The sequence below is a fragment of the Nonomuraea sp. NPDC050786 genome (assembly GCF_040654115.1).
Lineage (GTDB): Bacteria > Actinomycetota > Actinomycetes > Streptosporangiales > Streptosporangiaceae > Nonomuraea.
This window is the reverse complement of sequence record NZ_JBFAHJ010000023.1, coordinates 124,072-180,054: the sequence shown is the minus strand read 5'-3', so window position 1 is coordinate 180,054 and position 55,983 is coordinate 124,072. Positions and strand designations below refer to the sequence as shown.

The following is a 55,983-nucleotide window of genomic DNA, read 5'->3' as shown; positions in this document are numbered from 1 at the left end:
CCGCCGACCTGGGCGGCCCGGAGGCGCTGACGCTCAGGCAGGTCAACGAGCTCATCGCGGCCTCGCTGGGCCTGCCGATCAAGGGCGAGAGCAGGATGCCGGTCGGGATGCTCCGGATGATGAGCCCGCTGACCAGGCCGTTCGACGAGGTCCTCGCGCGGCGGATGCAGATGGGGGCGCTGCTGGACACCCAGTCGCAGATCGTCGACTCCAGCGCGGTCTGGGCCCGGTTCGGCGAGCCGCTGCCCCTGTCGGCCTGGCTGGAGATCAACCGCACGAGCAGCCGAGGATCTTAACAGAATAGAACCGATCGGTACTATTTCTGCGCGCCCACGGAGAGGTCCCCGTCAGGAGCCGGTCGCCCCGCCCCGCACGCTTACTCCGGGACGGGGAGCCGAGGCGCCGGGAACAGATCGCCGACCAGCAGGGTCGCCGCTTGCGTGGCGATGGCAAGGATGTCGTCGTCCGTGGCCTCGGTGCCCTGGGCGGCCAGCACGGCGTTGTGCACGCTGAGCAGGGCCATCCGGACGCGCAGGTGGTCGGACAGCTCCGCGTCAGGGCCGAGGAGGAGCTGTGCGGCCCTGCCTATCCGTTCCAGCGGGCCGCCGTCCCGCAGGGGCATCACCTTGCGCAGCGTGGCATGGTTGGCGGCGGCGAACCGCATGATCCGCAGTCCCTGCGCGGCGCTCAGGGCGATCCAGCGGCCCAGGAACTCGGAGCACAGCTCCGGAGTGAGTGGCCGGCCCGCGGCCTGGTCGAGCAGGTCGTCGAGGGCGCGCATGTTGTCGTGGAAGAGGCTGAGGATGATCGCCTCTTTGCTGTCGAAATGGTAGTAGAGCGCCGCCTTGGTGATGCCGAGCTGCTCGGCGATCTCGCGCATCGAGGTGGCGTCGTAGCCGCGCTCGGTGAACAGCGACAGCGCGGCCTGTTGGATGTCGGCCCGCGTCTGGCTGCCCTTGCGCCGCGGGGCCGTCACCTGCTCCGTCTTGGTCATCGCTCTTCCTTGCTCCCCAGCTCAGCTCTCCCGTGAGTTTACAACCCCCTTGCTTACCGGCCGGTCAGCAAGTACCTTGCTAACCGGCCGGTAAGCAAGAGGCGATCGCCGTGACCGAGAGAGGAAGGGCCGGTATGGGTTTGCGAGTTGTGGGGGCGGGGTTTCCGCGTACGGGGACGACGTCGCTGAAGGCGGCGTTGGAGCGACTGCTCGGGGAGCCCTGCTACCACATGCGGGAGTTGTTCGAGCGGCCCGACGACGCCGCGGTCTGGCGCGACGCCCACGCGGGGACGATGCCGGACTGGCATCGATTCCTCGCAGGATACGCAGCCGGGGTGGACTGGCCGTTGTCGCAGTTCTGGCGCGAACTGTCCGCCGCGTTCCCGGACGCGCTGGTGCTGCTGTCTCGGCGCGAAAGTGCCGAGCGCTGGTACCAGAGCATGGACCGTACGGTGCTGGAAGGGGCGCGCCGTCTGATGCGCGGCGACTTCGCCGGCGCGCGGCCGCCGCTGCTCGCCGGCACCCCCGAGCAGGCCCGCGCCATGGAGGAGATGATCCGGGCCATGTTCGGCGGCGCGTTCGACGACCCCCACGACCGCGACAAGGTCATCGCGGCCTACGAGCGGCACCTTGCCGAGGTCCGCGCCACCATACCGGCGCACCGGCTGCTGGAATGGCAGCCGGCCGACGGGTGGGGACCGTTGTGCGCCGCACTCGACCTCCCGGTCCCCGACGAGCCGTTCCCCCACGAGAACACCACAGCCGACATGCGGGCCCGGATGCGCGAGCTCGACGGCCGATGACTCCGGCGCCGCGTCAGATGCCGGCGAGAAGAGACAGCCGGCCCGCCTCAACCCTGTCGGCGTCCGAGGACACCAGGGCCGGCACTTCATAGACAATCCGGCGATTGCTTACCTGCCGGTCGGCAAGTAAACTTGCCGACCGGCAGGTAAGTTTGATTCGTAAGGCAGGAGCACGCGTGATGGCAGAACACGGCGCGAAAGACACAGCAAGTCCCCTGGCGGCGGGGCAGCAGGCCGGACTGGGGTTCAGCCATCGCCAGATCCTCGTGACGATGAGCGGCCTGGTCATCGCCATGCTGCTGGCGATGCTGGACAACATGATCGTCGCCCCGGCGCTGCCGACCATCGTCGGCGAGCTGGGCGGCCTCAACCACCTGGCGTGGGTGACCACCGGCTACGTCCTGGCCTCCACCGTGGCCACGCCCATCTGGGGCAAGCTCGGCGACCTGTACGGCCGGCGCATCACCTTCGTCGCCGCCGTGGCGCTCTTCCTGCTCGGCTCCGTCCTGTGCGGGATGTCACAGGACATGACGCAGCTGATCGGCTTCCGCGCCCTGCAAGGTCTGGGAGCGGGCGGCCTCATGGTCGGCGTGCTGTCGATCATCGGCGAGATGATCCCCCCGCGCGATCGCAGCAAGTATCAGGGCGTGATGATGGCCGCCATGCCGGTGGCGATGATCGGCGGCCCGCTCATCGGCGGCTTCATCACCGACAACCTCAGCTGGCGCTGGGCCTTCTACGTCAACCTGCCGCTCGGCGTCGTCACGCTGGTCCTGTGCTGGATCACCCTGGCCAGGCTGCCCAAGGGCACCGGCAGGGCCGTGATCGACTGGTGGGGCACCGCGCTGCTGACCGTGTGGATCACCGCGCTGGTGCTCATCACCAGCTGGGGCGGCACCCAGTACGACTGGGGCTCGCCGCAGATCCTCGGCCTGGCGGCGCTGGCGGTGGCGGGATTCGCCGCCTTCGTGATCGTCCAGCGGCGGGCAGCCGAGCCGATCATGCCGCTGCGGGTCTTCAAGAGCCGCAACTTCTCCCTGTCCGGCGCCGTCGCCTTCATCTCGGGTTTCGCCATGTTCGGCGCCACGGGCTTCCTCCCGCAGTTCCAGCAGTTCGTCCAGGGCTCCTCGGCCACCAACAGCGGCCTGCTGCTCATGCCGATGATGATCGCCGCGATGATCGTCAGCCTGGCCGGCGGCTCACTGATCAGCAAGACCGGGCACTACAAGTCGCTGCCCATCATCGGCTCCATCCTCGTCACCGCCGGCCTCGCCCTGTTCGCCACCGTGGACCTCGGCACCACCACCACGATGACGGCCCTCTACATGGTGGTCCTGGGCGCCGGCATGGGCGCGCTGATGCAGACCAGCACCCTCATCGCCCAGAACAGCCTCGACCTGCGCGACATGGGCGCGGGCACCGGAGTGTCGACCTTCCTGCGCAACATGGGCAGCTCACTCGGCGTCTCCCTGCTCGGCGCCGTCTACACCAGCCAGCTGGCCGACTCCCTGACAGCGGCCGGGCCGGCCGCGCAGGGCGTGGCCGCCTCCGCCACCTCGATGACCCCGCAAGCGCTGCGAGCCCTCCCCGAAGCAGCCCAGCACCTGTTCCAGCAGGCCGTCACCGACGGCATCACCACCCTGTTCACCTGGGGCGCGGCCGTGACCGCCGTCGGCATCGTCGTGGCCCTCTTCATCCGCCAGGTCCCGCTGCGCAGCGCCGCCACGCCGGCCACCAGCCCCGACGCCGAGCCGGTCGCCGCCAGTTCCACGGCGACGGCTACGCCAACGATGTGATCCGTGAAGCGCCGCAAGGCAGATCCGCGCCGTACGGTCCGGCGCCCGCAGGAAGCGGGACCGTCATGCCGCTCCCAGGACGCGGGCCAGGGCGTGCAGGGTCTCCAGGGGCGTCCCGGGTGGCGGGGAGACGCGGAGCACGGGTTCGCGCAGGTCCAGCGGCGCCCGGGCGGTCGGCACGGCGCTGACCAGCAGGGACGCCTCGGCGGCCCGGGCGGCGGCCGCCTCCGCCGTGTCACCGGGCGGAGGCGTCAGCGTGACCAGGGCGGACGGCTCGTCGAGCGGCTCGGCCACGCGCCACCCACCGGCCCCGTCGAGCACACCGCGTGCCGTGCGACCGAGGCCGGCCAGGTGCGCGTGGACGGCGGGCGGGCCGAGCGCGTGATGCTCGAGCACGGCCACGCCGAGCCCCGCCCATGCCGCGACCGCCGCCTCCGCACTCTCGTACCGCACCGCGCCGGGCACCGGCACCGGATCCCCGGCCGGTGAAGTCAACGGATTCCAGGAGTGGCCGCGCAAGGTCGGGGTCGCGGCGTCCATGGCCGGGGTGAGGCCGGGCACGATCAGGAAGCCGACGCCGCGCGGGCCGGCGAGCCACTTGCGGGAGGTGCCGACGTACGCGGTCGCACCCACTCCCCGTACCTCCACGTGCCCGAGCGACTGGCAGACGTCGAGCACGAGCGGGACCCCGGCCGCGCGGCACCGCGCCCCGATCTCCCCCGCCGGCTGCACGACGCCTCGATGGGAGGCGATGTGCGAGACGACCACCAGGTCGAGCCCCGCGCCCACCTCCGACGGGTCCAGGCGGCCGTCGCCGTCCACCGGCAGCTCGACCGGCTTCCAGCCGTGCTGGGCGGCCAGGCGGTGCAGCAGCATCAGTGTGCTGCCGTACTCGGTGCGCGGGTAGCCGACGCGGCTGCCCGGCTCGAGCCGCCACCCTCCCAGGAGAGCGGCCATCGCCGCCGTGCCGCTCTCCAGGAAGGCCACGTCCTCCGCGGCGGCTCCCACCAGCGCGGCCAGGGCCGCCTTCGCCGGGGTGAGGTCGGGTACGGCCGCGTAGCCGCCACGCTCGCGTTCCAGCCGCAGGTGCGCCACGACGGCGTCGAGCACCCGGTCGCTGGGCACGTTGCACCCGGCCGCGTCGAGATGCCCCGGCGGCATCACGCTGCGCGCGGCCCGCCAGGCTCCGGCGATCACGCCTGCGCCAGGATCAGGGTGAAGTCGCCTGCCGGGTCGGTGTAGCCACGGCGGACCTGGAACCCCGCCGCCACCAGCTCCTGCCGCAGCCCCTCCGGCCGGAACTTGGCGCTGATCTCGGTACGCATCTCCTCCCCTTCGGCGAAGTCCACCACCATGCCGAGGTCCTCGATCCGCACCCGCATGTCCCGGCCGGCCCGCAGCCGCATCTCGATCCAGTCGTGCCGCTCGTCGTACAGGGCCACGTGCTCGAACGCCTCCGGCTCGAAGTCCGCCCGCAGCTCCCTGTTGATCACCCGCAGCACGTTGCGGTTGAAGGCGGCCGTCACCCCCGCCGCGTCGTCGTAGGCGGCCACCAGCCGCCCGGTGTCCTTCACCAGATCGGCCCCGAGCAGGAACGTGTCCCCGCGCCGGAGCGTGGCCCGCACCTCCTTCAGGAACACCCTGCGGGCGGCGGGTTCGAGGTTCCCTATCGTGCCGCCGAGGAAGGCCACCATCCGCCGCCCGGTACGCGGCAGCAACGCCAGATGCCGCTCGAAGTCGGCGCAGACCGCCCGCACCTCCAGCCCGGCGAAGCGCCCGGCCAGCCGCCGCGCCGCCGCCTCCAGGGTGACGGCGTCCACGTCCACCGGCGTGTACGTGCGCAAGGTGCCCGCCGCGGCGAGCGCCTCCAGCAGCAGCTCGGTCTTCTCGCTGGTGCCTGACCCCAGCTCCACCAGCGTGTCCGCGCCGGAGGCCGCCGCCAGGTCAGCGGCCCGCGCCCGCAGGATCGCGAGCTCGCGCCGGGTCGGGTAGTACTCGGGCAGGCGCGTGATGCGGGAGAACAGGTCGCTGCCCGCGGCGTCGTAGAACCATTTGGGCGGCAGCCACTTGGGCGACGCCGTCAGGCCGGACCTGACGTCGCGTTCGAGTGCCTGCCGCAGGTAGTCGCGGTCAAGATGGCTGATCACATGCACGATGGACTGGCTGACGGCCATGAGGCCTCCTCGGATCACAACGGCTGCAGGCTCACGCGGTCGCGGGTGACGGTCAACAGGCTGCGTTCGGGCACGGCCTGCCAGCCCGGCAGGTCGTCGAGCGGCTCGCTGGCCACGAGCACGCCGTCGTCGTCCTGCCGGTAGAAGAGCGTGTCGCCCCAGACGGTCGCGGCGACCGACGCGCCGTCGCAGGCGAGCAGGTTGAGGCGGGCAGCGGGGTCCTTCTCCCCGGCGTGGACGACGACCTCGGCCAGCGCCGCGCCCAGGCCCAGCCCGGTGCGGCGGCGCAGGAACACGGCGGCCGCGACCCAGGCGGCGTCGCACGCGCTCTCCGCGCGGTCGGCCAGGTCGTCGGCGAGGTCACGGAGCGCGTCCCTGCTGACGCGCCCGTTGTGGCTGAGCAGCCACCCGCCGTCGGTGAACGGCGCGGTGGCGCTCTCCTCGATCGGCATGCCCGTGGTGGCCGAGCGCACGGCCGCGAGCAGGCAGGTCGAGCGGGCGACCTGCGCGAGCGCGGGCAGGTTGGCGTCGGCCCAGATGGGCACGGTACGGCGGTACCGCACGGGCGCGGCACGCACGGCGTCGTACCAGCCCATGCCGTAGCCGTCGGCGTTGATCAGGCCGTGGCGCTGGCGCCGTGGCGCGTACGACTGCTTGAGCAGGCCGTGCTCGGGCTCGTGGATGAGCCAGGTGAGCGGGCGGGCGGCGCCCAGCCAGGCCGCGTGCCTGCACACCTCAGACCAGCTCCGAGCGCGCGCACCGGAACCCGGTGAAGATCTGCCGGCGGATCGGATAGTCCCAGTTCCTGAACGTCGTCCGCACCGCCGCCGGGTCGGCCGCCCAGGAGCCGCCGCGCAGCACCCGGTATTCCTGGCCGAAGAAGACCTCGCTGTACTCCTTGTACGGGAAGCTGCGGAAGCCCGGATAGGGCTGGAACCAGGAGCCGGTCCACTCCCAGACGTCTCCCACCATCTGCTCGGCCCCGTACGCGCTGGCCCCCGCCGGATAGGCGCCGAGCGGCGCGGGGCGGGCGGCGCGGTGGCCGAGGTTCGCCCGGTCGGGGCCCGGGTCGTCCTCGCCCCACGGGTACCGGCGTGCCCGGCGCGCCTCCGGGTCCCAGCCGCAGGCCTTCTCCCACTCGGCCTCGGTCGGCAGCCGCTTGCCGGCCCAGCGGGCGTAGGCGTCGGCCTCGTACCAGCTCACATGCTGGACCGGCTCGTCCATCGGGACGGGCTCGGTGCGGCCGAAGCGGGTGCGCCACCAGGTGTCGCCGTCCCTGGCCCAGAACAGTGGGGCGGTGACGCCGCTGCGCTGCCGCCACTGCCAGCCCTCCGCGCTCCACCAGCGCGGCTCGTCGTAGCCGCCGTCCTCGACGAACGCCAGGTAGGCGCGGTTGCCGACGGGGAGCCGGTCGATCCAGTAGGCGGGGAGCTCGACCTGGTGGGCGGGGCGCTCGTTGTCGTAGGCCCAGGGCAGCGTGTCGGTACCCATGAGGAAGGGGCCCGCGGGCACGTACACCTCCTCGGGGCCGCCGCTCCGGCCGGGCGGCAGCTCCCCGTCGCGCACCAGGCCGGGCTGCCCGGACAGCTGCAGGGTGGCCAGCATGGTCTCGTCGTGCTGGTGCTCGTGCTGGATCACCAGGCCGAACACGAAACCGTCGCGGTGCAGCGGCGTGGGGCCGTCGAGGTCGATCGCGTCCAGGACGTCGAGGACGCGCCCGCGTACGCCCTCGATGTAGCGGCGGGCCTCTGCCGGGCCCAGGAGCGGCAGGGTGGGACGGTCCTTGCGCGGGTGCTTGAACGCGTCATAGATGTCGTCGATCTCGGGGCGGAGCGGGTCGATGCCGCCGGCCTCGCGCAGCACCCAGAGCTCCTCGTAGTTGCCCACGTGCGCGAGGTCCCACACCAGCGGCGACATCAGCGGCGAGTGCTGGCGTACCAGCAGGTCGTCGTCCGCCGCCGTGTAGGCCAGCGACCGGTCGCGCACGGCCAGGAGCTCGGCCGCGATGCGTTCCTTGAAGTCGTTCATTGCCGTCCTTCCCCGTTGAGCCAGGCCGGGACGCGCCGTCCCGGCACCGCATCGATCAGGTCGGCCGCCGGCGAGCGGCCCGTGGTCACGTGCCGGTCGGCGAACGCCGCCACCTCGCCGACCAGGCCGGGGCCCGCGCCCAGGCGGGGCAGCGCCTCCAGCGCGGCGCGGAAGCACGCCTCGGCGGCCCGGCTCAGGCGCGGGTCGGCCAGCCCGCACCGCGCCGCCCGCTCCCACCACGTCCGGTACGGCTCCACGGCGGCGAGCGCGGCGTCTGCGGCCCGGTCGTCGGTGACGAGGGCGTGGGTCACGGCCACGCACACCGGCCACGCCGCCGGATGCTGGGCGTCGAGGTAGCGGATCTCCAGCCAGCCGCGGGCGCGCACCGGAGGGAAGACCGTCGTGGCGTGGTAGGCCAGGTCGTCGGCGGTGGGCCGGCGCTCGCCGCCGCCGTTCAGCCAGTCGCGGAACGTCGAGCCGTCGCGGACCGGGCGGCAGCGCTCCTCGCCCTCGCGTACCAGCATGAGCCGGGCGTCCAGCAGGTACTCGGCCCAGTCGGCGACGGGGTCGCCGGAAGCGGGCACGGGTGCGGTGCGGGTGCGGTCGAGGTGCTCCCACACGGCCTGGCGGCCCGACATCCAGCCGCAGGGGCGGCCGCCGCTCAGCGGCGAGTTGGCGAAGGCCGCCATCAGCACGGGGCCGAGCGCGTGCGCCCGCTCCCAGCGCGCCGCCGGCCGCTCTCCGAGGTCCAGGTTGACCTGGACGGAGGCGGTCGAGCACATCATCAGCGGCCCGTACGGCTCGCCGAGGAACTCGGCCATGGCCTCATAGCGGGGCAGGCGGAGCTGGCGGCGGGGCGATCGCACCGGGTCGAGGCCCACCCCGGCCAGAACCAGCCCCTCCGCGCCCAGGGCGGCGCGTACGGCCGCCACGTCGGCGGCCACGCAGGCGACCGCGTCCGCCAGCGGGGCCGCCGGGCCGGAGAGCTCGAGCTGCCCGCCCGGCTCGAAGGTCACCCGGCTGCCGCCGGGCAGGGCGGGGACCGCCCGCTCCACCCTGGCCAGCGGCACGTACGCGGCCTCGGTCGCACGGTCGAAGACCAGGAACTCCAGCTCGACGCCCACCCGGTCCGCCGTGTCCAGGCCCGGCTGGAAGCAGCGGCGCGCGAACTCCGCCACCTCGGAGGCATCCCGCAGCGGCGTGCCCTCGGACGTCAGGCCGATCATCGTCTACCCTTCGCGTGGCGCACGGGTATACAGACCCGCGAGGCGCGCCAGCGTTACAGGTAATTTCTCGGCAAAAGCGACAGGCCGGGCTCACCGGCCGCCGGTCATAACCTCCGCCGCTCGCGGAAGGCCGACATGAGCCGCGCGCGCACGTCGGCGGGCAGCTTCTCCGGAGGCGGGTCGCCGAGGGCGCCGATGGTCGCGCGGAACTGCTCGAAGTAGCCCTCGCACCACTCGCAGCAGGCCAGGTGTGCCCGCACGCCGTCGCGTGCCGGCCGGTCGAGGGCGTCTTCAAGGTAGGCGGTGAGGTTCTCCGCCACTTCGTCGCAGGTGAACCGCTTCACGACGTCGACCGCCCTTTTCTCTGGATATGAACCGCTTCACTAATTGTGCCGCCGCCGCAGCCGGAAGGAGCCTGCGAGCTTATTCCGGCTGCTTAACCGACTCGAAGTAGCCGGCGAGCCAGCCCCGCACGGCCGTGCGCGCGCGATGCAGCAGGACCCGCTGGTTGGCCGCCGAGATCTCCAGGATCTCGCACACCTCCTCCGACGTGCACCCCTCCACGTCACGCAGGGTGATCACGATCCGCTGCCGGGGAGGCAGCCTGGCCAGCCCCTCGGCGATCAGCCCACGCACCTCCGAGGCGAGCGCCTCGCTCTCGGGCGTCGGCCATCCCTCGGCGAGCTCCTTCCAGCCCGCCGGCACCCCGTCGGGACCCGCGCCCGCCGCCCCGTCCTGCTCGAAGGAGCTCCACGGCAGCGTGCGGCTCTCGCGGGCGCCCCGCTTCTTCGCGGTGTTGACCAGGATGCGATAGATCCACGTCTTGACCGACGAACGGCTCTCGAAGGCGTCGATCCCGCCGATCACCGCCAGCCACGTGTCCTGGACGACCTCCTCCGCGGAGTGGTCGGTGGACACGTAGGACCTGGCCACCCGGAGCATGCCCCCGGACCACGTGTCGAGCAGCGCCGCGAACATCGTCTCGTCCCCGGCGCGCAGGGCCGTGACGACGACGTCGTCCGGGGGCAGCCCACCGCCCGCGAAAGACCCCACGATCGCCCCCTCCGGTCGAACGCTGAGACACCACGGCCTCGGAGCCGAGCTCGGCCCCGAGCCTGGGACTAACCAGCCCCACGCTAATCATTCCCACTGACGTTCTTCCGTCCCGGCGGTGTCCTCGCGCTGAAGAAACCGCCGGGAGAATCAGGGAGCGCTCAGCACTTCGATGAGCTGCTCGGCGAACTCCTCGGGAGCGTCGGTGAACCCGCTGTGCCCGCCCGGGAACTCGACCAGCTCGGTCCCGAGCCGCTCGGCCAGCACTGCGGCAGGCCGGTACGGCAGATGCCCCTTGGTCTCCCGCCCGGCCGCGAGCACGAGCCGGTCGGCGACCCGGCCGAGAGCGGCCAGGTCAGGCACGTAGGAGGTGAACTGCCGCAACTCGTGCTCCATCATGATCGGGGCGTTCTCCATCAGCCGCGCCATCATCTCGGCGGCGCGAGGCGGCAACGAGGCAGGGTCCGGCATGGCCTTCATGGTGCCACCGATCCCCTCCAGGAACCGGGCGGAGGCGGCCCCGAGCCCCTGCGTGCGGAAGAGCCGGTACACCTCCTCGACGAAGGCCAGCTGCGCGGCGGCGTCAGGCAGCAGGGCGAAGCACGGCGGCTCATGGGCGACCAGGCGGCGCACCCGGGAAGGATGCCGGGCGAGCAGGTCCAGACCGACGATGGCGCCGCTGCTGCCCCCGAAGACGTAGGCGGGCCGGTCGGGGCTCACCACGTCGAGCAACCGGCGGGCGTCGTCGCTCTGCACGTCGACCCGCTGGTCCACGGGGACCGGGCGGTCCAGGCGGCTGCGCGAGTACCCGCGCGGGTCGAGGGTGACGACGGTGAAGCGCTCGGCGAGCGGGCCGGCCACCACGTCGAAGACGGCCGCGTCACCGCCGCCGCCCGGCAGCATGAGGAGCACCGGCCCGCCGCCGCTGACCTCGTAATAGAGCCGGGCACCGGGCACGGAGAGCATGGTCATGATCATCCTTTCGGAGAGGCAGAAACCCTAGAGACTCTAGCTTATTTCCTAGGAGTCCTAGGAACGGTGAGTGAGCTAGTCTCGCGATCGTGGAATGGCTCGGGAGCACCTGTGGCCGCCGCAGCTGAAGATCTCCCGCCCAGGGTGGCGCGCTGGATGATGTGGGCGGCGCTCGCCCTCCTCGTCCTCATCCGGCTCGTGTCCGGGATCTCCGAGGGTGTCCCGTGGACGCACCTGCTGATCACGGCAGCCCCGTACCCGGCGATCGTCGTGATCCTGGCGCGGCCCCACCACGGCGTGCGGGCCCGCCTCGGGCTGCTGACCGCCGTGGCCGTGCTCTACGCGCTGCCGTTCCTCCTCATCGGGACGGAGTGGTCCTGGCTGCCGTGGCCGCTCGCCGTGGCGGTGCTCTGCCTGCTGCCCGGCCGGGCCGCCTGGCCGCTGCTCGGCCTGATCGTGCTCGCCGCGGGCGCGGCGGCCGGGCTCTCCGGCGACGGGCCGCTACGGGCTCTGCAGCCGGCGACGGCCACCGACGGGCTGATCCTGTTGGCCCCGTTCGCGGCTACGGCGTCCAGCGCATGGCCAGGAGGAGGGTGTCGTCGCTGTGCAGCACCCTGCGGTGCATCACGCGGACGAGCGTGTCGGTCAGCTCGTCCACCGGCAGGTCCCGGTGCCGCCCCGCCAGGTCGGCCAGCTCGTCCAGCCCCGCGTTGAGGTCGCGCCGGGCCTCCACCAGCCCGTCGGTGTAGAACAGCACCAGCGTGCCGGGCGCCAGCCGGCACTCGGCCACGTGGTCGCTGCCCGGCTCCGGATAGCCGAGGCCGCGCCCCCACGCCTCCAGGTACGCGGCCGGCTCGCCCGGCGCGGCGATCAGCGGTGGCGGGTGGCCGCCCGTGGCGACCCGCAACATCCCGGTACGGGGATCGAAGCGGGCCACCAGCACGGTCCCGGTCAGCTCGGGGAAGACCGGCTGCAGGATGGCCGCGGCCCGCCCCACCACGCTCTCCAGCGGCAGCCCGGCCAGGGAGAGCACGCGTACGGCGTGGATGATGTTGAGCGCGGCACGGGTGCTGGCCACGCCGTGGCCGGCCGCGTCCACCACGACGATGTGCAGCTCGCCGCCCGGCAGGACGACCACGTCGTAGAGGTCGCCTCCGGTCGGCGCGTCGTCCTCGGCCGAGGAGTAGTACACCGCCAGCCGCGCCTGCTCCACCTCCGGGATCGGCGGGCGCAGGGCGTCCTCCAGCTCGCGGAAGATCGTCCGGTGGGCCCGCCTGAGCTGCTCGTCCCGCTCCTCCAGCTCCACGACGAGGGCCAGCACGCCCTGGTTGGTGCTGGCCAGCTCGTCACGGAGCTTGGCCAGCTCCTCCTCCAGCGTACGGATCCGCCGGCCGAGCGCCTCCTCGGAGGAGGTCATCACGTTCCCCTCTCCCTGAGCGCCACGACCGTCGCGTCGTCGCGGAGGCGCCGATGGTCGCGGGCCAGCAGGCCCACCAGCAGCGGAGGCGGCTGGGTGAACATCCAGTCGCCCGCCGTACGCAGCCAGCTCTGGGCGATGCCGTCGCTGTGCACGACCACGGTGGCCCCGGCAGGCAGCGGCATGGTCTGGAGGCGTAGCGGCGGGATGCGCAGGCCGAGCGTTCCCGGCTGCGGGGTCAGCATGGTCGGCGGGCTGTCGCCGTACAGGATCGCCGCGCCCACGCTGCCCACTCCGCAGAACTCCGCCTGGGCCGCGCCGCGGGGCAGGCGCACCAGGGCCGCGACGGCTCCTCTGGAATGCCGGAGCGCGTCGTGGATCGCCGCCATGGCCAGCGGCAGGGGGCGTTCGGGGTCGCTCAGGAACGAGGCGGCGGCCGAGCGGCTGGCGGGGGCGGCGTCCGCGCCGCGGCCGAGGCCGTCCACCACGAGCGCCACCGTGGCGCCCGCGGTCTCGGTCAGGACGAACGCGTCGCCGCTGGTCTCCTGTCCCAGCGCGGGCAGTCGCAGCGTGCCCACCCTGGCCGGGACGGGATCGTCGTGGAAGCGCGCGAAGATGGCGGTCCCGTGCCGCGGGTGGGAGAAGATCCCGAAGGTGGTGGCGAGACGGCGTACCGCGCCCAGCCCGCTGCCCAGCGTGCCGGCGCTGCTGTAGCCGTCGGTCAGGCAGCGGGCGACGTCCTCCATGCCGGGGCCCTGGTCGACCGCCAGCAGCTCGAGACCGCCCGCGGGCCCCGGCTGCACCAGGAGCGCGCCCCCGTGCGTGTGCTTGGCGATGTTGCTGGCGAGCTCGGAGGCCGCAACTGCCGCCCGTTCGGCCAGCAGGGGCGCCAGCCCGAGCTCGCGGGCGGCCTGGCGCGTCACGGAGACCGCCTGGACGACGGCGGCCTCCTGATCGACGCGTACCTCCGTGGTGATCAACGGCCCACCCAGCGTGTGATCACCACCGTCGTGCCCCTGCCCGGCCCGGTGTCCAGATGGAACTCGTCGACCAGCCGCTTGGCGCCGCCCAGCCCGTGGCCCAGCCCGTGGCCGGTGGAGTAGCCGTCGACCAGCGCCGCGTCCGGATCGACGATGCCCGGCCCGTCGTCGGAGATGGTGAGCCGGAGGCCGGCCCGCGGCGGCGGGACGAGACGCTCGATCACCAGCTCCCCGCCGCCCCCGTGCACGTAGCAGTTGCGGACCAGCTCGCTCGCCGCCGTGATCAGCTTGGTCTGGGCGACGAGGCCGAAGCCGGCCTCCAGCGCGGCGGCCCGTACCGCGTGCCGGGCGGCGAGCAGGTCCTCCTCGGCGCGGATCTGGAGCGAACTCACCTGCCCGGGCGCCATGACTTCCCTATCCGTCACGAGATCCTCCCGGCTGGGAGAGCATGTTCACGGCGTGCTCCACCGACAGTGCCGTCTCCACACCGGGCAGGTCCAGCCCCAGCTCCACCAGAGTGATGGCGACCGGGTAGCGCATGCCGGCCACCACCACGCGCGCGCCCAGCAGCCGGGCCATCGTGGCGATCTCCACCAGGATCCGCGCCGCGAACGAGTCGACGATCTCCAGCTTGGTGATGTCGAGCACCACCGCCTCCGCCCCGACGGTGCTCACCTGCCGGCTCAGCTCGTCGGCGAAGAGCACGGCCGTCTTGTCGTCCAGCTCCTTGAGGAGGCCGGCCAGCAGGATCTTGCCGAGTCGCAGGATCGGAATCTCTGATGAGGTCATGGAACGTTCGAGAATGTGCTCTCGCTGGGCTTCTCCTCCACCGGCCAGACGTCGCCGACCATGCGCATCGCCGTGGTCAGCGCGTCAGCCAGGGACGAGCGGGTGATGATCTCGGACAGATCGATGCCCAGCCGGGCGATCATCTGCGCGATCTGGGGACGGATGCCGCTGAGTATGCAGTCGGCGCCCATGAGCCTGGTGGCCGCCACGGTCTGCATCAGGTGCTGGGCGACCGCGGTGTCCACGGTGGGGACGCCGGTGATGTCGATGATCGCGACGGCGGCCTCGTTGTCCTGGATGGCCTGCAGGATGCTCTCCATGACGATCTGTGCCCGGCCGCTGTCGAGGGTGCCGATGAGCGGCACCGCGAGCACCTTGCGCCAGATTCGGACGACGGGGGTCGAGATCTCCAGCAGCTGCCGGTTCTGCCGCTGGATGATCTCCTCGCGGCTGTCGACGTACGTCTGGAACGTCAGCAGCCCGGCTCCGTCGAGCAGCCGGTTCGTCAGCTCGATGGCGTCGAGCCTGAGCCCCAGGTCGGAGATCTCGTCGGCGAGCACCTGGACGCAGGCGTCCTTGAGCGCGAAGATCGCACCGGCGATCGCCGTGGCCGAGACGCCCAGCCTGGCCCAGCGGTGCGACAGGTCCGTCACCGCGTTCCTGAGCGGCGGGAAGCGGGTGGCGACCTGGTCGAGAGGTGTGGCCCCGGCCAGTCCCTCGTAGAGGCATGAGATGATCGTCTCCGCCTCCTCGCGCAGCTCGTCGCCGTCCACGGCGCCGCCCGCTGCTAGCGTGATTTCCTGTGTCCGGACCCAGGTGGCCACGATCCGGTCCCGCTGCTCGCCCACCACACGAGCGATCTCCTCTCTCGTGCGTTCCGCGTCACCCAGCATGGACAACCCTCTTCGTACCGTTCCGTTATTTGCCGTATGACAAATATATAGGATCTTGAGACCCTTCACCCGCACAGTTATTTGCTACTGTGCAAATTCATTGGCGTCCACGTTACGACGCCCGGAGAAGAGGTCATCCGTTGGGCACCATCCCCGAAGGCGTTTACGCGGTGCAGCAGGCCATGCACGCGGCGCCGCCCTATGCGGTCGCCGAGGCGATGCGCGACGCGGTGACCTTGCATTTCGGCGTGGAGCACGTGGAGGTGCTGCTGGCCGACTACGCGCTGGTCTCGCTCCGTCCCGTGCTCGAGGAGCTGGTGCCGGGCGTGCCGGGCACCCTCATCGACGGCACCGCGGCGGGCCGCGCCTTCGCCTCCCAGGAGCCCCAGCGCGAAGGGCGGCTGCTCCACCTGCCCGTCACCGCCTGTGGCGAGCGCGTCGGCGTGCTCAGCCTCCGCCTCGCCGATCCGCTCCTCGGCGCGCCCACCGTGGAGGACCTCCAGGAGATCGCCTCCGCCCTGGGCCACGACCTGCGCGGCGCCGACCGGATCACCGACCGCTACCAGCGGGTACGCCGCATGGCCCGGCTCACGCTCGCCGCCGAGATGCAGTGGGAGCTGCTGCCCGGCTCCTGCCACCAGGGCGACGGCTACCGGCTGGCCGGGCAGTTGGAGCCCGCGTACGCGGTCTACGGCGACAACTTCGACTGGACGTGCGGGCCGCGCTGGCTGTCGCTGTCCGTCACCGACGGCATGGGCGCGGGCATGGAGGCCGCCCTGCTCACCACGCTGGCCATCACGGCCCTGCGCAACGCCCGCCGCTCCGGCGCCGGGCTGGAGGAGCAGGCGGGGCTGGCCGACGAGGCGATCTACGGCCAGTACGGCGGCCGCCTGCACGTCTCCACCCTGCTGCTGCACTTCGACGCCACCACCGGCGAGGTGTCCATGGTCGACGCGGGATCGCCCCGGCTCCTGCTGATGCGTAACGGTAAAGTACGCTCCGTCGAGCTGGAGCAGCAGCTCCCGCTCGGCATGTTCGGCCACACCACCTACACCGAGCAGCGGCTCGCCCTGGAGCCGGGCGACCGGCTCGTCATCGCCAGTGACGGCGTCTACTCCTCCCGCTCGCTCGGCGGCACCGAGTTCGGCGGGGCCCCGTTGGAGGCCCTGGTGAAATCGACCCGCATGCAGCCCGCCGACGAGGCGGTCCGTACGATGATTCGCGGCCTGCTGGACTTCCGGCGGGGCACGGAAGTGCTGGATGATGCCGTGGTGGTGTGTTTCGACTGGATCCCCGCACCGGACGACACCCGTCCATGACTCACTGAGTGGATAGCGTGAAAGACGAGCCCGTTCCGCCCTTCATCGGCCACCTGCCGCCGACGGAGTGGTCCGTCATCGAAAGGGAGGCGGCTGCCCTGGTGGCCGTGTGGGGGCGTTCGCGGCAGGCGTTCGCCACCAAGGTCTCCTCCGTCCAGCTCCAGGCCCTGCTCACCATCGAGCAGCACGAGACCATCAATCTGGGCAGGCTGGCCGCCGCCCTGGGCGCGGTGCCCTCGTCCGCCAGCCGCCTCTGCGACCGCCTGGAGGCGGCCGGGCTGGTCAGGCGCTCACACTGCGAGGAGGACAAGCGCGAGCTGACGCTCTCGCTCACGCCCTCCGGCCGCTCCCTGGTCGAGGAGCTGCAGCAGCGCCGACGCGCGGACCTCGCGCGCGTGCTGAGCGAGATGCCGCCGGCCGGCCGCATCGCGCTGCTGCGCGGCCTGCAGGCCTTCGCCGGGGCCGCCGACAGCATCATGGAACGCCAGGCCGAGGAGCCCGAGGACGACTGGACGAGCATCGCCGCCCGCCTCCTCGCCTGAACTCACCCGACGGGATCAGCCGCCTTTACCCATGGACGGCTTGGATCCGGCTGACCAGCTGCGGTCACCTCACTGCGGCGCGTACGTCGCCGGCAGGCCGAACAGCGGGAACAGCGTGGCGTCCTGGAAGGCGACGATCGCGGTGATCGCCGAGGAGGTGGTGGTGGTGAGCACCTGGATCGAGTGGGCGAGGAAGGCGCCGTGGGGGTCGCGGAGGTAGGTCGCGGCCGCCGGGCCGCGGTTGGCCGCGGTGGGCACCACCCGCCAGATGCCGGGTGTCGCGAACAGGTGCGTCTCCATGAACCGGACGATGACGGCACGCCCGCGGAACCAGGTCCGGTACGGCGGCATCTCCAGCGTGACGTCGTCGTGCAGGAGCCGGCTGAGCGAATCGAGGTCGGCGCTCACGAAGGCCCGCACGTACCGCTCGACCAGGGCCCGCTGCCGCTCGTCGAGCGGTCCGGCGCCGTCCTCGTGCGAGGGAGCCGCCGCGGCGAGCTGCGCGCGGGCGCGCTGAAGGGCGCTGTTGACCGCCGCCGTCGAGGTGCCGAGCAGCTCGGCGACCTCGGCCGCCGACCACGCCATGGCCTCGCGCAGGATGAAGACGACCCGTTGCCGGGCCGGCAGGTGCTGGAGGGCGGCGATCAGGGCGAGCCGGAGGCTGTCGCGCTGAACGGCGAGGGCGGCGGGATCGGGCGGTTGCCGCAGCAGCAGATCCGGGACCGGCTGCAGCCAGGCGGTCTCCGCGGCGCGATCGAGCGGGGTCATCGCACCTTCGGCGGGCGGGGTGAGATCCGACGGCAGCGGACGCCGGCGCCGCTGCTCGAGCGCGCGCAGGCAGACGTTGGTCGCGATCCGGTACAGCCAGGTCCGCATGGAGGCCCGGCCGGGGTCGTAGCGGTCGTGGGAGCGCCAGGCACGCAGCATGGTCTCCTGCGTCAGGTCCTCCGCGTCGTGGATGGAGCCGAGCATGCGATAGCAGTAGGCCAGCAGCTCATCGCGGAACGGTTCGGCCAGGCGGGTGAACGCCTCGTCGACGGACTCGATGACCGACATCTCTGGGGCAGCCTTCCTCTCCATGCGCGCCGGAGCGCCCGCGCGCCTTCACCGCTACTACATACTCGCTCGATCCCGGCGAATCATCGGCTGCCACGAGGTGCGGCGGAACCGCCTGTCAGGCCGGCCTCCGTACCGCGCGGGCCAACGACAGCGCGCCGAGGAGGCCGAGGAGGGACAGGGCGGCGAGGTAGGCGTTCGTGGCCGCGATCGCGTGCGGCGAGGACTGCGCCAGGGGCGGCGGGGCGAGCGCCGGGAAGACGCTGCCGAAGACGGCGACGCCGGCCAGCTGCCCGAGTTGCATGGTGGTGGTGAACAGGCCGCTGGCGTCCGCGGCCCGTGCGGGCGGGACATGGGCCAGCGCCTGGGTCAGCAGCGGGCTGACCGACGTGCCGAGGCCGGCGCCGTACACCACCTGCGCGATCCAGAGCAGCGGGCTCGCCTGGTCGCCGCCGCTCAGTGCCACCGCGGTGCCCGCGTAGCCGGCCACGCACAGCACCATGCCGATCGGCACCAGCGCATGGTGCGTGCGCTCCGGCAGCCGGCGCCAGAAGTAGCCGACCAGCCCGAAGGCGGCGGCCAGCGGGACGAGGGCGAGCCCGGCTCGCAAGGCGCTGTCGCCGAGGCCGGCCTCCAGGTGCAGGGTGAAGGCGAACAGGAAGCCGCCGTACGCGATCTGCGCGGCGGACAGGGTCAGCAGGCCCGGCCGTACCCCCCGGGCCTGCAGGACCGCCAGATTCAGCAGCGGGTCGCCGCCGGCGGCCGCGATGCGCCGCTCGACGAGCACGAAGAGCGCCACCAGCGCGAGCCCCGCGGCGAGCGGGGCGAAGATCCAGGCGGGCCAGCCGGCTTCGCGGCCCAGGACCAGCGGGAGGACGATGAGGACGACCGCGGGCAGCGCGATGGCCAGGCCGGCCAGGTCGAGCCGCCGCGCCGGGCCCGGCTGGTCGGCGGGGACCAGCCTCGGCACCATAATCGTGAGGATGATCCCGATCGGCACGTTGACCAGGAAGACCGGCCGCCAGGACTCGTCCAGCAGTCGCGCGCTCACCAGGACGCCACCGAGCAGCAGGCCGATCAGGGAGCCGACCGAGAGCACCAGGCCGTAAGCGCTGAGCGCCCTGGCCCGCGCCCGCCCGGTGAAGTGCATCTGGATGATGCTCATGACCTGCGGGATCATCACCGCGGCGCCCGCCCCCTGGACGAACCGGAAGAGGATCAGGGCGACGCCGTCGGGGGCAAGGCCGCAGGCCAGCGACGCCACGGTGAAGACGATCACCCCGGTGGCGTACGCCCGGCGCCGCCCGTAGAGCGCCCCCAGCCGGGCGCCGGTGATCAGCAGCATCGCGTACGCCGTGGTGTAGCCGCCGATCACCAGTTGCAGGGACGCGCCGGAGGCGTGCAGGTCGGCGCCGATCACCGGCATGGCGACGTTGACGATGAAGACGTCGAGCAGCCCCATGAACTGCCCCAGCAGCAGTACGGCCAGCATCGCCCCGCCCCCGCCGCCCCGCTCGGCAGCACCCTGCGTCGTTCTCGTGGTCAGGTTCGGTCCTGTCACGGCAAGACTCCGTCCGGCCGGTCGTCAGTCAGCCGCGATCGGCATCACCGCCCCCCGACGCCGTCGCTCACCGGTACATATCGGCGACGGGACGGAAACTCATCGGCCGGCCCGTGCCCCGGTGGTGTGCAGGTAGCCGGCCCCGGCGGCGAGCAGCGACGTCCCCCAGGCGAGGAAGACCAGGTAGGTCGTGGAGAAGCCCCAGCTGCCGTCGAGGATCTCGGCGCCACCGCCCGGGGCGCACGTACGGGTGACGCCGAACGCCAGGCACGTCGTCATCATCGTTCCGTACTGGCCGACCAGCAGGCCGACCACCGTCACCGGGACGACGGCGACGGCCCGGGGCACCGGCCGGCCGCCCGCCGACGGCACCCAGTCCGGCACCGTCTGCCCCCACCGGCCGATCAGCCCCAGCGTGAGCGCGGCGCCCGCGACGGGCCCGGCGACGAGCAGCCCCCAGAAGACCGCCGACCCGCCCAGATCCGCAAGGCCGGCACCGGAGGCCACTCCCAGCGGCACGTCCAGCCCCCACAACAGGTGCGGAACCGAGAAGCCCAGCACCGGCACGCCCGCCGCCACCCAGGTCACGGCCCGCACCCAGAGCGCGGGCCGGACCGTCCCGTCGGCCCGGCGCTCCGGCCTTCGCGGGCGGCCGCGCTCGCCGTAGCGGAGAGCGACCAGGGCGAGCAGCAGCCCGAGCGCGCACATCAGGATCTGCCGGACAAGCGCGGGGTCGTCCAGCTTGCCGAAAGCCAGCCGCATGACCAGGTTGCCGGGCGCCACCAGCGCAAGCGCGGCCGCTCCCGCCCACCCGGCGGCCAGGAGGGCAGGCCGTGCACGTGATCTCATGCCGGCCCACCGTAGTGCCGGGATTCTTCCGCGGGTTCCCGCTCAACGGGGAGAAGTCTCCCCCGTGCCGGGGAGCTGCCGCGAAGGAAGGAGCCCAGGCTGACCAGCATCGATACTGGCACCGCTATCGGTTCGCGAACGATAGCAATATTGGACGCCGCATGATCGGCTCTGGTCTCCTAGGCGGCATCCACGTCCCCTGGGGAAAGCAGGTGCTCCCGCATGCCCGTTGAGCAGTCCAGCCCGTTGTCCCGCCGTGCGCTGCTGGTGAGCGCCGCTCTCGTGCCGCTGGCGGGACACGAGAGCGCGGCGTCGGCCACTTCGTCCAGGAACGCGCAGTACTACTACGACCGCGCCGCCAAGCTGGCCGGCGACGATCCGGTCCTGCTGAACCTCGTCAAGGCGCTCAATTCCGGCGGCACGCCGCCGTCGGCGAAGGACCCCGAGCCGCTGCGGATCTTCGACAACGTGGCGGTGGTGGGCACCGACTTCGTCTCGGCCACGGCGCTCCTCACCTCCGCGGGCGTCATCCTCATCGACGCGCTGGGCTCACCGGAAGACGCCAAGAAGATCATCGTTCCGGAGCTGCGCTCCGTGGGCGTGGATCCGGCGACGATCAAGTACGTGGTCGCCGCCCACGGGCACGCCGATCATTTCGGGGGCGCCCAGTACCTCGCCGACCAGTACGGGGCCCGGGTCATGATGAGCCGGGCCGACTGGGACCTCCTCGCCGCCGACCCCCCGGCCAACGCCCCCAAGCGGGACCTGGAGATCACCGACGGCCAGCGCCTGACCCTCGGCGACACGACGATCACGTTCCATCTCACACCCGGGCACACGCCGGGCACCGTCTCGCCGATCTTCCCCGTGCGGTGGAAGGGCAAGCAGCACACCGCGATGCTGTGGGGCGGGACCAACCCGCCCGCCGCGACCAAGGACAAGCAGACCTACCTGTCCTCCGTGCTCGCCTTCGCCTCCCGGATGCGGCGCGCGGGGGTCGACGTCGAGCTGAACAACCACGGGCTCTGCGATCAGGGCCTGGCCCGCATGGCGGAACTGCGCAGCGGCTCCACCGGCAACAGGAACCCGTTCATCATCGGCCCTTCCCGCACGCAGCGCTTCATGAAGGTCATGGAGACCATGATGCGCGGCCGCATCGCCGCCGACCAGCAGCCGAAGGCCGCCACCCGTCCGGCGTCCCTGTCCACCTCGCCCGTGGACCCGGCCCGTACGTGCTGCTGACCGAAATCAGTCCACGAGCTTGTCGGGCAGGCCGAACAGGCTGAAGTCCGCGGTGAGGAAGGAGACCACCTCGGCGATCTCCGTTCCGCGCAGTGTGAGCAGATCCAGCCCGGCCGGCAGGTACGCCGACCGCTCCTCGTCCCACATGTAGGTGCCGAACGCGAGCTGCCCGTTCGCCCGCGCCCGCAGGAACCGCCACCGCCTGGCCATCGGCTTCGACAGGAACGCCCGGATGCTGTCGCGCCCTTCGTACCGTTCGGCCAGCGGCGGCATGCGGTACGTGGCGTCCTCCGTCAGCATCGCCACGATGGCGTCCACATCGCCGCGTTCCCATGCGCTCGCGTACCGCGCCGCCAGCTCCTGGACGCCCTCCTCCGTCAGAGAGCGCGACGCCGCCTGCCGGCCACGCCCGGGCACCCGGTCGCCGAGGATCTTCCGGGCCCGCTGCAACGCGCTGTTGACCGACGCCACCGTCGTGTCGAGCAGCTCCGCGACCTCGGCCGCGGAGAACCCGAGCACCTCCCGCAGCACCAGGACGGCACGCTGGCGGGGCGCCAGGTGCTGCAGCGCGGCGACGAAAGCCAGCTCGACGCTTTCGCGCGCCACGTACCGCGCCTCGGGGTCCGACCCCGTCCCGCCCAGCCGATCGTCGGGGTACGGCTCCGGCCACACCGTCTCCGCCCCCGGGCCGGGATCGATCGGCAGTTCCCGGCGGCCCCGCTGTTCCAGCAGGGTCAGGCACCTGTTGGTCGCGATCCGGTACAGCCACGGCCGCACCGGACCTCGGCCGTCGAACCGCGCCAGACCCCGCCACGCGCGTACGAGCGACTCCTGCAGCACGTCCTCCGCGTCATGCACGGACCCGAGCATCCGGTAGCAGTGCGCCTGCAACTCGGCCCGCAACGGATCGACGAGACGCCCGAAGGCCGCGGCGTCCCCCGCCTGAGCGGCCGCCAGCAGCGCGGTCTCCGCCTGGTCTCCCGACACGCGATCCCTTACGTGTTGAACTGGCCCTGATAGTAGTCAGTCCCGCCCTGTCCGGGCCGGCGGCGCGGTCGAGGATCGCCCCGGCCCAGCCGTCCGGCCGATCGGGATCATCCATTCGGCCGATGATCAGGAGCCGCCACCGGAGCAGCATGATGTGCCATGAACCATGCCCTCCTGGCGCTTCTCCTGGCGCTGCCGCCGGCGCCCGCCCCGGCGAGCATCTCGTGGCAGCCCTGCGGCGAGCAGGCCGAGTGCGGCTCCGTCGAGGTCCCGCTCGACTGGGACGACGCCGCCGGTCCGAAGATCAAACTGTCCGTGGTGCGCCGCAGGGCCACCGATCCCGCCGCACGTCTCGGCACGCTCTTCTACAACCCCGGAGGGCCCGGCGGCCTGGCCGCGATGCTGATTCGCGACTACCCGCAGTACGCGGTCAGCGACGAACTGCGCCGCCGCTTCGACATCGTGGGCATCGACCCGCGCGGCGTCGGCGAGAGCTCGGCCGTGTCCTGCAAGCTGCCCGTCCACGACCCGTCGGTCACCCAGTTCCCGCGGACCGCCGCCCAGTACGACCGGCTGGTCGCCCACAACCGGGCGGTCGGCGCGAGCTGCCTGTCCGGCACGGGCACGCTGCTCGGCGAGATCGACACCACGAGCGTCGCCCGCGACTTCGACGCGGTCAGGGCCGCCCTGGGGGAAGCGCGGATCAGCTTCCTCGGCAAGTCCTACGGCACGATGCTGGGCACCGAGTACGCGCGGCTGTTCCCCGGCCGGGTCCGCACCATGGCACTCGACGGCGCCGTCGACCACAGCCTCGACGCGCGGCGGCTCGTCACCGACGCCTCCGTGGCCGTCGAGGACTCCTTCGAGCGCTTCGCCGCCTGGTGCGGCCGGACGGAGACGTGCCCGATGCACGGCCGCGACGTCGAACGCGCCTGGGACGCCCTCGTCACCCGGGCCGAGCGCGAGCCCATCCCGGTCAACGGCGCCCGCCCGATGACCGCCGAGGAGCTCCGCCATGTCGGCTACGCCTTCCTCACCCAGTTCCCCGAGTACGGGCGCGGCCTGGCCAACGGCATCGTCCAGGCCGAGAACGGCGACGCCCGGCTCCTCGCCGAGATGCGCGGCCAGGTGCTGGACGACCCCGCGAGCACCGCGGCGTACCGGTCGATCCTCTGCCTGGACATCGCCCACGGCATCAGCGGCTACCGCGACCTGCGTGCCCGCCTCCACCTGGCCAGGAGGCTATCACCGCACATGAAGGGCACCTCGGAGTTCTGGGACATGACGACCGGCTGCCTGGGCTGGCCGATCCCGCCCACCAACCCGCAGCGTCCCCTGGACATCGAGGGCGTCCCGCCGGTGCTCGTGGTCGGCAACACCCACGACCCCGCCACTCCCCTGCGCTGGGCCCGCAGCCTGGTCTCCCACATCCGGGGCTCGGGCCTGCTGGTCAACGACGAGAACGGCGGCGACGGCCACACCGCCTACCTCCGGGCCCCCTGTGCGACCGCCCGCATCGACGACTATCTGACCTCCGGCGCCCTTCCCCCGGCGGGAACCGTCTGCCGGTAGCCGGGCGGTCATGCCTTCGGCGCGCGGACGCCGACCACGCATGCGCCCGCCAGGATCAGCACGCAACCGGCCAGCTGCGGCATGGCCGGCCTCTCACCCAGCACCAGCGCGCCCAGCGCCACAGAGCCGACCGGGGTGAGCAGAAGCAGGATCGCCCCCAGGTAGCTGGGCAGCCGCGGCGACCAGACCGCCACCAGCAGCCAGCCCAGCACCTGCCCGAACACGGCCACCCCGGCCAGCCACCCCACGGTGGCCCACCCGGGAGCCCATTCGACCCCCTGCCACGCCGCCCCCGCCGCCAGCGACACGACCGCCGCCCAGACGGTCACCTCCAGATAGGACTGAACCGCCCGGCCCTCATGCCCGCTGCGCCGCAGCAGGAAGAGGAAGCCCGAGTAGCAGACGGCGGCCAGCACCGCGTGAATCGTCCCCCACAGCGGATCGCCGCCCTGGGAGCCGCCGAACAGCCCGCCCGTCAGCACCACCCCCGCCACGACCACGGGCAGCACCAGCACGAACCGGCGGCTCACCTTCTCCCGGTCGATCGTCAGCGCCAGCAGCGGCACCAGGATGACCTGCACGTTGACCAGCACTGTCGACAGTCCCGCGCCGACCTCGGCGATCGCCTGGGTCCACAGGAGCATGTCCCCGGCGAACAGCGCCCCCGCCACCGCCGCCACGACGTGCTCACCTCGCGCGGGGACGCCCTTCCGGCGGCGCTCCGCGAGCGCCATCGGCACCAGGAACGGCAGCGCCAGCACGCATCGATAGAACGACGCCGTCCCGGGGGTGGTCCGAGCCAGGTCGATCAGCACCGACGACGCCGACACGCAGAGCGCCCCGATGGCCACGGCCACCGCGGGATACCCGTCCAGCCATCCCGTCGATGAGTGCAGACTCTCCGTCAGACGAGAAGCCATGTGTCCGCTCACTCCCGCCTCGAGATCATGGGCGAGGTGGACGGCTACCCCGCGAGCGGGACGGTACGCGTCGCGGTTCAACAGTTAGGGCCCCTCGCTCGGTCTATATGGAGACGGACGAGGAAAGGTTTGGACATTGGAGGAAGACTCTCGCTTCGAGAGTTTCGTCGCGGATCGAGTCGATGCCTTGCTGCGCTACGGCTACGTGCTCAGCGGCAACGCGCATGACGCGGCGGACCTCACCCAGGAGGCGCTGATCCGATTGCATCGGGCCTGGCCGCGCGTACAGCGGAAGGAGAACCCCGAAGCGTACACCCGTACGATCATGGCCAGGCTGCACATGAGCGCCTGGCGGCGGCGTCGGCGGGAGCACCTGATCTGGGATCTGCCGGACGGCGACCACTACGACCTGCTGCCCTCCGACGTGGAGCAGCGGCTGTGGCGGGCGCTCGACGGACTGCCGCGCAAGCAGCGCGCCGTGCTCGTCCTGCGGTACTACGAGGACCTGTCGGACGAGGAGATCGCCAAGGTGCTCGGCATCTCACGAGGCACCGTACGCAGCCACGCCTCTCTGGGCCTGAGCAAGCTCCGCTCGGCCCTTCCCGAATTCGCGGCCGCCGAGAAGGGCCAGTCATGACCGACGAGTTGGAGACATACCTGCGCAGCACCCTCGGACACGCCTCCGAGCACGCCCCGCACGCGCCCGCCGGGATCCACGGCCGGGTCGTCGCCCGATCGCGGCGGCGCAGGTTGCGCCTGCACGCCATGGTCGTGGGCGTGGCCGCGGCGGCGATCATCGTGCCGCTCGCCGTGATCCGGCCTGCCGGATCCGGCGGTGACGTGAGCACCGGGACGATCGACCGCGAACGGAGTTACGAGCGGAACCTGGAGAAGCGGCCCCCGATCGGCGAGCGGCTGGTCACCACGAACGTCTCCGAAGGCAGGCCGATCGAGTTGTGGTTCACCCAGGCGGCGGGCGGTGATGTGCGCTTCTGCACGCACCTGCTGAGCCGCGCAGGGGGAGGGAGTTCCTTCTGCGGCGATGAGCCGGTGACCGGGATCGCCTCCCTGGAGGGTTCCACTGCGTCCTGGCCGCCGCCGGATTCGGTGCTGTACTACGGCGCCTCCGGCGACGAGGTGAGCGCGGTCGCGGCCGTGACCGCGCGGGGCGTCAAGACGCTGGGGAAGATCCAGCGCCCGGCCGGCGCCCCCCGGTCCATCTGGACGGTGACGGTCCCGTCCACGACCGAGGTGTCCGCCTTCGAGTTCACCGACGCCCAGGGCAAGGCGCTGACCTCCGTGAAGAACAACCGCTTCACCGTGCCGGAGGCGACGGCCAAGCCGGTCGGCAAGGAGCTGAGGATGAGCGGTGGCCTGACCGCCGACGTGTACGAGGCTCCCGACAAGACGCTGATCTGGAAGCTGGACGGCAAGCCGGTCGGCACGCACCTCGTCCGGGAGAAGGATCTGATGACGGACCTGGGTGGCGACAAGTACCCGGTCGATTTGAAGGAGCGGGACCACCGGTGGTTCGGCATCGCCAGTGCCAGGACCGCCGAAGTCCAGCTGGTCTTCGCCGACGGGCGTACCGCCTCCGCCACCGCACGCCGCGACCCCTGGGGCATCGACTTCCGCCTGTTCGCCGGCACCCACGATCGGGACGGCGACATCTACCTGGAGGGATTCCAGATCGTCGGCTACGACGCCGCAGGAAAGGAGATCTGGCGCGAGCCCCACCCGCCTCAGAACACCGGCGGCTGACGAGGCGGGTGGACAGGAGTGCCCGCGGGTCTGAGCACGGGCCTGACACCCCTCGGGGGCGGTGTCAGCGACCTGTCGCCGGGCCGTCAGCGCCTCCCGCGACTGTTTCCTCATCCACAACGTCACCCGTACAGAGGAACATCGCTCGTGAACCCCAAGATCTACGGCGGCGCTCTGGCGCTCGGCCTCACCCTCGCCGCCGCGACCACCTCCACCGTGACCACCTCCGCCGCGGCCGCTGACACCGGCGACGCGGCGGTCGTGGCCGCTGACACCGGCGACGCGGCGGTCGTGGCCGCGCTCGACAGCGTGGCCAAGCCTCTCGCCTCCACCTCGCCCGCGGCCGGCCTCCACGACCTGGACGCGTTCGGCGCGATGGTGGCGGGGGCACAGGTGGTCGGCGTGGGCGAGGCCACGCACAGCACCGCCGAGTTTTACACCCTCAACCACCGGCTGTTCCGCTACCTGGTGACCGAGAAGGGCTTCACCACGTTCGCCCGGGAGCTCAGCTGGAGCACCGGCGTGCGGCTGAACGACTACGTCCTGAACGGCAAGGGCGACCCGCGCAGGATCATGCACGACGAGGTGAAGGGCCCGTACGACCTGTTCGACAACCGCGAGTTCCTCAACCTGATTACGTGGATGCGCTCCTACAACGCCACCCACGACAAGAAGGTGCAGTTCATGGGCGCCGACCTGCTCTACCCGGGCGACGTCCTGTTCGACAAGGTCCTCGCCTACGTCAAGGAGCATCACCCCGATCTGCTGCCGGAGTTCACCAAGCTGTACGAGGGGCTGCGGCCCACCACCCCGAACGCCGGGGAGTACATGGGCATCGCGCTCTCCCAGCCGCTGGAGACCCGTAAGGAGAACGCCCGGCGCGCCACCGAGGCCCTCAAGCTCCTCCAGCAGCAGAAGGCCGGCGGCGACGACCACCAGTGGGCGGTGCAGCACGCCCGCGCCCTCTCGCAGACCTTCACCGACTTCGCCTTCGACCAGGCCACCGCCGAGGGACGCAGGCAGGCGCAGGTCTACCGCGACACCGCGCTGGCCGACAACATCGTCTGGTGGAACCGGAAGACCGGCCACAAGATCCAGGTCTCCGGCCTGAACGCGCACATCAGCTACACGCCGATCGACACCATGTTCGTGCCCGCTCCCATGGGCGGTGTCCTGCGCGAACGCCTCGGCCGCCGCTTCGTCACCGTCGGCACCAGCTTCGACCAGGGCGGCTACAACTTCACCATCGACAAGGGCGAGTGCCCGGAGGGTGCGGTGCCGGCCGAGCGACCCCTGACCTGCAAGGGCTCCATCGGGGCCGCCGGGGACGACTACAACGAGTACGTCCTGGACCAGGTCCGCCACCGCGACTTCATCCTCGACACCCGCACCGCACCCCAGGCGGCCCGGACCTGGCTCGCGCAGAGCCGCCCCACCCGCCTGATCGGCGGCGGCTTCTGGTCGCCCGAGCAGGCGACGAAGGTCGCCATCGGCAAGTCCTTCGACGTGCTGATCCACCTGCACAAGGTCAAGGCCGCCACGCTCCTTCCGTAGAACGGTCATCAGGATGGGCGGAGACCTCTCGGCCCGCAGCCCCCGAGCGCCGGCGGGACGCCGACCGCACCAAGGCGGAGATCCTCGAGGTCGCTCAGCAGGAGTTCGCCCGCCACGGCTACGCGGGGGTCCGCGTCCGGACCGCGCGCGGCCACGTCGTCCTGGCCTCGGACGCGAGCCACTTCTACGAGAACATCGAGGACGACCGCCCGTTCCCGATCCTGCACAGCATGCCCGGCATGTACGGCGCCGTCGACCGGATCAGGGAACTGGCCGACGGCCGGCTACGGGGTCTGAGGGCTCTACGGGCTCACATAGTGGTGCAGCAGAGCGGGCTCACCGGCTGCGTTGACCCAGTCAGCGCGGCTGCTGCCGACCCTGCGCCAGCCCGATCGCTCGTAGAGCGCGATGGCCGCCTTGCCCTCGGAGGAGACCTCCAGCTTCAGCGGCCCACGCACAGCGGCGCGGACCGAGTCGAGCAGTTGAGCGGCCAGACGCCGCCCGCGTGCGGCCGGAGTCACGAACAGGCGGACGATCTCCCCGTCCCGGGTGATGCCCACGTGGCCGAGCACGGCGCCCTCCTCCGTCGCTATCCAGGCTGACGTCAGATCGGCCGGGGTCAGCCAGCGCCGAGGATCCTCCGGCCAGTCCACGGGATAGCGATCGACGGCCTGGACCTGGGCGAGCGCCTCGACACAGGCGTCCATGTCCTCGGGGGTTCTGAGACGGACCTTCATGCGGGCAAGCGTAAGGCCCGGAGCCCAAGGCGAGTGATTGCCGCAGCTCATCGGCGGGCGCGCCTGGGTATCCGCGGGATCTGGGCGTTCACGACGAGGATCCAGACCGCATACGTCAAGAACAGGAAGCGAGGTGGCCAACCCTCCGGCGGTACGACGACGGACACCAGCCAGTGCAGCACCAGCCCGGAGAGCGGGAGCCAGGCCGTCCACCACAGGACGGACGCCGCCCCGGTCACCGTGCGGGCCAGATCGCGGGTGATGAGCAGTGCCGCGAACGGCAGAAGGACAAGTGCGGCGAGCCCGGAGACGGCGTGCACGGTGCCGCGCGCCGTCAGCTCGGACAGCGGTGTGGCCACCGGATCGGCCACGAACACCCCCACACCGATCGTGCCGATCACGCACGCGGCGAGGACGGCAAGCCCGATCCGGCCTGCCCGGCCTCTCACCAGCGGCCGAACCGCGACAAGGAGGCAGCCGTAGCTCAACGCCGCCATGAGGAACGCCAGCACCGTCACCCAGCCGTGCCGCCCGATCGCGTACTCGCTCACGGGCTTGTGGGTGGGGTCGACCTCCGGCTTGATGAAGATCGCCGCCAGCAGCAGGATCTGGTACGCGAGGATGGCCGCACTCGACAGTCTGGCTGTCACCGCGGAGGACCGCGGCACGGTGGCGGAGGAGATGACGGTCATGGCCCTGCTCTCAGGTTCGAGGGTTTCCACGGATCTTCCGCCTGAGACGTCGGACCGGCCGCAGGCCAACGGACATCCCTCGTATGCCTGATTCCTCTCGGCTGCGGGCGTGCCGGCCGTCAGCCTGGCTCGGTCGAGGCGAAGGCCGGGTAGTGGGGCAACTCGGCCACATCCCACTCCGCGGTGCTCTCCAGGCATGCCTGTACGGCTTCCCGCACAGCCGGGAACTCGTCCCCGCCCCGGTCGAGCTCGTCCAGCAGGCGGCTCCACCGGTAGCGCAGGAGCTGCCGCCGGCTCGGCACCGGCGTCCTGGTGGCGTGCATGGGCTCATCCCGCTCACGGGCCCGCGCCATGAAGATCCCGGTCAGGAAGATCGTCCAGGCGGCCACGGCGTGCCGCACCCCCGCCTCCCAGAGCTCGTCATCGGCCAGCTCGGGATGGACGGCGAGCACCTCCTTGCGGTAGACGTCCTCGATCTCCGCCTCCACCCTCGGCGGCAGCCTGAACACGCACCAGCACGTCGCGAACGGCATGCGGACGTAGGCCGCTTCCAGAAAGGCCGAGTGATACCCGGCGCTCTCGAAGTCGAGCACCCGCAGCCCGTCCGCGGTCAGCAGGTTGTTGTCCGGGCAGATGTCGCCCGGTGAGAACACCGGATACCGCTCACCGAGCGCCTCCAGAGCCGCCAACTCGCCGTCGAGCCCCGCGGGCACAACGGGAAATACCTCTCGGAGATCGCCCACTTTGCGGAAGAGACGCTGCCTCCCACCGTCTCCTGAGCAGGCCGCCCGCGCCCGTTCCCACTCATGCCGCCGCCCTGCGCCCGCCACGGCGATCCGCCCGTACGTACGCGCCCACGCGATCAGCCCCTCCCTCGCCGCTTCCGCCGACTCCCCCAGCAGCACATCGGCCAGACTCGGCCCGGCGCCGAGGTCCGACATCACGATGAGCGGGAAGGACGGGTCGACGGCCAGCAGCCGTGGCCCGAGCCCACCGCCGAGCGGCAACCCGGCCACCTCGGCCCCGAAGCCCGAAGCGTCCAGATACGCCTTGACCACCACCGTGCCACCGTCGCCGGTCGCGCACCGCAGGACGTGGCTGCGCGAACTGCCGCCCAGATCGACCGGCCGGCTGACCCGCTCACCCAGAACCGCCGAGGCCGCCGCCAAGATCTCCTCCACGCCCACGACTCTAAAGGTCTCCGGGTCTGAACGGCAGCCCGGACACCATGCCCCCATCCCCGGCACGTGCCCCTGGGGACCTCAGGTCACAGGTCTTGGGTCCATACGCCGGGAGGGTGTTCGTCGGGCCTCGACCACAGGTGCGGCTGGTGCTCGATGTAGCGATCGTTGCCGTCCGATTGCCACGGGAAGGTGCCATCCGGGGCAGGCCAGACGACCTGGAGGAACGGGAAGGGCGGCCGCCGGTAGAACCCGATCGCCGTGCCGAAGAAGGCCCGATACCACCGATAGTCGACCGCCTTGAGCGCGACGGGGTATTCGTCGATGATGCCGCGCCTTTCCTGACCGTCCTCCAGCACCAGGCCTGCGGCCACTTCTCCGCCGAGGGCGTTGAGGCAGGCCTGCATGTCGTGGACGTCCAGGCCGAACATGGCCAACTCCGGGGAGCGATGGTTGTGCCACAGCCCGATGGTGAAGGCCCAACCGGGTCCCTGCTCGTCACCGGGAATCATCACGACCTGCCAGCCGTACCGCTGCACCTTCTCGACCGTCAGCTGATTACGACGATCCAGATCACCAGAGTCATCGCAGAGAATGGCATATCGGTCGCAAAGGGATAACGCTGGCTTGAGCGGCCGTTTGAGCGCCGGAGGGGACGCTCCGGGGCAGAGGCCGTTCGCTTCGCCTCGTGCTCTACGCCGGCTCCTTGACGGACGTGCGCGCCGCGGCGCTCTCCCGCGTGACGCGGCGGCGGCGGGTCGGCAGCCCGAGCGTCGGGTTGGCGACGCCCCAGGCGGCGCTCTTGCAGATCACTTCCTTGTAGACGGCGGCCAGCCGTCCGGTCAGGACCGCCTGCACGGCGCGGTCGTCGGCGGTGACGTACTGGATCAAGCCCTCCTTGCGGCCCAGCGAGATGCACTGGTTGAAGTAGCGGATGGACGTTTTCGGGAGCTTCCCGCCGGTCAGGCGCGCCGCGATCGCGTCTGCGGCCTGCCACGCGGTCGGCGTTCCGGAGGCGCACGACATCCGCAGCGGCTTGTCACCGGGGCCGATCACCATGGCCGCGTCGCCGATGGCGTACACGTCCGGGTGCGACACCGAGCGCATGGTCCCGTCGACCACGATCTGGCCGGTGCCGGTGACCTCCAGGGTGGTCGCCTGCGCGATCGGGTGGACCGCGAAGCCGGCGGTCCACACGGTGACCGCGGCCGGGATGGCCGTGCCGTCGGCGGTGGTGACGCGGTCGGCTTCGACGCCGGTGACGGCGGCGTGCTCGTACACGGTGATCCCGAGCTTGCCGAACACCTTCCGCAAGTGCTCGCGGCCCTTGGGCGAGAGCCAGTCGCCGAGGCCGTCCGCGGCGGCGAGGGCGACGCGGAGGTCCGGGCGGGCCTCGGCGATCTCGGTCGCGGCCTCCAGGCCGGTGAGGCCGCCGCCGACGACGAGCACGGTCTGCCCGGCGTCGAGACGGGCCAGGCGCTCGCGCAGCCGGAGCGCTCCGGGGCGGCCGGCGATCTCATAGGCGTGCTCGGCGGCCCCGGGGACGCCTTGGGGGTTCCAGCCGCTGCCCAGGGCATAGACGAGCGTGTCGTAGGCGAGTTCTTCGGCGCCGGACCCAGTGAGATCGGCGCCGTTCGGGTCGATGACGGAGACGGTCTTGCGGTCGACGTCGACGCCGGTGACCTTGGCGAGCCTCAGTTCGACGCCGGTGCCCGCGAACATCTCGCTGAACGGCCGGGGCTTGAGGTCCTGGCCGGTCGCCAGCTGGTGCATGCGGACGCGTTCGACGAAGTCGGGCTCGGCGTTGACGAGGGTGATGGTGACGTCCTCGCGGTGGAGCCGCTTGGCGAGGCGGCCGGCGGCGACGGCTCCGGTGTATCCGGCTCCGAGGACGATGATGCGGTGCTGCATTTCCTTGCCCCTGTCGTTGCGCGGGTTTGCCTCTTGAACCGGGCAGCCGGCCGTTTCCTGACAGGAACACGATGTGAAGCACCTCACATGGCGCTCAGAGGGCGTTGGGCAGGGGCTCTCCGTGGTCGGCGGCCGCCCAGTGCGCGGTCGCGCGTTCGAGCTTGTCGGGGTTGACCTGGCTGCGGAAGGCGGTGATGCCCTCGGGGGTGACCTCCAGGCACATGACGCCGACGACCCGGCCGTCCACGACGGCCACGACGGCGGGGTCGCCGTTGGCGGTCCAGGCGTAGACCTCGGGCATGCCGCCGTACAAGGCGCGCTTGGCCTCCCCCGGTTTGAACAGGCCCCACAGGAACCTCGCGACCGCGACGGCGCCCTCGAACGCCTTGGCGCGGGCCGGCACCTTCCCACCGCCGTCGCCGACCGAGATGACGTCCTTGGTGAGCAGGCGCACGAGCGGCTCGGTCTGGCCGCTGGTGGCGGCCGCCAGAAACTCCTCGACGATCCGCCGGGCGGCGGCCTCGTCGACCTCGGTGCGGACCTTGCCGTCCGCGACGTGCTTCTTGGCGCGGTGGAAGATCTGCTGGCTGGCGGCCTCGCTGATGTCGAGGATGTCGGCGATCTCCCGGTGCGGGTAGTCGAAGGCCTCCCGCAGCACGTACACCGCCCGCTCGTTGGGGGCGAGGCGCTCCATGAGGGTGAGGACCGCGTACGAGACCGACTCGCGCTGCTCGGCGGTGTCGGCCGGGCCGAGCATCGGATCCCCGGCGAGCAGCGGCTCGGGAAGCCATCGGCCCACGTAGGTCTCGCGGCGCGCCCGCGCGGAGGTGAGCTCGTTGAGGCAGAGGTTGGTGAGGACCTTCGTCAGCCAGGCCTCGGGGACCTCGATGCGGCCGACGTCGGCGGCCTGCCAGCGCAGGAACGTCTCCTGCACGGCGTCCTCGGCCTCCGTGGCGGAGCCGAGGAGGCGGTAGGCGATGGCCTCCAGGCGCGGCCTGGACGCCTCGAACCGGTCGACGTGGTTCGCGGTCAACGGCATGGCCCGATGCTAGCCCGAACACGACTTGCAACCTGTCCGATTCGTACGATCTCCGCCTGGTCTGTCTGGATACGTTGGGCCGTATGGACGCAAGCGCTACGCCGCCGCCTACGGCGAACGGCTCGACCCCTGCCTGCTCGACACCGTCATGTCCGCCTCGGCGTGAAGAGCTGCTGGACCAGCGGAACCGCTGACATCGGCGGCAACGGAAACCCGCGTACGGCCCGCGTGATGTCCTGGTACAGGTCGAGTCTGGCCATCTCCCCCGCCCCCAGGTTCATGGATTTACGTCAGGCATGGCATTCGCAATGCACACCCCTGAAGCAGTCCTCGCAGAAACAGCTAAGAATGAAAGGTCATTAGAAGGACATATGCCGGACATTTCCCCCGTGTCGTGACGGCCCGGTTCGGATTACCAGGGAACTGTGCCTTCAGCGTCGAAGTAGCCTCCGGTGGGGCCGTCAGGGCCGACCTGCGCCATGCGCACGATGATTTCGGCGCCCTGCTCGACGGTCTGAAGGCCCATGTTCCTGTTCAGGTCGGTCTTGGTGTAGCCGGGCTCCACCGCGTTGATCCGCATGTTCGGGAACGCCGTGGCGTACCGCACGGTGATCATGTTGACCGCGGTCTTGGACGCCGGATACGCGACACCCGGATAGGCGTACCCCGGGGCGCCCGGGGTGGCGGACCGCGTCAGCGAGGCCAGACCGCTGCTGACGTTGACCACGACCGGGGCGGCCGAACGCTGCAGCAGCGGGAGAAAGGCATGGAGGACGCGCACCGTGCCGAAGACGTTCGTCTCGAACGTGCGCCGCATCATGTCGGCGGTCACGTCCGCGGCACCGGCCACGACGCCGTCCGCACCGATCTCTTCCTGGATGCCGGCGTTGTTGATCAGCACGTCCAGCCCTCCGCCGGCCTCGATGGCCCTCGCCGCGGCCGCCACGGACGCGTCGTCGGTGACATCGAGCTGGACCGCGCGCACACCCAGCTGCTCGGCGGCACGGCGCCCGCGTTCGGCGTCCCGGCTTCCGATGTAGACGGTGTGGCCCGCGGCGCTGAGCCGGCGGGCAGTCTCGAAGCCGAGCCCCTTGTTCGCTCCAGTGATCAGTGTTGTCGTCACACCTCAACGCTAGGTTTTGGAGCGTGCTCGAAGTCAATCCGCGGCCGCGGCGTCCAGGGCCGGCGGCCTTGGCCGCCCGGAAGTACGGAGCAGCATCAGCGCCGCGGCGTATGCCGCCCCGTACCATGCGGAGAACCAGCCGCCTCCGATCACGGCGGCGGTGAGGCTGATCGCCGAGACCGCGGCGAGCAGCAGCGCGCCGGCGGTTCGCTCCCCCGCCACGTGCGCCGCCACCCCGGCCGCTCCCAGGACGCCCGAGGCGGCGAGGAGATCCGTCACCAGCCACGCGTCGAGCAGTCCCGCCCGCGCCAGCAGGTCGAGCAGCGGCGGCGGGAGCCACGGCGTCCAGATCCAGCCGGGCCCGCCGGCCAGGTTGGCGGCCGAAGGGACCGCCAGCAGCAGCGACGCCCCGGCCGGCGCCCACCCGCGCCGGCGCCCACCGCTCAAGGCCTTACCCCAGGTCGATCGGTGACCCCGATGTCCAGACGGACAGCGAGCGTCAGAATCGTCCCCTTCTTGATCGTGTAGGAGGGGCCCATGTTGATGATCTTCCGGCCGTCTTCCACGCGGACGCCCGGTTCCGGAGCGGTGTGGTCGGCGCCGGCGATGGCGCGCTCGCCCAGGTAGGTGTAGGTGGCGCGGTCGAGCAGCAGTTCGTGGCTCACCCAGCCGTCTTCGACACAGGCCACCGCCACCGCCGGACGCCCATCGACGTCCACCGCTTCGGGGTTCACCGTCACTCCAGGGATCTTGGCCATGGCCCGGTAGACGGCCGCCTCCTGCGCCGGAGGCACCAGGTTCTGGGCGAGCATCGAGCCGAGCAACCGGTAGGCCACGACCTGCCCGTCCGCCCCCAGATTGCGCAGGTCGCCCATGTTCGCGTACACCCACGCCAGCAGCGCGTCCGGATCCGTGGGCAGCGCCGCCACCGTGGCGTAATCCACGGGAGGCATGCCACCGCCGGTAGCCGAGCGAACCAGTTTGCCGTCCTCGTAGAGGGCCAGCTCCTTGCCGTCGGCCCGCGTCCATGCCCGATCCACTCTGCTCTCCAGCGGCGTTCGCGCGGTCTGCACCTCGCCCGGCGCGGCCTGCTTCACGCCCTGCACGCGCGTTGCGATGTAGACCCACTGGTCAGGCCGGGGGGCGGTGAACGCGCGACGCCCAGCGGCCTCGGCTGCCCGGCCGAGCAGCGCCTGGGCGTTGGCGGCGGGCAGCGCCATTCCCGGCACGATCGAGCGCGGCGCCTCGACAGCGGTGGGGTCGACCACCAGCGCGACCGCCGAGAGCACGGCAGCGAGCATGCCGATCGTGACGGCCCGCCGGCCCGCCCTCGGCAGGCGAACGCGCCGTGTTCGCCGAGGCGCAGTCGCCGCGGCCCGTTGGAGGAGCGCGTCCCTCGCGGCGGTACGGGCGTCGGGAGATGGCGGAGCGGGCTGTGGCCACGCCTGGCGGAGCGCCTCCAGATCGGCCTGCGAGTAGTCGCCCATGATCAACGCTCCTTCCTGGTGGGCGCCGCGTCCAGGACGGCGCGGATCTTCGTACGGGCTCGGTGCAGCCGCGAGCGGACCGTGCCCGCCGGCACGCCGAGCGCCCTGCCGACCTCGTCGGAAGTCAGCTCGGCCCAGGCCACCAGCAGCAGCACGTCCCGGTCCCTGGCCGACAGCTCGGCCAGGGCCGCGGCCAGCCGACCGCGCGCGGCGGAGGCATCGAGCGAGTCCGCGACCCGCTCGGCGTGGTCCTCACCGACCTCCCGCACATCCGTCCTGGCCAGCGCCCGGTACTGCCGGATCTCGGTCCGGCGGTGGCGAGAGATCAGGTTCGAGGCGATCCCGTACAGCCAGGGCCGCGCGTCCGGCCGGGACAGGTCATAGGTGTCACGCCGGTCGAACGCGATCAGGAACGTCTCGGCGGCGATGTCATCGGCCAGCGGGCGCGACAGCCGGCGCTCGGCGTAGCCGTGAATGGCCGAGTAGTGGCGGTTGAACAGCGCGGCGAAGCACTCCGGCTGCCGTAAGGAGCGTTCGACGAGCGCGGCGTCAGTCGCCTGTTGCGTCACCTGGGTCATGTCACGGCTCTCGCCGTCGCTCTGCGTGCCATCGGCTGCCTTCTCTTGCGGGATCCATCGTTCCCTGTTCACCGATCGCCCCGAGAGTGTTCACGCCCGAGCGGCGCCGCATCCGTCCAGATTCGCGAAAATAATTCGTAAATAGCATAGAAATGCGTATTGGAGTGGTTTTCCTGCACCCTGGTCGCATAAAAAACAAATCTCGAGTGCTATAGGCAGCTTGAGCGCCATTTATTACCTCTACGCTGTCTCCGTTCCACTGACGGCGAGGAGGTCACGTGCTCGGAATCGACACCTGCCTGGCAGAGGTCATGTCCATACCGGGGGCGCTGGACGCCATGCTGGTCGACCACACCAGCGGCATGGCGGTGGCCTGCAGCAGCACCTCGGTCGTGGACGCCGAACGGTCGGCCGCCGCACTGACGGAGGCGCTGCGGGCCACGACCGACGGCCTTGCCCGCACCTGCCCCGGCGAGGTCGTACGCATCGATGACATGCTCGTCACCACGGACAAGGGTCACCACCTGTTCAGGCCGCTGGAGACGGTCTTCGAGGGGCCGCTTGTCATCTACGTACATCTTGACCTGGAACGATCCAACCTCGCCCTCGCCCGGCACCGCCTGCGGTCCATCTCCAGCCAGCTGACGACGTGAGCCATGACCAGGCTCGACGCACTCCTTGCCGGCCTGGCGCGCGAGCGCTCCACGGGCGCGCTGCGCCTCGGCAGGAACGGCACGATCTTCCTCGCTGACGGGCGCGTGACGTACATGGAGTACGCGCAGACCCCGAACGTCGAGCGCCTGCTCACCGCCAGGGGCCGGACGACGGAGGCGGTGCTGCGGGGGTTCAGGGAGGACGGCGGCTGCGAGCGACTCCTCGCGGAGGGGGCCGTCACCGCCGGCGAACTGCAGTACGCGGTGCTGGGCGTGGTCCTGGACGCGGCCCTCTTCCTGCTCCCGATCAGCGGGACCCGCCCCAAGTTCCGCCCCGGGGAGCAGCACTGGCTCGGGGGGCAATGGTTCTTCGACGTGCCGGGGCTCGTGCGCGAGTGCGAGCGGCGGCGGGCGCGGCTCGCCGAGATCTGGCCGTACGCGGACGTCGACGCGCTGCCGGTGCGACCGGTGGCGTGGCTGCCGGGCGACGGGGTGACGCTGAGCCGGGTCCAGTGGGAAGTGATCGTCGGGGCCGACCGCAAGTCCACGCCCTTGGAGCTGGCCCATCAGCTCGGCCGATCGGGCTACTCGGTCCTGCTGGCGGTCAGGCGGCTGGCGGCCGCGGGCCTGCTCGACCCGCCGGAAGCGGGCCACGCCGCGCCGGCCGTGATGCGCCCCGAGCCGACCGAGGCGGACGAGGAGCCCAGGGCCGGACAGCTGCCGAAGCGGGCGCGCCACCCCTACGCGAGGCCGCCGCACGATCCCGAAGCGCCGGCCCAGCCGGTCGGACCGCCTACCACGGGAGATCCGGCCGATCCGGCGCTGCTGCTGCGGCTGAAGAAGGCACTGGAGGAGCTGCCGTGAGGTTCCCCGGACTCAGGAGGAGGCCGCCCGTGGAGCTGCAGAAACCGATTCTGGAGGAAATGGCGCTCCTGCGGGAGCGCACGCCGGACGTGAACGGAAGCGTCGCCTGCACCGTGGACGGCCTGCAGGTCGCCTGCGACCTCGAAGGAGACCGCGGCGAGCAGGCCGCGGCGTTGTCCGCGGCGCTACTCGCGATGAGCAGGCGGATGCTGACCATGACCGGCCAAGGGACGTTCGAGGAGACCCTCATCTCGGGCGCCGCCGGCTTCGTGGCCTTCTATGCCGCCGGCCCCACGATCGTCCTCACAGTCCTGGCCGGCCCCGGCGCGAACGTCGGGCTGCTGCGGCTGGAGGGCAGGAAGACGGCTGCCGCGGTGGCCGCCGTCGCAGCACGTCAACACCGAACCAGCCCCTGGTAGGGAAAGGGAGGAAGCAATGGCCAGCATGGACGTCTCTCTCAAGGAGATGATGACGATCGACGGCGCGGCCGGAGCGGCGATCGTCGATCACGGCAGCGGCATGGCGCTGGGCACGCTCGGCGGCTCCAAGGACCTGGACCTCCAGGTCGCCGCCGCCGGCAACACCGAGGTGGTCAAGGCAAAGCTCCGCACGATGGACTCGCTCGGCCTCAAGGACAGCATCGAGGACATCCTCATCACGCTGGGCGGCCAGTACCACATCATCCGGCCGATCACGGGGCGTGGGGGCAAGGGTCTCTTCCTCTACCTGGCCCTCGACCGTGCGCGCGGCAACCTGGCGATGGCCCGGCACCAACTCCGGACCATCGAGGAGAAGCTGGAGGTCTGATCCGGACGGCCCGCACCCCTTCGGGTGCGGGCCACCGACCCACATCTCTTCTCCTGTCAGCCCAGGACCCCGCTGCCGGCACCTCGGCGCTTCAGCCGGCGACCACTTCGTACCCGACCTCTTCCACAACGTTCCTGATCTCCGCGTCGTCAAGCGGACCGTCCGAGGTCACCGTCACCTGTCCGGTCGCCAGCTCGACATCCACGGAGGAGACCCCGGCGACCTTGCCGATCTCGGTCTTCACCTTGCCGGCGCACCCGCCGCAGGTCATCCCCGACACCTTGTACGTGCTCGTGCTCATCGCCACATCTCCTTTCCATACCCCCTGTAGGTATGCAGAGGAGACGGTACGCCGTGATCATTCTCAAGGCAAGGTATACGGCCCAGGGGTATGTGAGATCCATATCACATTGCCGCCGTTATACCCCCCATAGGTATGGTCAAAGACATGAGCAGACTCAACGAAATCACCGTTGTCGGCGCTTCGCTGGCGGGACTGCGGGCCGTGCAGGCGCTGCGCCGGGAGGGCTTCGAGGGCGAGATCACCCTGGTCGGCGCCGAGACGCACGCGCCCTACAACCGCCCACCGCTCTCGAAGAGCGTGCTGCAGGGCGACGACGACGTCACGCTCCCCGGCGCGGAAGAGCTCGGCGACCAGTGGCTACGCGGGCGGCAGGCCGTACGCCTTGACGCCCGGAACCGGACGGTCACCCTCGACGACGGCGCCGAGGTCCGCTACGACGGTCTCGTCATCGCCAGCGGCGCGCGCCCGCGCCGGCTCGACGGCGTGCACACCCTGCGCACCCTCGACGACGCGCTGGCACTACGCGCCCGACTGGAGTCGGGACACGAGCACGTGCTGGTCATCGGGGGCGGCTTCATCGGCGGCGAGGTGGCCTCCACGGCACGGCGGCTCGGCAGGAAAGTCACCCTGGTCGACTCGGCGCCGTACCCCATGCACGCCGGGCTGGGAGAGGAGGCGTCACGCTGGCTGGCCGCGCACCACGAGCGGAACGGCGTCGAACTCGTCACGAACGTCCGGGTCACCGCCGTGAACGGCGGCCAGGTACGGCTCGACGACGGCCGCACCATAGCCGCGGACCTGGTCATCGGCGGCATGGGCGTGGCGCCGAACACCGAATGGCTGGACGGCAGCGGCCTGTCCGTGGACGACGGCGTGCTCTGCGAACCGACGCTGTTCGCCGCGAAGTCGACCGACATCGTGGCCGCAGGGGATGTCGCACGCTGGCCGCACGGCCTCTTCGACGGGGAGATGGTACGCATCGAGCACTGGTCCAACGCCAACGAGCAGGGCGCGGTCGCCGCCCGCAACCTGCTGGCCGGGCCGGAGAACGCCCAGCCATTCCTGGACGTGCCGAACTTCGCCACCCATGTGCACGGCGCCCGCATCCAGACGGCCGGACTGCCGCACCTCGCGGACGCGGCGAGCATCGCCGCCGGCTCCCCGGAAGACGACCGCTTCGCCGTGGCCTTCACGCGGGACGGCGTACTGGTGGGCGCCGTCGCGGTCAACTCCCCCAAGGACCTGATCAAGCTCAAGCGGGCGATCACGGCGCGCGAAACGCTCTGACTACGATCACCGACCGGACGCCCCTTGTCGCCCTCGCCCCACGTACGAGCATAAATCGGAGTCCTTGACGTCGCTCTACGACATCTCCGGACACAACGTCTACTATGGCCAATGGTAGATCGAGTGCCACCGGCGGGTATCGAGGAGAGCCATGACGACCGGGGATACCAAAGATCGCAGCACAGCGGTTCTCGACGTGAGCGGCCTGCAGTGGGCCTCGGAGCAGAACGTCGTGCGTGCCGTCCTGAGCCGTCGCCCTGGAGTGATCGAGGTCGAGGTGAACCCGGTCGGGCAGACCGCCACCGTGGTGTTCGATCCGAGGGCCACGTCCTTGGCCGAGCTTCGCCGCTGGGTGCGGGAGTGCGGCTATCACTGCGCGGGGCAGTCCGTGCCGTCGCACGTCTGCGATCCCATGCTGGAGCCCGACCCGCCAGGCGACGAGCACGCGGTTCTGGAGCACGCTGCCGAGCATGAAGCGGCGGCGGGTGCGTCTCCGCACGAGATGACGGGGCACGGCGGCCACGGCGCCATGTCGATGGCGGCCATGGCGGCCGACATGCGCAACCGGTTCCTGGTGGCGGCCGTGCTGTCGGTCCCGATCCTGATCTGGTCGCCCATCGGCCGCGAGGTGCTGGGACTGGACGTGCCGGTGCCGTTCGGGCTGCGCGAGGACGTGTGGGCGCTGCTGCTCAGCCTGCCGGTGATCTTCTACTCGTCATGGATCTTCTTCGACGGCGCCGTACGGGCGTTGCGGGCGCGCACGCTGGACATGATGGTGCTGGTCGCCGTGGCGATCGGAGCGGGCTGGCTGTACTCGCTGTACATCACGCTGACCGGCGGCGGCGAGGTGTTCTACGAGGCCGCGACCGTACTGGCGGCGTTCGTGCTGCTGGGGCACTGGTTCGAGATGCGGGCCAGAGGCGGCGCCAACGACGCCATCCGGGCGCTGCTCGACCTGGCCCCGCCCAAGGCCGTGGTGATCCGCGACGGTGAGCAGGTGGAGGTCCCCACGGCCGAGGTCGTGGCCGGGGACGTGCTGCTGGTCCGTCCCGGCGCGAAGATCGCCGTCGACGGCGAGGTCGTGGAGGGCGAGAGCGAGGTCGACGAGTCGATGGTCACCGGCGAGAGCCTGCCGGTGCACAAAGCCCCCGGCTCCCCGGTGGTCGGCGCGACCATCAACAAGAACGGCACCCTGCGCGTACGGGCCACCAAGGTCGGCGCCGACACCGCCCTGGCCCAGATCGTCAAGCTCGTCCAGCAGGCCCAGAACTCCAAGGCACCCGGGCAGCGCCTGGCGGACCGGGCGGCGTTCTGGCTGGTCCTCGTCGCGCTCATCGGCGGCGGGCTGACGCTGGCGGCCTGGCTGGTGGCGGGCGCAACAGCAGGAACGGCGATGCTCTTCGCCATCACGGTCGTCGTGATCACCTGCCCCGACGCGCTCGGCCTGGCCACCCCAACCGCGATCATGGTGGGCACCGGCCTCGGCGCCAAGCGTGGCGTGCTCTTCAAGAACGCTCTGGCGCTGGAGACCTCGGCCCGCATCCAGACCGTGGTCATGGACAAGACCGGCACCCTCACCAGGGGCGAGCCGGAGGTCACCGATGTGATCGTCGACGGCCTGGCGGAGGCCGAACTGCTGCGGCTGGTTGCCGCCGTCGAGCGGGAGTCCGAGCACCCGCTGGCCGCGGCCGTGCTCCGCTACGCCGACGCGCACGCCCCCGGCGTCCTGCGAGCCACCGGCTTCGAGAACGTCCCAGGTCACGGCGCGACGGCTCAGGTGGACGGGCGTCGGGTCGTGGTGGGCAACACGAAACTCATGCAGGTCGAACGTATCGACCTGGGCGCCCTGGCCGTACGGCGTGAGGAACTGGCGGCGGGCGGGCGCACCGCGGTCATCGCCGCCGTGGACGGGCGCGCGGCCGGGGTGATCGGCATCGCCGACGCCCCCCGCGACAGCTCGGCGGCCGCGGTCGCGGCGCTGCACGAGGCCGGCGTCGAGGTCGTCATGCTGACCGGCGACAACGAGGCCACCGCCCGGCGGATCGCCGATCAGCTCGGCATCGACACGGTGATCGCCGACGTGCTGCCGGGCGACAAGGCCGCCCGGATCACCGAGCTGCAGAGCGACGGACGCAAGGTCGCGATGGTCGGCGACGGCGTCAACGACGCCCCGGCGCTGGCCCAGGCCGACCTGGGCATCGCGATCGGCGCCGGCACCGACGTCGCCATCGAGACCGCCGACGTGGTGCTCATGCGCTCCGACCCGCTCGACGTCCCGACGGCGCTGGCCATCGGCCGCGGCACGTTGCGCAAGATGCGCCAGAACCTGGGCTGGGCGATCGGCTACAACACCATCGCGCTGCCGATCGCGGCCGGCGTCTTCGAACCCGCCTTCGGCCTGGTGCTGCGACCGGAGATCGCGGCCCTGTCGATGTCCGGATCGAGCTTCATCGTCGCGGTCAACGCACTCGCCCTCAAAGGGCTCCGCCTGCCCCGCCCTTCCGCCGCCGCAGACCGAACACCGACTGGGCCGTGACCACCGCTTCCGCACGCCGGCGGCCACACCCTCGCGATCAGCCGCTCACCCTCACCACCCCGGCGCCTGCGGACGGAACGATTTCGACGACATCCCCCGTCCGCGACGCCTCTTCTCTTCCCCCTGGTGGTGGGCGGCTCGGGCTCGACTGCCGCACCCGGCACGCCACCTCCCCATCTCGATCGGACGACGCGACGTCGAGCTGCGGCTCGGCACCGCACCGGGGTCAATGCGCGCAAAGTGGCCGAAGGCGTTGATCGCCTTCGGCCACAGGGAGCGGTTCTGTCACGTGAAGCGGCGTAGCCGCAGGCTGTTGCTGACCACGAAGACACTGGAGAACGCCATCGCAGCCCCGGCGATCATCGGGTTCAGCAGCCCGAGCGCCGCCAGCGGCAGGGCGGCCACGTTGTAGGCGAACGCCCAGAACAGGTTGCCCTTGATCGTCGACAGCGTACGGCGCGACAGCCGCAGCGCATCAGCCGCCACCCGCAGATCACCGCGGACGAGGGTCAGGTCGGAGGCCTCGATGGCGGCGTCGGTGCCGGTCCCCATCGCCAGCCCCAGGTCGGCCTGGGCCAGCGCGGCGGCGTCGTTGACCCCGTCACCCACCATGGCCACGACCTTGCCCTCGGACTGCAACCTCTTGACCACCTCCACCTTGTCGGCGGGCAGCACCTCGGCGATCACCTCATCGATGCCCACCTCGGCCGCCACCGTCCTGGCGACCGCCTCGTTGTCACCGGTCAGCAGCACCGGCGTCAGGCCCAGCGCCCGCAACTCGGCGATCGCCTGCCTGCTGGTGGGCTTGACCACATCGGCCACCACCAGCACCGCCCGCGCCTGGCCGTCCCAGCCGACCGCCACCGCGGTGCGGCCCGCCGCCTGCTCCTCACCCAGCGTGCGCTCCAGCTCGGCGGGCAGGTGCTGCGACCATTCGGCCAGCAGCCGGGGCCGGCCGACCAGCACCGCGTGCCCGTCCACGATGCCCTGCACGCCGAGCCCCTCGACGTTGGCGAAGTCCTCGACCGTGGCGTCGGAGCCGGCTTCGCGGGCGATGGCCTGCGCGATCGGGTGCTCGGAAGCGTGCTCCAGCGCACCCGCCAACCGCAGCACCTCCTCGCGGTTCTCCCCGTCGGCCAGGTGGACGGCGACCAGGGTCATCTTGCCCTCGGTGACCGTGCCGGTCTTGTCCAGCACGACGGTGTCGACCTTACGGGTGGACTCCAGCACCTCCGGCCCCTTGATCAGGATGCCGAGCTGCGCACCCCGGCCGGTGCCGACCAGCAACGCCGTCGGCGTGGCCAGGCCCAGCGCGCACGGGCAGGCGATGATCAGCACCGCCACCGCGGCGGTGAACGCCGCCGCCGTGCCGTTACCGGTGCCGAGCCAGAACCCGAGCGTCCCGACGGCCAGCGCGATCACCACCGGCACGAACACCCCGGAGATCCGGTCGGCCAGCCGCTGCACGGCGGCCTTGCCGGTCTGCGCCTCCTCCACCAGCTTGGCCATCTGAGCGAGTTGGGTGTCCGCACCCACCCGGGTGGCCCGGACGATCAGGCGGCCGCCCGCGTTCACCGTCGCCCCGGTCACCGCATCACCCGGCCGCACCTCCACCGGCACCGACTCACCGGTCAGCATGGAGGCGTCCACCGCCGAACTACCGTCGACGATCACACCATCGGTGGCGATCTTCTCGCCCGGCCGGACCACGAACGTGTCACCCGTGTGGAGCTGCTCGATGGGGATGCGGCGGCCGTCGGCCAGCTCCACCTCCTTGGCGCCCAGCTCCAGCAGCGTCCGCAGCGCCGCCCCCGCCCGCCGCTTGGACCGGGACTCGAAGTAGCGGCCGGCCAGGATGAACGCGGTCACCGCCGCCGCGGTCTCCAGGTAGATGTTGCCCGAGCCGTCCGTGCGCTCGATGGAGAACGCGAACGGGTGCGTCATCCCGGGTGTGCCCGCGGTGCCGAAGAACAGCGCCCACAGCGACCAGCCGAGTGCGGCCAGCGTACCGACCGAGATCAACGTGTCCATGGTGGCGGCGCCGTGCCGCAGGTTCGTCCACGCCGCCTTGTGGAAGGGCCAGCCCGCGTACACCACCACCGGAGCCGCCAGCACCAGCGACAGCCACTGCCAGTTCGTGAACTGCAACGCCGGAACCATCGCCATCGCGACCACCGGCACGCTCAGCACCACCGCGGTGATCAACCGCTCGCGCAGCGGCTTGAGCTCGTCCTGCGGCTCTTCCCGCGCTGGGGTATCGGGTGGAGCGGGCAGTTCGGCGGTGTAGCCGGCCTTCTCCACCTCGGCGATCAGCTGCCGCGGATCCACGCCCTCGGGGAAGGTGACCTTCGCCTTCTCCGTCGCATAGTTGACCGTCGCGCTCACGCCGTCGAGCTTGTTGAGCTTGCGTTCGATCCGGTTGGCGCAGGACGCGCAGGTCATGCCGCCGATCGACAGCTCGACAGCCCTGCTTTCAGTCAGGGACGACATCACGTCTCCTTTCTTCCATGTCCTGCGATCAGTGCGCGTGGTTGCCGTGAGACGGGCCGGCGCTCGGCTCTGCCGTGGGGCGGGGCTGTCCGCTCCCGGCTCGGGCGGTGAAGTCCGCGGTGCGGACCTTGCCGTCGTGCTGGAAGTCCAGGAACAGCCGGTAGCCGCCGCCGCTGGGCACCTCGGCGTAGAAGGTGATCTCCGGTCCGGCCGCCGTCTTGCCGTCGCCCGGCTCGCCATCCGGGTGCACGTGCAGGTAGGCCAGATCACCCGCCCGCAACGCGACCAGATGTCCGTACGCTCCAAGATACGGCTGCAGATCCGTGACCGGCTTGCCGTCCTTGCTCACGCTCAGCGTGAGCTTGCTCGCCTGCCCCGGCACGAGATCACCCGCCAGGGAGACCGTGTAGCCGTCCACCTCGGCCGTCCGAACCACCTGGGGCAGGGGCTGCGGCTTGTAGTCCCCGGCGACCAGCAGGTCCGCGCCGAGCGTCAGGCCGCTCCCGCCCGTGGGAGCGAAGTCGGCGAAGGCCCGGTAAGCGCCCGGGTCGTCCAGCGTCAGCTTCACCGACCACACCCCGTCGGGGGCCATCTCCGGATGTACGTGCTGGAATGTCGCCAGATCCCGCGAGACCACGATGAAGTGCAGCTTCTTGTCGTGCTGGACCTGGTAGTCGGTCACCGGCCTGCCGTCGGGTCCCGTCACGGTGAAGCGGACGTCCGTGGGCTCGCCGGCCTTGATCGTGGTCAAGGGGTTGAGGGTGTAGCCGTTCTGGGACACTTGGAGCCCCCCAGGGGTATTGTCCTGCGCTGTTGCGATGGTCTGCTCATGGCCGCCGTGGCTGTCGGTGGCGGGAGTCGCATGGCTGGTCCCGTGTTCTGACTTCGCCGGGGCCGGGGCAACCTCTCCTACCGCGTTCCCTACGCCCAGGGCGCCGCCGAAGATGACGGCCAGCCCCAGGACATAGGAACCAAGCTTTGCTGCCGCGTTCATGCCGGATTCGCCACCTCGTAGCCCGCTTCCTCCACGGCCGCAACGATCGTCGCCGTGTCCACGGGGCTGTCGCTCTCGACGGTCAGCAGGCCACTGGCCAGGTCGACCTCCACCGAGGTGACTCCGGCGACCTCGCCGACCTCTTCCTTCACCGAGCTCACGCAGTGGCCGCAGGTCATACCCTTGACGGTGTAGGTAGCGGTAGCCATATCGATCAACCCTTTCCGGTGTGTTCGGTGCTGTCAGGAGCGGACGAGCCGCGCAATCGCGTCGGAAGCCTCTTTGACCTTGGCCTGAGCCTCGGGACCGCCCTTTGCCGCGGCCTCGGCCACACAGTGCGCCAGGTGATCCTCCAGCAGAGAGATGGCGACCGACTGCAAGGCACTGGTGGCCGCCGACACCTGCGTCAGGATGTCGATGCAGTACTTGTCGTCCTCGACCATCCGCTGCAACCCGCGCACCTGACCCTCGATCCGGCGCAACCGGCGCAGCTGGTCCGGCTTGCTGTCGCTGTATCCGACCATGTCTCCTCCTTCCGACTCCTTAAACGTACCATACCCCCCTACCGTATTCCAAGTTCCCTCGATCGCCTCTCCCGTGAGCGCTCTTTCACGAGCTCAGTGGAGAGCGACACCTTCGGGCAGATGCGCCTTGCCCTTCGGAACGAGCGCGATCGCGATCAGGGCGGCGATGAGCGCCGTGGCCGCCGCCACCCCGTACGCGGTGGGGAAACCGCCGGCGGTGCCGGTCTCGATGCCGCGCGCGGCGATCGTGGACACGACCGCGACACCGACCGACCCGCCGATCTCGTGGAAGGTGTTGACCACCCCGGAGGCGAGCCCGGCCTCGTGGTGCGAGACGTACCCGAGCGCCGTGGTGGTGGCGGCCACGAACGTGAGGACGATCCCGCCCGCACCGATCGCCAGCCCCGTGACCACCCAGGCCGTGCCGCCCACCAGGGCGAGGACGGTCGTGCCCGCGGCGGCCAGCAGCAGTCCGCCGGCGGCGGCACCCCGCGCACCGTGCCGGTGGATGACGTGCCCGGCCAGGTGCCCGCCCACCCCGCTCACCAGCGCCACCGGCACGAACAGCAATCCGGTGACCAGCGCGGACATGCCCTGCACCCGCTGCAGGTAGAACGAGCCGAGAAAGACCATGGCCAGCAACAGCACGGTGCCGGCCAGCATCAGGAACGCGCCGGTGGCGACCGGCCGGCGGGCCAGGATGCGTACGTCCATCAACGGCTCGGCGGTGGCCCGCTCGACCACCGCGAACACGACGTATCCCACCAGGGCGCCACCGAACGCGAGCAGGGTCGAAGGCGATCCCCATCCGGCATCGCCCGCGTCGACCAGGCCGTAGATGAGGGCCGCGGTCGATCCGGTGGCCAGGACGGCGCCGGGCAGGTCGACGCGCCGCCTGCGTGCGGGACGATCCGCCGCGACCATGCGGGGCAGCAGCACCAGGACGACCAGCCCGACCGGGACGTTGACGAAGAACACCCAGCGCCAGCCGGGCCAGGCGGTCAGCAGCCCGCCGAGCAGCGCGCCCGCCGCGAAGCCGGCCCCGCCGAGCGCGGCCCAGGCGCCGAGCGCCTTGTTGCGTTCGGCGCCGTGGAAGGTGCGGGTGATGGTGGCCAGCGCGGACGGGGACAGCAGCGCCGCGCCCACGCCCTGGGCAAGCCGTCCCCCGATCAGCACGGGCCCGCTGGTGGCCAGACCCGTGACCAGCGAGGCGACGGTGAACAGCGTCAGACCGACCACCAGGATCCGACGGGAGCCGAAGGCGTCACCAAGACGGCCGCCCAGCAGCATGAGCCCACCGAAGCACAGCGTGTAGGCGGTAACGGCCCAGGTGAGCCAGACGCGGTCGAGGTCCAGACCGGAGCCGATGCTCGGCAGCGCCACGTTGATCACTGTGACGTCCAGGATCAGCATGAACTGAGCGACGCAGAGCAGCACAAGAGCGGTCCATCGCCGCGAGTCCGGCGGCGCCGGGTTGGCCGTGTCAGTCACGGGAATCTCCTTAACTCGAACATGGTTGTACGAGTTACTTTAACCACGACTCCCGCCAACCTGAACATCCCTGTACGAATTACTCGCACCTCATGGCAGCCCGCCTGCCATCGCCGCGCTCCCGTGACCGGTGCCACAGCACACGGGGATGATCACGATGACAGCACCCCGATCGCCGGGCGTCGTCACCAACGGGCCCCGTCGGCTGCCCGGTGGCCGGGCAGCCGACAACCACGCCTAGAGCCGCTCGAGGATCTTCTTCATCTGCTCCACCTCGGCCTGCTGGGCAGCCTCGATGGCCTTGGCCAGTTCCTTGGCCGCAGGATCGGCCCCCTGGGACTGCTCGGTACGCGCCATCTCGATCGCCCCGTTGTGGTGAGCGATCATGAGCTGGGCGAACTGCTTGTCGAACGCGCCACCCTTGGCGTCCTCAAGCTTCTTCATGTCCTCCTCGGACATCATCCCGGGCATGTCATGCCCCATCCCGTGGTCCATGCCACTGGACGGCATCGGCTTGCCCCAAGCGGTGAGCCAGCCCCGCATGGTCTGGATCTCCGGATCCTGAGCCGCCTTGATCTTGGCCGCCAGGTCCTTGATCTCCTTGTCAGCCGCCCGCGTGTCAGCCAGCTCGGCCATCTCGACCGCCTGCTGATGGTGCGGGATCATCATCTGCGCGAACATCACGTCCGCGTCGTTGAAGGTGGCGCTCGGCTGGGCACTCGCCGATGTGGCGGCCGGAGCGCTGCTGGACGCGGCGGACATGCCATGCCCGCCCATGGAGCCGCTGTCCGTGCCACCGCAAGCGGTCAGCAGAGCCAGCACCGCACCCGACGTGACGACGACGGCGGGGTATTTCCTGATATTCGTGAACATAGTGGTCTCTCTGGTGATTGGCGGACATGAGCCGATACCTCGGACGACCGCCGGGGCCGCCCGCGGATAGTTCGGCCTATATACGCATCACCGAGAGCCCTGTCAGAGTGGGCGCCAGGCGGCGCGGCGGCGGCCTGGCCACCCCGCCCGCCCACGGCGCTCCACCAGGCAACTCGCCCCGCCACCGCCGCGCCGCGGCCCACGCCGCCGCAGCTAGCAGGGCAACGATCGAGGACAGTACGGCCAGGCACACAGCGCTCGGATCGAGGCTTGGCATGCTGGGCGCATCCACAGCTGGGGTCGTTCCGGCGAGCTCAGCGTGATGCTGCCCGCCGCCATGCGCGCTCACGCCCACGGACATGGTGTACGAGCCGGGCGAGGCAGTCTCACCGTGGTGAGAGCTGAGGTGCCCGAGCGTGTGCATGCCGCAGACACCCAGCACCAGCATCACCGGCAAGAGCCATCGCCGGCCTGGAAGGGGCAGTCGCTGGACCAGCCAGCCCATACGCCCCCTCCCCACGACAAGACCCGATAGCGGCGCCGCAGCACAGCTCCCTTACAACTACGCCTCATAGTACCTAGATACGCGCAGCAGAACGCTCAGGCGCGTACGGGCCCGCCGCCACCTGGCCGCGACACTCGCCGAATCGCCGCTCGCGCCCGGGCCCCACCACCCACCCACCCTGAACCGCCCAAAGCGGCAAGCGCGCGCTTGACACATACCCCCGGGGTGTATATATCTCTTCTCGCATACCCCCTATAGGTATATCTCTGCGGCACCCCAACCCCGTAGGGAACGACTCTCTGGAGAGTGCTCAATGTCCGGACCATCACCGCGGCGCTGGACGGCCCTGGCCCTGATCGCCACGGCCCAGTTCATCATCATCATGGACACGTCGATCATCGGCGTCGCCCTCCCCCGCATCCAGGAAGACCTCGGCTTCTCCCAGGAGAGCCTGTCCTGGGTCTTCAATGCCTATGTCGTCGCCTTCGGCGGCCTTCTCCTGCTCGGCGGTCGCCTGTCGGACCTGTTCGGCGCCCGGAGACTGTTCGGCGCGGGCTGGCTCGTCCTGCTCGTCGGCTCACTGGTCGCCGGCATCGCCCCAGAGGTGTGGGTCGAGTTGACCGGTCGCGCCGTGCAGGGCGTCGGCGCGGCCCTGATCGCGCCGTCGGCGCTGACGCTGCTGATGATGCTGTTCGGCCACGACCCCAAGGAGCTCACCAAGGCCCTCGCCCTGTACGGCGCCGCCGCTCCGGCGGGCGGCACCGCGGGCGTGTTCCTCGGCGGTGTCATCACCGAGTACCTGAGCTGGCCCTGGGTCTTCTACATCAACATCCCCATCGCGCTCGCCGCACTACTGTCCACCGCACCCTTGATGCCCGCCGCCCAGCCTCGACGCGGCACCGTCGACGTCATCGGCGCGCTGACCGTCACCGCCGGCCTGGGTGCCGCGGTCTACGCCATCGTCCGCGCCCCCGAGGTCGGCTGGGGCTCGGCGCAGACCTGGCTCGTACTGGCCGGCGCCGTAGTGCTGCTGGGCGCGTTCGTCGCCGTCCAGGCCCGCCGCCGGGAGCCGCTCATGCGGCTGTCCATCTTCCGCACGTCCAACCTCGCCGCCGCCAACCTGACCCAGCTCCTGCTCGGCGGAGCCTGGATCCCGATGTGGTTCTTCCTCAACCTCTACCTGCAGCAGGTCCTCGGCTACAGCGCCTTCCCCAGCGGCGCCGCCCTGCTGCCGATGACCGTCCTCATCATGCTCGGCATGATCGTCCTGGCGCCCCGGGCCATCAACCGGTTCGGCCCCAAGGCGACCACCGTCACCGGCCTGGTCCTGCTCGCCGCGGGCATGGCCTGGCTGTCGCTGATCAGCCCCCAGGGCAGCTTCGCCGCCGACGTCCTGCCCGCCAGCCTCGTCGCCGCGCTCGGCATGTCGCTGGCCTTCATCCCCTCCCTGGGCACGGCCATCTCCTCAGCCCGGCCCGAGGAGGGCGGCCTCGCCTCCGGCATCGTCAACACCAGCTACCAGGTGGGCTCCGCCCTCGGCCTGGCCGCCATGACCGCCGTCGCCGCCGCCAACGGCGCCGCCCAACTCGGCAACCTGCCCGCCCTCACCAACGGCTTCTCCGCCGCGTTCGTCGGAGCCGCCGCCATCGCCGGCGCCGGCGCCCTGCTCGCCGCACTCACACTGCGCTCCCAGCGAGCCGTACGCGCGGAAACCGAGGCCGCCGGGACGCGGGGCTGACCCGCCGACCGCCGCATACGAAGGAGAATCCCCCATGCTCACCGCTCCCCGGCCACCCCACAGTGAAGCTCCACGCCCGGCAACTGTCAGAGAACCTCATCCCTCACCCGGAAGACCGCCCGACCCAAGCTGACCGTTCCAACCAACCCGCTGACGTGACCGCGCCCGGCTCCCCGAACATGGGGGCCGGGCGCCTGCATGTGAACGCGCTCGCCGCCGGCTCCCACTACGCCGGTACGACCGCTGTGCTGCCACATTGCTTTCGGCCTTGCCGGGGCCGGCGACCAGCCGGAGGGCGCTTCGGGAACCGGGAGGCGCCTGTCCCAGGCAGGTCCTGACCAGCGGATTCATGCCGAGGCAGCGAGTAGCCGCGGACCGGGCGTTGACATGCAGCCAAATGGCTGCCTAAAGTGAAAGGGCAGCCAGATGGCTGCATATCCGGGATGGCGAGATGGATGAGGTATTCAAGGCGCTGGCCGATGCCAGTCGCCGGCGGCTGCTCGACAGCCTCAACGCCCGCAACGGGCAGACCCTGCGGGAGCTGTGCGCCGAGTTGGACATGGCGCGGCAGTCGGTGAGCAAGCACCTGGCGGTGCTGGAGGCGGCCAACCTGGTGACCACCGTGTGGCGGGGCCGGGAGAAGCTGCACTACCTCAACACCGCGCCCATCAGCGAGATCGCCGAGCGCTGGATCAGCCGTTACGACCAGGCTCGGGTCGATGCCCTTGCTGATCTGAAGAGAGTTCTGGAGGAGACCCCGATGGACAAGCCCGAGTTCGTGTACACGACCTACATCGGCACCACGCCCGAACGGCTGTGGCAGGCGCTGACCGACCCCGCCTTCACCCAGCGGTACTGGGAGACGACGTTCAAGACCGACTGGACGCCCGGGTCCGCGATGACCTGGGACAACCACGGAGTGGTGATCAGCGATCCGGAGCAGGTCGTCCTGGAGTCCGAGCCCTATCGCCGGCTCTCCTACACCTGGCACACCTTCACGCCGGAGCTGGCCCAGCGGTTCGGGTGGGACCAGGAGCTCCAGGACAAGGTGGCCGGTGAGCGGCGGTCGAAGGTGACGTTCGACATCGAGCCGGCCGGGGACAGGGTCAAGCTGACCGTCATCCACGACGACTTCGACCCCGGCAGCACCGTGGCGCAGATGGTCAGCGGAGGGTGGCCCGAGGTGATCGCCAGCCTCAAGACCCTCCTCGAAACCGGCGCTCCCCTGCCCGCCTAGTAGCCGGTGGCTCTATGAGGAGACGAAGCCTCGCCGTTCCCACGTGACGTGGGAACGACGAGGCTTGGAGGTTCGTCAGCGCCGCGTGAGGCCTTGCCGGCCTCGCCGGGATCCTCGGCGGGCTTGTCCGGCCAGGCACCCGGCGTGCCGGCGGGCAGCCACCAGTCCTCACCGCCGCCCAGGATGACGTCGGGCTTGCTGACGGTCAGGTACTGCCGGGCGATCTCGTCCTGGGCCGACGATAGTCCCTGGCAATGTGTTGCCAACCCCTCCGGCGGCAGCGGACGAGTTGGACAGCGTACTGGCAATGAGATTTGGAAATTTGTTGCCAAAGATCTGGCAATGCTGTTACGGTCTCTGGCATGACGACCTCACGGCACCTCGCCAACCGCAACGTTCTGATCTCCGGCGCCAGCGTGGCCGGTCCTGCTCTGGCCTACTGGCTGCGCCGCTACGGATTCACCCCCACCGTGGTCGAGCTGGCGCCCGCGCTGCGCGAAGGCGGCTACAAGGTCGACCTGCGCGGCGTGGCCATGCAGGTCGTCGAGCGGATGGGCATGCTGGAGGCCGTACGGCGGGCAAGCACCGCCATCCGCGGCGGCTCGTGGGTCGCCAAGAGCGGCAAGCCACTCGCCACCCTGGGCCCCGACCTCATCGGCATGCGCGCTCCCGGCGACGACGAGGTGATGCGTGGCGACCTCGCCCGGCTCTTCTACGACGCGACACGCGACAGCTGCGAGTACCTGTTCGACGACACCATCACCGCAATCCATGAAGGCCCCGACGGCGTCGACGTCACCTTCCGCCACGCTCCGCCACGCCGCTTCGCCCTCGTCATCGGCGCCGACGGCCTGCACTCGACCGTGCGCCGCCTGGCGTTCGGTCCGGAGGAGCGCTACGTCCACCCCCTCGGGATGCACGCGGCCGTCTTCACTGTCCCCAACCATCTCGGGCTCGACCATTGGGAGCTGCTCTATCCGACGCCTGGCAAGGTGGTGAACGTCTACGCCACCCGGCCCGACACCGCGAAGGCGCAGTTCGTCTTCCCGAGCCCCACCGTCCTGCCCGACCGCTTCGACAGGGCCACCCAGCAGCGGATACTGACCGAGGCGTTCGCCGGCGTCGGATGGGAGACCGACACGCTGCTGCGGGCCATGCCGCACTCGCCGGACTTCTACTTCACGCCGGTCAGCCAGGTCCGCATGGACCACTGGTCCACCGGACGGATCGCCCTGGTCGGCGACGCCGCCTACAGCCCGTCCCCGCTGTCCGGGCAGGGCACCAGCCTCGCGCTGGTGGGCGCGTACGTGCTGGCCGGCGAACTGAACGCGGCGGCGGGCGACCACCGTGCGGCTTATGCCGGATACCGGGAAGCGATGCGCGAGTACGTGGATGTCAACGTGGCGCTCGGCGCGAGCAACGCCGCCCAGATGGTCGCGGGCAGCCCAGGGCAGATCAGGATGCAGACCACGATGATGCGGCTGGTCAACCGCCTGCCGTGGAAGGATCTGGCGATGCGGCCGATCATGAAGCCGCTCAACCAGGCCGCCAACGCGCTCACGCTCGCGGCGTACTGAGGGCAGCGCGATCGCGGCGCATCGAAGGCTCCGGACAGATGGCCCGTCAACGGCCGAACTACCCTCCTCAGCCACGCGGCGACGGCGTTCTTCGTGACCGGAGCGTGGCACAGGTCACGCCTCATAGCCCCCGCGAGCAGCGGCACCACCCACAGCGGCCACCCGAGCAGGCCGTTGACCACCGTGGCGAGCAGGAAGAGGTTGATCCCCGCGATGAGCACCTGGGCGAGCACGAAGCTGATCGGGTTCACCAGGTGCGCGCCGGGTCCGAAGCGGCGGCGCATGAACTCGGGGTACTCATCACCTCATCCAACGGGCGTCGGCAAAGCTCTGACACCAACTTCACACGATCGCGTCACCGCAGACCAGGGCTACGTGCCGGTAAGCGTCAGACGGTGGGAAGAGGCATGTCACAGGGGTGTGGTGCGGCTGATGCGGCGGGCTTGCAGGCTCACCGATGCAAAGGTCGAGCTGCCAGTGATGAACCAGGTCTTCACCACGCCATACCTCCACACCACCACTCACACTCCACACAGCTCCCCGTGCGGGGGGCTGCTTCTCCTGGCCAACGGCTTCCTAGGATGCGGCGCGGCGGCGCTCTTCCCGCGATCAGCCTGCAGGTGATCTGGTCGGGTGCGTCATCTTCTCTCACCAAGTGCCGGCGCCGGGGCTGATCTGGGGCTTGAGCATGGCGTTGACCTGCGGGGGCAGCGGCTTCCTAGGACAAGGCGACCCTCCTACCGGGCCGGTAGCAGGGTGGTGGGGCAGACAGGATGTAGGACATGGCACGTAATGAGGACCTGAGCGAGTTTCTGCGCCGCTGCCGTGCCCGGATCAGCCCGGAGTCGGCAGGGCTGCCCGAGCGCG

General features: G+C 70.9%; 57 protein-coding genes (2 of these 57 cut by a window edge). 20 read left to right on the top strand and 37 right to left on the bottom strand.

Annotation, left to right across the window (positions count from 1 at the left end):
• On the top strand, positions 1–296 hold the final stretch of the coding sequence (locus tag AB0H84_RS34745; protein ID WP_357613898.1) for an NAD(P)H-binding protein. The gene continues 562 nt to the left of window position 1, outside the view; only the last 296 of its 858 coding nucleotides appear in the window; its start codon lies off the left edge, out of view; its stop codon occupies positions 294–296.
• A gap of 80 nt (positions 297–376) precedes the next feature.
• Here AB0H84_RS34745 and AB0H84_RS34740 read toward each other — a convergent pair whose 3' ends face one another.
• Positions 377–994, bottom strand: coding sequence for a helix-turn-helix domain-containing protein (locus tag AB0H84_RS34740; RefSeq protein WP_357613895.1), 618 nt, complete (start codon positions 992–994; stop codon positions 377–379).
• 134 nt (positions 995–1,128) lie between these two features.
• On the opposite strand from AB0H84_RS34740, the gene AB0H84_RS34735 reads away from it, so the two are divergent.
• Complete coding sequence (locus AB0H84_RS34735; protein WP_357613892.1) at positions 1,129–1,797, top strand: sulfotransferase family protein; 669 nt, start codon at positions 1,129–1,131, stop codon at positions 1,795–1,797.
• A 179-nt stretch (positions 1,798–1,976) separates the two neighbouring features.
• Positions 1,977–3,593 (top strand): MDR family MFS transporter, encoded by a 1,617-nt coding sequence (locus AB0H84_RS34730; RefSeq protein WP_357613966.1) that lies wholly within the window; start codon positions 1,977–1,979, stop codon positions 3,591–3,593.
• A gap of 63 nt (positions 3,594–3,656) precedes the next feature.
• Here the strand turns inward: AB0H84_RS34730 and egtE are convergent, their stop codons facing one another.
• The 14 genes from egtE to AB0H84_RS34660 all read right to left on the bottom strand — a co-directional run bounded on the left by egtE (position 3,657) and on the right by AB0H84_RS34660 (position 15,125).
• The gene (egtE, locus tag AB0H84_RS34725) at positions 3,657–4,790 is read right to left on the bottom strand and encodes an ergothioneine biosynthesis PLP-dependent enzyme EgtE (RefSeq protein WP_357613889.1); all 1,134 of its coding nucleotides are present in this window, start codon (positions 4,788–4,790) and stop codon (positions 3,657–3,659) included.
• The gene (egtD, locus tag AB0H84_RS34720) at positions 4,787–5,767 is read right to left on the bottom strand and encodes an L-histidine N(alpha)-methyltransferase (RefSeq protein ID WP_357613886.1); all 981 of its coding nucleotides are present in this window, start codon (positions 5,765–5,767) and stop codon (positions 4,787–4,789) included. Before egtD ends, egtE begins: the two co-directional genes overlap by 4 nt.
• 14 nt (positions 5,768–5,781) lie before the next feature.
• Positions 5,782–6,501, bottom strand: coding sequence for an ergothioneine biosynthesis protein EgtC (gene egtC / locus AB0H84_RS34715; RefSeq protein ID WP_357613883.1), 720 nt, complete (start codon positions 6,499–6,501; stop codon positions 5,782–5,784).
• Between the two features lies 1 nt (position 6,502).
• Positions 6,503–7,795: an ergothioneine biosynthesis protein EgtB gene (gene egtB, locus AB0H84_RS34710; protein WP_357613880.1), complete on the bottom strand. Its 1,293-nt coding sequence runs from the start codon at positions 7,793–7,795 to the stop codon at positions 6,503–6,505.
• Entirely contained in the window at positions 7,792–9,021 is a 1,230-nt protein-coding gene (gene egtA, locus AB0H84_RS34705) for an ergothioneine biosynthesis glutamate--cysteine ligase EgtA (protein WP_357613877.1), read from the bottom strand. The genes egtB and egtA overlap by 4 nt, the downstream gene beginning before the upstream one ends.
• Before the next feature lie 104 nt (positions 9,022–9,125).
• A complete protein-coding gene (locus AB0H84_RS34700) occupies positions 9,126–9,365 on the bottom strand; it encodes a zf-HC2 domain-containing protein (protein ID WP_357613874.1) in 240 nt (79 codons plus the stop codon).
• Between the two features lie 79 nt (positions 9,366–9,444).
• Positions 9,445–10,074: a sigma-70 family RNA polymerase sigma factor gene (locus AB0H84_RS34695; RefSeq protein ID WP_357613871.1), complete on the bottom strand. Its 630-nt coding sequence runs from the start codon at positions 10,072–10,074 to the stop codon at positions 9,445–9,447.
• A gap of 150 nt (positions 10,075–10,224) precedes the next feature.
• On the bottom strand, positions 10,225–11,046 hold the full coding sequence (locus AB0H84_RS34690; RefSeq protein WP_357613868.1) for an alpha/beta hydrolase: 822 nt from the start codon (positions 11,044–11,046) through the stop codon (positions 10,225–10,227).
• 338 nt (positions 11,047–11,384) lie between these two features.
• Entirely contained in the window at positions 11,385–11,576 is a 192-nt protein-coding gene (locus AB0H84_RS34685; RefSeq protein WP_357613865.1) for a hypothetical protein, read from the bottom strand.
• 32 nt (positions 11,577–11,608) lie between these two features.
• Positions 11,609–12,463 carry a SpoIIE family protein phosphatase gene (locus tag AB0H84_RS34680; RefSeq protein ID WP_357613963.1) on the bottom strand — a complete coding sequence of 285 codons (855 nt, stop codon included), beginning with the start codon at positions 12,461–12,463 and terminating at the stop codon, positions 11,609–11,611.
• On the bottom strand, positions 12,463–13,443 hold the full coding sequence (locus AB0H84_RS34675) for a hypothetical protein (RefSeq protein ID WP_357613862.1): 981 nt from the start codon (positions 13,441–13,443) through the stop codon (positions 12,463–12,465). The genes AB0H84_RS34680 and AB0H84_RS34675 overlap by 1 nt, the downstream gene beginning before the upstream one ends.
• Entirely contained in the window at positions 13,440–13,868 is a 429-nt protein-coding gene (locus tag AB0H84_RS34670) for an ATP-binding protein (protein ID WP_357613859.1), read from the bottom strand. The genes AB0H84_RS34675 and AB0H84_RS34670 overlap by 4 nt, the downstream gene beginning before the upstream one ends.
• Positions 13,858–14,232 carry an STAS domain-containing protein gene (locus tag AB0H84_RS34665; RefSeq protein ID WP_357613856.1) on the bottom strand — a complete coding sequence of 125 codons (375 nt, stop codon included), beginning with the start codon at positions 14,230–14,232 and terminating at the stop codon, positions 13,858–13,860. The genes AB0H84_RS34670 and AB0H84_RS34665 overlap by 11 nt, the downstream gene beginning before the upstream one ends.
• Entirely contained in the window at positions 14,229–15,125 is an 897-nt protein-coding gene (locus AB0H84_RS34660) for an STAS domain-containing protein (RefSeq protein WP_357613853.1), read from the bottom strand. Before AB0H84_RS34660 ends, AB0H84_RS34665 begins: the two co-directional genes overlap by 4 nt.
• A 140-nt stretch (positions 15,126–15,265) precedes the next feature.
• Here AB0H84_RS34660 and AB0H84_RS34655 point away from each other — a divergent pair, with 140 nt between their 5' ends.
• Both AB0H84_RS34655 and AB0H84_RS34650 read left to right on the top strand, forming a co-directional pair.
• Entirely contained in the window at positions 15,266–16,444 is a 1,179-nt protein-coding gene (locus tag AB0H84_RS34655; RefSeq protein ID WP_357613850.1) for a PP2C family protein-serine/threonine phosphatase, read from the top strand.
• A gap of 17 nt (positions 16,445–16,461) precedes the next feature.
• The gene (locus AB0H84_RS34650; protein WP_357613847.1) at positions 16,462–16,986 is read left to right on the top strand and encodes a MarR family transcriptional regulator; all 525 of its coding nucleotides are present in this window, start codon (positions 16,462–16,464) and stop codon (positions 16,984–16,986) included.
• Positions 16,987–17,055: 69 nt separating this feature from the next.
• Here AB0H84_RS34650 and AB0H84_RS34645 read toward each other — a convergent pair whose 3' ends face one another.
• The 3 genes from AB0H84_RS34645 to AB0H84_RS34635 all read right to left on the bottom strand — a co-directional run bounded on the left by AB0H84_RS34645 (position 17,056) and on the right by AB0H84_RS34635 (position 20,452).
• Entirely contained in the window at positions 17,056–18,066 is a 1,011-nt protein-coding gene (locus AB0H84_RS34645) for an RNA polymerase subunit sigma-70 (RefSeq protein ID WP_357613844.1), read from the bottom strand.
• Positions 18,067–18,160: 94 nt separating this feature from the next.
• The gene (locus AB0H84_RS34640) at positions 18,161–19,603 is read right to left on the bottom strand and encodes an MFS transporter (RefSeq protein WP_357613841.1); all 1,443 of its coding nucleotides are present in this window, start codon (positions 19,601–19,603) and stop codon (positions 18,161–18,163) included.
• A 99-nt stretch (positions 19,604–19,702) separates the two neighbouring features.
• On the bottom strand, positions 19,703–20,452 hold the full coding sequence (locus AB0H84_RS34635) for a hypothetical protein (protein WP_357613839.1): 750 nt from the start codon (positions 20,450–20,452) through the stop codon (positions 19,703–19,705).
• Positions 20,453–20,674: 222 nt separating this feature from the next.
• On the opposite strand from AB0H84_RS34635, the gene AB0H84_RS34630 reads away from it, so the two are divergent.
• Positions 20,675–21,694 carry an MBL fold metallo-hydrolase gene (locus AB0H84_RS34630; RefSeq protein WP_357613836.1) on the top strand — a complete coding sequence of 340 codons (1,020 nt, stop codon included), beginning with the start codon at positions 20,675–20,677 and terminating at the stop codon, positions 21,692–21,694.
• Positions 21,695–21,700: 6 nt separating this feature from the next.
• Here AB0H84_RS34630 and AB0H84_RS34625 read toward each other — a convergent pair whose 3' ends face one another.
• Positions 21,701–22,681 carry a sigma-70 family RNA polymerase sigma factor gene (locus AB0H84_RS34625; RefSeq protein ID WP_357613833.1) on the bottom strand — a complete coding sequence of 327 codons (981 nt, stop codon included), beginning with the start codon at positions 22,679–22,681 and terminating at the stop codon, positions 21,701–21,703.
• Between the two features lie 159 nt (positions 22,682–22,840).
• On the opposite strand from AB0H84_RS34625, the gene AB0H84_RS34620 reads away from it, so the two are divergent.
• Positions 22,841–24,253, top strand: a complete 1,413-nt coding sequence (locus AB0H84_RS34620) for an alpha/beta fold hydrolase (protein WP_357613830.1) — start codon at positions 22,841–22,843, stop codon at positions 24,251–24,253.
• 8 nt (positions 24,254–24,261) lie between these two features.
• On the opposite strand, the gene AB0H84_RS34615 is transcribed toward AB0H84_RS34620, so the two are convergent.
• On the bottom strand, positions 24,262–25,173 hold the full coding sequence (locus AB0H84_RS34615; RefSeq protein ID WP_357613827.1) for a DMT family transporter: 912 nt from the start codon (positions 25,171–25,173) through the stop codon (positions 24,262–24,264).
• 136 nt (positions 25,174–25,309) lie between these two features.
• Between AB0H84_RS34615 and AB0H84_RS34610 the strand changes: the two genes are divergently transcribed.
• From AB0H84_RS34610 to AB0H84_RS34600, 3 genes are all read left to right on the top strand, one after another.
• On the top strand, positions 25,310–25,810 hold the full coding sequence (locus AB0H84_RS34610; RefSeq protein ID WP_357613824.1) for a SigE family RNA polymerase sigma factor: 501 nt from the start codon (positions 25,310–25,312) through the stop codon (positions 25,808–25,810).
• On the top strand, positions 25,807–26,934 hold the full coding sequence (locus AB0H84_RS34605; protein WP_357613821.1) for a hypothetical protein: 1,128 nt from the start codon (positions 25,807–25,809) through the stop codon (positions 26,932–26,934). Before AB0H84_RS34610 ends, AB0H84_RS34605 begins: the two co-directional genes overlap by 4 nt.
• 147 nt (positions 26,935–27,081) lie before the next feature.
• Complete coding sequence (locus AB0H84_RS34600) at positions 27,082–28,488, top strand: erythromycin esterase family protein (protein WP_357613818.1); 1,407 nt, start codon at positions 27,082–27,084, stop codon at positions 28,486–28,488.
• A gap of 302 nt (positions 28,489–28,790) precedes the next feature.
• Here AB0H84_RS34600 and AB0H84_RS34595 read toward each other — a convergent pair whose 3' ends face one another.
• The 10 genes from AB0H84_RS34595 to AB0H84_RS34550 form a co-directional block, all read right to left on the bottom strand.
• Complete coding sequence (locus AB0H84_RS34595; RefSeq protein ID WP_357613815.1) at positions 28,791–29,225, bottom strand: GNAT family N-acetyltransferase; 435 nt, start codon at positions 29,223–29,225, stop codon at positions 28,791–28,793.
• A 47-nt stretch (positions 29,226–29,272) separates the two neighbouring features.
• The gene (locus AB0H84_RS34590) at positions 29,273–29,947 is read right to left on the bottom strand and encodes a DUF998 domain-containing protein (RefSeq protein WP_357613812.1); all 675 of its coding nucleotides are present in this window, start codon (positions 29,945–29,947) and stop codon (positions 29,273–29,275) included.
• A gap of 89 nt (positions 29,948–30,036) precedes the next feature.
• Positions 30,037–31,098: a hypothetical protein gene (locus tag AB0H84_RS34585; RefSeq protein ID WP_357613809.1), complete on the bottom strand. Its 1,062-nt coding sequence runs from the start codon at positions 31,096–31,098 to the stop codon at positions 30,037–30,039.
• 86 nt (positions 31,099–31,184) lie between these two features.
• Positions 31,185–31,637 (bottom strand): DUF4262 domain-containing protein, encoded by a 453-nt coding sequence (locus tag AB0H84_RS34580; RefSeq protein WP_357613806.1) that lies wholly within the window; start codon positions 31,635–31,637, stop codon positions 31,185–31,187.
• A gap of 154 nt (positions 31,638–31,791) precedes the next feature.
• Positions 31,792–33,009: an FAD-dependent oxidoreductase gene (locus AB0H84_RS34575; protein WP_357613804.1), complete on the bottom strand. Its 1,218-nt coding sequence runs from the start codon at positions 33,007–33,009 to the stop codon at positions 31,792–31,794.
• Positions 33,010–33,103: 94 nt separating this feature from the next.
• Positions 33,104–34,048 carry an RNA polymerase sigma-70 factor gene (locus AB0H84_RS34570; RefSeq protein ID WP_357613801.1) on the bottom strand — a complete coding sequence of 315 codons (945 nt, stop codon included), beginning with the start codon at positions 34,046–34,048 and terminating at the stop codon, positions 33,104–33,106.
• A 412-nt stretch (positions 34,049–34,460) separates the two neighbouring features.
• Positions 34,461–35,171 carry an SDR family NAD(P)-dependent oxidoreductase gene (locus tag AB0H84_RS34565; RefSeq protein ID WP_357613798.1) on the bottom strand — a complete coding sequence of 237 codons (711 nt, stop codon included), beginning with the start codon at positions 35,169–35,171 and terminating at the stop codon, positions 34,461–34,463.
• Between the two features lie 33 nt (positions 35,172–35,204).
• Entirely contained in the window at positions 35,205–35,618 is a 414-nt protein-coding gene (locus AB0H84_RS34560; protein WP_357613795.1) for a hypothetical protein, read from the bottom strand.
• The gene (locus AB0H84_RS34555; protein WP_357613792.1) at positions 35,615–36,658 is read right to left on the bottom strand and encodes a CU044_5270 family protein; all 1,044 of its coding nucleotides are present in this window, start codon (positions 36,656–36,658) and stop codon (positions 35,615–35,617) included. The genes AB0H84_RS34560 and AB0H84_RS34555 overlap by 4 nt, the downstream gene beginning before the upstream one ends.
• 2 nt (positions 36,659–36,660) lie before the next feature.
• Positions 36,661–37,308: a sigma-70 family RNA polymerase sigma factor gene (locus AB0H84_RS34550; RefSeq protein ID WP_357613789.1), complete on the bottom strand. Its 648-nt coding sequence runs from the start codon at positions 37,306–37,308 to the stop codon at positions 36,661–36,663.
• Between the two features lie 206 nt (positions 37,309–37,514).
• On the opposite strand from AB0H84_RS34550, the gene AB0H84_RS34545 reads away from it, so the two are divergent.
• From AB0H84_RS34545 to AB0H84_RS34530, 4 genes are read left to right on the top strand one after another with little or no spacing between them, the layout of a single operon-like run.
• Positions 37,515–37,889 (top strand): roadblock/LC7 domain-containing protein, encoded by a 375-nt coding sequence (locus AB0H84_RS34545; RefSeq protein ID WP_357613786.1) that lies wholly within the window; start codon positions 37,515–37,517, stop codon positions 37,887–37,889.
• A gap of 3 nt (positions 37,890–37,892) precedes the next feature.
• Positions 37,893–38,753 (top strand): hypothetical protein, encoded by an 861-nt coding sequence (locus AB0H84_RS34540; RefSeq protein ID WP_357613783.1) that lies wholly within the window; start codon positions 37,893–37,895, stop codon positions 38,751–38,753.
• Positions 38,754–38,782: 29 nt separating this feature from the next.
• Complete coding sequence (locus AB0H84_RS34535; protein ID WP_357613780.1) at positions 38,783–39,172, top strand: roadblock/LC7 domain-containing protein; 390 nt, start codon at positions 38,783–38,785, stop codon at positions 39,170–39,172.
• Between the two features lie 16 nt (positions 39,173–39,188).
• Positions 39,189–39,560 (top strand): hypothetical protein, encoded by a 372-nt coding sequence (locus AB0H84_RS34530; protein WP_357613778.1) that lies wholly within the window; start codon positions 39,189–39,191, stop codon positions 39,558–39,560.
• 91 nt (positions 39,561–39,651) lie between these two features.
• Here AB0H84_RS34530 and AB0H84_RS34525 read toward each other — a convergent pair whose 3' ends face one another.
• Entirely contained in the window at positions 39,652–39,861 is a 210-nt protein-coding gene (locus AB0H84_RS34525) for a heavy-metal-associated domain-containing protein (protein WP_357613776.1), read from the bottom strand.
• A 147-nt stretch (positions 39,862–40,008) separates the two neighbouring features.
• Between AB0H84_RS34525 and AB0H84_RS34520 the strand changes: the two genes are divergently transcribed.
• Positions 40,009–41,151 (top strand): FAD/NAD(P)-binding oxidoreductase, encoded by a 1,143-nt coding sequence (locus AB0H84_RS34520; protein WP_357613774.1) that lies wholly within the window; start codon positions 40,009–40,011, stop codon positions 41,149–41,151.
• A 151-nt stretch (positions 41,152–41,302) separates the two neighbouring features.
• Positions 41,303–43,687: a heavy metal translocating P-type ATPase gene (locus tag AB0H84_RS34515; protein WP_357613772.1), complete on the top strand. Its 2,385-nt coding sequence runs from the start codon at positions 41,303–41,305 to the stop codon at positions 43,685–43,687.
• 285 nt (positions 43,688–43,972) lie between these two features.
• Here AB0H84_RS34515 and AB0H84_RS34510 read toward each other — a convergent pair whose 3' ends face one another.
• The 6 genes from AB0H84_RS34510 to AB0H84_RS34485 form a co-directional block, all read right to left on the bottom strand.
• Positions 43,973–46,177, bottom strand: coding sequence for a heavy metal translocating P-type ATPase (locus AB0H84_RS34510; protein ID WP_357613769.1), 2,205 nt, complete (start codon positions 46,175–46,177; stop codon positions 43,973–43,975).
• 28 nt (positions 46,178–46,205) lie between these two features.
• Positions 46,206–47,171: a hypothetical protein gene (locus AB0H84_RS34505; RefSeq protein ID WP_357613766.1), complete on the bottom strand. Its 966-nt coding sequence runs from the start codon at positions 47,169–47,171 to the stop codon at positions 46,206–46,208.
• Positions 47,168–47,380 carry a copper ion binding protein gene (locus AB0H84_RS34500; RefSeq protein ID WP_357613763.1) on the bottom strand — a complete coding sequence of 71 codons (213 nt, stop codon included), beginning with the start codon at positions 47,378–47,380 and terminating at the stop codon, positions 47,168–47,170. Before AB0H84_RS34500 ends, AB0H84_RS34505 begins: the two co-directional genes overlap by 4 nt.
• Before the next feature lie 33 nt (positions 47,381–47,413).
• A complete protein-coding gene (locus AB0H84_RS34495) occupies positions 47,414–47,695 on the bottom strand; it encodes a metal-sensitive transcriptional regulator (protein ID WP_357613760.1) in 282 nt (93 codons plus the stop codon).
• Between the two features lie 93 nt (positions 47,696–47,788).
• Positions 47,789–49,186, bottom strand: a complete 1,398-nt coding sequence (locus AB0H84_RS34490) for an MFS transporter (RefSeq protein WP_357613757.1) — start codon at positions 49,184–49,186, stop codon at positions 47,789–47,791.
• Between the two features lie 237 nt (positions 49,187–49,423).
• A complete protein-coding gene (locus AB0H84_RS34485) occupies positions 49,424–50,059 on the bottom strand; it encodes a DUF305 domain-containing protein (RefSeq protein WP_357613754.1) in 636 nt (211 codons plus the stop codon).
• 818 nt (positions 50,060–50,877) lie between these two features.
• Between AB0H84_RS34485 and AB0H84_RS34480 the strand changes: the two genes are divergently transcribed.
• The 4 genes from AB0H84_RS34480 to AB0H84_RS34465 all read left to right on the top strand — a co-directional run.
• Entirely contained in the window at positions 50,878–52,302 is a 1,425-nt protein-coding gene (locus AB0H84_RS34480; protein WP_357613751.1) for an MFS transporter, read from the top strand.
• 451 nt (positions 52,303–52,753) lie between these two features.
• Positions 52,754–53,539, top strand: coding sequence for a metalloregulator ArsR/SmtB family transcription factor (locus AB0H84_RS34475; RefSeq protein WP_357613748.1), 786 nt, complete (start codon positions 52,754–52,756; stop codon positions 53,537–53,539).
• A gap of 362 nt (positions 53,540–53,901) precedes the next feature.
• Positions 53,902–55,116: an FAD-dependent monooxygenase gene (locus tag AB0H84_RS34470; protein WP_357613745.1), complete on the top strand. Its 1,215-nt coding sequence runs from the start codon at positions 53,902–53,904 to the stop codon at positions 55,114–55,116.
• A 782-nt stretch (positions 55,117–55,898) separates the two neighbouring features.
• Positions 55,899–55,983, top strand: the 5' end (the start) of a protein-coding gene (locus tag AB0H84_RS34465) for a helix-turn-helix transcriptional regulator (protein ID WP_357613742.1). 821 nt of this gene lie beyond the right edge of the window; only the first 85 of its 906 coding nucleotides appear in the window; the start codon lies at positions 55,899–55,901; the stop codon falls past the right edge of the window.

What these genes read in the sequence shown, in the direction of transcription:
- AB0H84_RS34740 (WP_357613895.1), bottom strand. Translation starts at nt 994, where the DNA reads ATGACCAAGACGGAGCAGGTGACGGCCCCGCGGCGCAAGGGCAGCCAG.
- AB0H84_RS34735 (WP_357613892.1), top strand. Translation starts at nt 1,129, where the DNA reads ATGGGTTTGCGAGTTGTGGGGGCGGGGTTTCCGCGTACGGGGACGACG.
- AB0H84_RS34730 (WP_357613966.1), top strand. Translation starts at nt 1,977, where the DNA reads ATGGCAGAACACGGCGCGAAAGACACAGCAAGTCCCCTGGCGGCGGGG.
- egtD (WP_357613886.1), bottom strand. Translation starts at nt 5,767, where the DNA reads ATGGCCGTCAGCCAGTCCATCGTGCATGTGATCAGCCATCTTGACCGC.
- egtB (WP_357613880.1), bottom strand. Translation starts at nt 7,795, where the DNA reads ATGAACGACTTCAAGGAACGCATCGCGGCCGAGCTCCTGGCCGTGCGC.
- egtA (WP_357613877.1), bottom strand. Translation starts at nt 9,021, where the DNA reads ATGATCGGCCTGACGTCCGAGGGCACGCCGCTGCGGGATGCCTCCGAG.
- AB0H84_RS34690 (WP_357613868.1), bottom strand. Translation starts at nt 11,046, where the DNA reads ATGACCATGCTCTCCGTGCCCGGTGCCCGGCTCTATTACGAGGTCAGC.
- AB0H84_RS34680 (WP_357613963.1), bottom strand. Translation starts at nt 12,463, where the DNA reads ATGACCTCCTCCGAGGAGGCGCTCGGCCGGCGGATCCGTACGCTGGAG.
- AB0H84_RS34665 (WP_357613856.1), bottom strand. Translation starts at nt 14,232, where the DNA reads ATGACCTCATCAGAGATTCCGATCCTGCGACTCGGCAAGATCCTGCTG.
- AB0H84_RS34660 (WP_357613853.1), bottom strand. Translation starts at nt 15,125, where the DNA reads ATGCTGGGTGACGCGGAACGCACGAGAGAGGAGATCGCTCGTGTGGTG.
- AB0H84_RS34645 (WP_357613844.1), bottom strand. Translation starts at nt 18,066, where the DNA reads ATGGAGAGGAAGGCTGCCCCAGAGATGTCGGTCATCGAGTCCGTCGAC.
- AB0H84_RS34635 (WP_357613839.1), bottom strand. Translation starts at nt 20,452, where the DNA reads ATGAGATCACGTGCACGGCCTGCCCTCCTGGCCGCCGGGTGGGCGGGA.
- AB0H84_RS34630 (WP_357613836.1), top strand. Translation starts at nt 20,675, where the DNA reads ATGCCCGTTGAGCAGTCCAGCCCGTTGTCCCGCCGTGCGCTGCTGGTG.
- AB0H84_RS34620 (WP_357613830.1), top strand. Translation starts at nt 22,841, where the DNA reads ATGAACCATGCCCTCCTGGCGCTTCTCCTGGCGCTGCCGCCGGCGCCC.
- AB0H84_RS34615 (WP_357613827.1), bottom strand. Translation starts at nt 25,173, where the DNA reads ATGGCTTCTCGTCTGACGGAGAGTCTGCACTCATCGACGGGATGGCTG.
- AB0H84_RS34605 (WP_357613821.1), top strand. Translation starts at nt 25,807, where the DNA reads ATGACCGACGAGTTGGAGACATACCTGCGCAGCACCCTCGGACACGCC.
- AB0H84_RS34595 (WP_357613815.1), bottom strand. Translation starts at nt 29,225, where the DNA reads ATGAAGGTCCGTCTCAGAACCCCCGAGGACATGGACGCCTGTGTCGAG.
- AB0H84_RS34575 (WP_357613804.1), bottom strand. Translation starts at nt 33,009, where the DNA reads ATGCAGCACCGCATCATCGTCCTCGGAGCCGGATACACCGGAGCCGTC.
- AB0H84_RS34570 (WP_357613801.1), bottom strand. Translation starts at nt 34,048, where the DNA reads ATGCCGTTGACCGCGAACCACGTCGACCGGTTCGAGGCGTCCAGGCCG.
- AB0H84_RS34555 (WP_357613792.1), bottom strand. Translation starts at nt 36,658, where the DNA reads ATGGGCGACTACTCGCAGGCCGATCTGGAGGCGCTCCGCCAGGCGTGG.
- AB0H84_RS34540 (WP_357613783.1), top strand. Translation starts at nt 37,893, where the DNA reads ATGACCAGGCTCGACGCACTCCTTGCCGGCCTGGCGCGCGAGCGCTCC.
- AB0H84_RS34530 (WP_357613778.1), top strand. Translation starts at nt 39,189, where the DNA reads ATGGCCAGCATGGACGTCTCTCTCAAGGAGATGATGACGATCGACGGC.
- AB0H84_RS34525 (WP_357613776.1), bottom strand. Translation starts at nt 39,861, where the DNA reads ATGAGCACGAGCACGTACAAGGTGTCGGGGATGACCTGCGGCGGGTGC.
- AB0H84_RS34520 (WP_357613774.1), top strand. Translation starts at nt 40,009, where the DNA reads ATGAGCAGACTCAACGAAATCACCGTTGTCGGCGCTTCGCTGGCGGGA.
- AB0H84_RS34515 (WP_357613772.1), top strand. Translation starts at nt 41,303, where the DNA reads ATGACGACCGGGGATACCAAAGATCGCAGCACAGCGGTTCTCGACGTG.
- AB0H84_RS34510 (WP_357613769.1), bottom strand. Translation starts at nt 46,177, where the DNA reads ATGTCGTCCCTGACTGAAAGCAGGGCTGTCGAGCTGTCGATCGGCGGC.
- AB0H84_RS34505 (WP_357613766.1), bottom strand. Translation starts at nt 47,171, where the DNA reads ATGAACGCGGCAGCAAAGCTTGGTTCCTATGTCCTGGGGCTGGCCGTC.
- AB0H84_RS34500 (WP_357613763.1), bottom strand. Translation starts at nt 47,380, where the DNA reads ATGGCTACCGCTACCTACACCGTCAAGGGTATGACCTGCGGCCACTGC.
- AB0H84_RS34495 (WP_357613760.1), bottom strand. Translation starts at nt 47,695, where the DNA reads ATGGTCGGATACAGCGACAGCAAGCCGGACCAGCTGCGCCGGTTGCGC.
- AB0H84_RS34485 (WP_357613754.1), bottom strand. Translation starts at nt 50,059, where the DNA reads ATGTTCACGAATATCAGGAAATACCCCGCCGTCGTCGTCACGTCGGGT.
- AB0H84_RS34480 (WP_357613751.1), top strand. Translation starts at nt 50,878, where the DNA reads ATGTCCGGACCATCACCGCGGCGCTGGACGGCCCTGGCCCTGATCGCC.
- AB0H84_RS34475 (WP_357613748.1), top strand. Translation starts at nt 52,754, where the DNA reads ATGGATGAGGTATTCAAGGCGCTGGCCGATGCCAGTCGCCGGCGGCTG.
- AB0H84_RS34470 (WP_357613745.1), top strand. Translation starts at nt 53,902, where the DNA reads ATGACGACCTCACGGCACCTCGCCAACCGCAACGTTCTGATCTCCGGC.